The sequence below is a fragment of the Streptomyces violascens genome (assembly GCF_014649955.1).
GTDB classification, from domain to species: Bacteria; Actinomycetota; Actinomycetes; order Streptomycetales; family Streptomycetaceae; genus Streptomyces; species Streptomyces violascens.
On the sequence record NZ_BMUA01000025.1, the window covers coordinates 55,163 to 111,622 of the forward strand.

Annotated in this window: 54 protein-coding genes (2 of these 54 only partly in view); 41 read left to right on the forward strand and 13 right to left on the reverse strand. The window is 69.4% G+C overall.

The genetic code is table 11. The features are described 5' to 3' along the window. From hemL to ccsB, 7 genes are all read left to right on the forward strand, one after another. Positions 1-1,088: the 3' portion of a glutamate-1-semialdehyde 2,1-aminomutase gene (hemL, locus tag IE206_RS33195; RefSeq protein ID WP_189968774.1), read on the forward strand. The gene continues 235 nt to the left of window position 1, outside the view; 1,088 of the gene's 1,323 nt are visible here — the last part of the coding sequence; its start codon lies beyond the left edge, outside the window; it ends in the stop codon at positions 1,086-1,088. Next, the gene (locus tag IE206_RS33200; protein ID WP_189968776.1) at positions 1,085-1,780 is read left to right on the forward strand and encodes a histidine phosphatase family protein; all 696 of its coding nucleotides are present in this window, start codon (positions 1,085-1,087) and stop codon (positions 1,778-1,780) included. The genes hemL and IE206_RS33200 overlap by 4 nt, the downstream gene beginning before the upstream one ends. Before the next feature lie 290 nt (positions 1,781-2,070). Next, entirely contained in the window at positions 2,071-3,279 is a 1,209-nt protein-coding gene (locus IE206_RS33205; protein ID WP_226600115.1) for a polysaccharide deacetylase family protein, read from the forward strand. Positions 3,280-3,356: 77 nt separating this feature from the next. Continuing rightward, a complete protein-coding gene (locus tag IE206_RS33210) occupies positions 3,357-3,965 on the forward strand; it encodes a TlpA family protein disulfide reductase (RefSeq protein WP_189968778.1) in 609 nt (202 codons plus the stop codon). A gap of 7 nt (positions 3,966-3,972) precedes the next feature. Continuing rightward, positions 3,973-4,734 carry a cytochrome c biogenesis CcdA family protein gene (locus IE206_RS33215; RefSeq protein WP_373301026.1) on the forward strand — a complete coding sequence of 254 codons (762 nt, stop codon included), beginning with the start codon at positions 3,973-3,975 and terminating at the stop codon, positions 4,732-4,734. 3 nt (positions 4,735-4,737) lie between these two features. After that, positions 4,738-6,441, forward strand: coding sequence for a cytochrome c biogenesis protein ResB (gene resB / locus IE206_RS33220; RefSeq protein ID WP_189968780.1), 1,704 nt, complete (start codon positions 4,738-4,740; stop codon positions 6,439-6,441). Continuing rightward, positions 6,438-7,529 carry a c-type cytochrome biogenesis protein CcsB gene (ccsB, locus tag IE206_RS33225; RefSeq protein ID WP_189968782.1) on the forward strand — a complete coding sequence of 364 codons (1,092 nt, stop codon included), beginning with the start codon at positions 6,438-6,440 and terminating at the stop codon, positions 7,527-7,529. Before resB ends, ccsB begins: the two co-directional genes overlap by 4 nt. 322 nt (positions 7,530-7,851) lie before the next feature. Here ccsB and IE206_RS33230 read toward each other — a convergent pair whose 3' ends face one another. Then, positions 7,852-8,205, reverse strand: coding sequence for a PLD nuclease N-terminal domain-containing protein (locus tag IE206_RS33230; protein ID WP_189968784.1), 354 nt, complete (start codon positions 8,203-8,205; stop codon positions 7,852-7,854). A gap of 88 nt (positions 8,206-8,293) precedes the next feature. Between IE206_RS33230 and IE206_RS33235 the strand changes: the two genes are divergently transcribed. The 3 genes from IE206_RS33235 to IE206_RS33245 all read left to right on the forward strand — a co-directional run bounded on the left by IE206_RS33235 (position 8,294) and on the right by IE206_RS33245 (position 11,469). Continuing rightward, positions 8,294-9,751 (forward strand): menaquinone biosynthesis decarboxylase, encoded by a 1,458-nt coding sequence (locus IE206_RS33235; RefSeq protein ID WP_189968786.1) that lies wholly within the window; start codon positions 8,294-8,296, stop codon positions 9,749-9,751. Positions 9,752-9,833: 82 nt separating this feature from the next. Then, complete coding sequence (mqnP, locus tag IE206_RS33240; protein ID WP_189968788.1) at positions 9,834-10,736, forward strand: menaquinone biosynthesis prenyltransferase MqnP; 903 nt, start codon at positions 9,834-9,836, stop codon at positions 10,734-10,736. A 46-nt stretch (positions 10,737-10,782) separates the two neighbouring features. Next, positions 10,783-11,469, forward strand: a complete 687-nt coding sequence (locus IE206_RS33245) for a UbiX family flavin prenyltransferase (protein WP_189968790.1) — start codon at positions 10,783-10,785, stop codon at positions 11,467-11,469. On the opposite strand, the gene IE206_RS43270 is transcribed toward IE206_RS33245, so the two are convergent. Further along, positions 11,466-11,591: a hypothetical protein gene (locus tag IE206_RS43270; protein WP_264199000.1), complete on the reverse strand. Its 126-nt coding sequence runs from the start codon at positions 11,589-11,591 to the stop codon at positions 11,466-11,468. The genes IE206_RS33245 and IE206_RS43270 overlap by 4 nt on opposite strands. 142 nt (positions 11,592-11,733) lie before the next feature. Here IE206_RS43270 and IE206_RS33250 point away from each other — a divergent pair, with 142 nt between their 5' ends. The 5 genes from IE206_RS33250 to IE206_RS33270 all read left to right on the forward strand — a co-directional run bounded on the left by IE206_RS33250 (position 11,734) and on the right by IE206_RS33270 (position 16,121). Further along, on the forward strand, positions 11,734-12,183 hold the full coding sequence (locus IE206_RS33250) for an Lrp/AsnC family transcriptional regulator (RefSeq protein WP_100578735.1): 450 nt from the start codon (positions 11,734-11,736) through the stop codon (positions 12,181-12,183). A gap of 55 nt (positions 12,184-12,238) precedes the next feature. Then, a complete protein-coding gene (mqnE, locus tag IE206_RS33255) occupies positions 12,239-13,402 on the forward strand; it encodes an aminofutalosine synthase MqnE (protein ID WP_189968793.1) in 1,164 nt (387 codons plus the stop codon). A 14-nt stretch (positions 13,403-13,416) separates the two neighbouring features. After that, positions 13,417-13,959 carry a GNAT family N-acetyltransferase gene (locus IE206_RS33260; RefSeq protein WP_189968795.1) on the forward strand — a complete coding sequence of 181 codons (543 nt, stop codon included), beginning with the start codon at positions 13,417-13,419 and terminating at the stop codon, positions 13,957-13,959. Between the two features lie 80 nt (positions 13,960-14,039). Then, complete coding sequence (locus tag IE206_RS33265) at positions 14,040-14,336, forward strand: DUF4229 domain-containing protein (protein WP_189968797.1); 297 nt, start codon at positions 14,040-14,042, stop codon at positions 14,334-14,336. A 459-nt stretch (positions 14,337-14,795) separates the two neighbouring features. Then, a complete protein-coding gene (locus IE206_RS33270; RefSeq protein ID WP_189968799.1) occupies positions 14,796-16,121 on the forward strand; it encodes a dicarboxylate/amino acid:cation symporter in 1,326 nt (441 codons plus the stop codon). A gap of 126 nt (positions 16,122-16,247) precedes the next feature. Here IE206_RS33270 and IE206_RS33275 read toward each other — a convergent pair whose 3' ends face one another. Together IE206_RS33275 and IE206_RS33280 are read right to left on the reverse strand one after the other, a co-directional pair. Then, positions 16,248-17,285 (reverse strand): D-alanyl-D-alanine carboxypeptidase family protein, encoded by a 1,038-nt coding sequence (locus IE206_RS33275; protein WP_189968802.1) that lies wholly within the window; start codon positions 17,283-17,285, stop codon positions 16,248-16,250. Beyond that, positions 17,282-17,521: a hypothetical protein gene (locus IE206_RS33280; protein WP_189968804.1), complete on the reverse strand. Its 240-nt coding sequence runs from the start codon at positions 17,519-17,521 to the stop codon at positions 17,282-17,284. The genes IE206_RS33275 and IE206_RS33280 overlap by 4 nt, the downstream gene beginning before the upstream one ends. A gap of 517 nt (positions 17,522-18,038) precedes the next feature. On the opposite strand from IE206_RS33280, the gene IE206_RS33285 reads away from it, so the two are divergent. The 3 genes from IE206_RS33285 to IE206_RS33295 all read left to right on the forward strand — a co-directional run bounded on the left by IE206_RS33285 (position 18,039) and on the right by IE206_RS33295 (position 21,927). Continuing rightward, positions 18,039-18,464: an RICIN domain-containing protein gene (locus IE206_RS33285; protein ID WP_189968806.1), complete on the forward strand. Its 426-nt coding sequence runs from the start codon at positions 18,039-18,041 to the stop codon at positions 18,462-18,464. Positions 18,465-19,383: 919 nt separating this feature from the next. Beyond that, positions 19,384-20,574 (forward strand): acyltransferase family protein, encoded by a 1,191-nt coding sequence (locus IE206_RS33290; RefSeq protein WP_189968808.1) that lies wholly within the window; start codon positions 19,384-19,386, stop codon positions 20,572-20,574. A 315-nt stretch (positions 20,575-20,889) separates the two neighbouring features. Beyond that, positions 20,890-21,927, forward strand: coding sequence for an ALF repeat-containing protein (locus tag IE206_RS33295; protein ID WP_189968810.1), 1,038 nt, complete (start codon positions 20,890-20,892; stop codon positions 21,925-21,927). A gap of 211 nt (positions 21,928-22,138) precedes the next feature. Here the strand turns inward: IE206_RS33295 and IE206_RS33300 are convergent, their stop codons facing one another. After that, positions 22,139-22,663: a DUF4188 domain-containing protein gene (locus IE206_RS33300; protein WP_189968812.1), complete on the reverse strand. Its 525-nt coding sequence runs from the start codon at positions 22,661-22,663 to the stop codon at positions 22,139-22,141. A 164-nt stretch (positions 22,664-22,827) separates the two neighbouring features. Here IE206_RS33300 and IE206_RS33305 point away from each other — a divergent pair, with 164 nt between their 5' ends. Beyond that, positions 22,828-23,469 (forward strand): MerR family transcriptional regulator, encoded by a 642-nt coding sequence (locus IE206_RS33305; RefSeq protein WP_189968814.1) that lies wholly within the window; start codon positions 22,828-22,830, stop codon positions 23,467-23,469. A 66-nt stretch (positions 23,470-23,535) separates the two neighbouring features. Here IE206_RS33305 and IE206_RS33310 read toward each other — a convergent pair whose 3' ends face one another. Next, positions 23,536-24,687: a lipase family protein gene (locus IE206_RS33310; RefSeq protein ID WP_189968816.1), complete on the reverse strand. Its 1,152-nt coding sequence runs from the start codon at positions 24,685-24,687 to the stop codon at positions 23,536-23,538. Positions 24,688-24,827: 140 nt separating this feature from the next. Next, on the reverse strand, positions 24,828-25,835 hold the full coding sequence (locus IE206_RS33315; protein ID WP_189968819.1) for an AraC family transcriptional regulator: 1,008 nt from the start codon (positions 25,833-25,835) through the stop codon (positions 24,828-24,830). Positions 25,836-25,929: 94 nt separating this feature from the next. Here IE206_RS33315 and IE206_RS33320 point away from each other — a divergent pair, with 94 nt between their 5' ends. Next, positions 25,930-27,672 (forward strand): AMP-dependent synthetase/ligase, encoded by a 1,743-nt coding sequence (locus IE206_RS33320; RefSeq protein WP_189968821.1) that lies wholly within the window; start codon positions 25,930-25,932, stop codon positions 27,670-27,672. A gap of 253 nt (positions 27,673-27,925) precedes the next feature. Here the strand turns inward: IE206_RS33320 and IE206_RS33325 are convergent, their stop codons facing one another. Next, on the reverse strand, positions 27,926-28,129 hold the full coding sequence (locus IE206_RS33325) for a cold-shock protein (protein ID WP_003967102.1): 204 nt from the start codon (positions 28,127-28,129) through the stop codon (positions 27,926-27,928). 333 nt (positions 28,130-28,462) lie between these two features. Here IE206_RS33325 and IE206_RS33330 point away from each other — a divergent pair, with 333 nt between their 5' ends. After that, positions 28,463-29,329 (forward strand): menaquinone biosynthetic enzyme MqnA/MqnD family protein, encoded by an 867-nt coding sequence (locus tag IE206_RS33330; RefSeq protein WP_189968823.1) that lies wholly within the window; start codon positions 28,463-28,465, stop codon positions 29,327-29,329. Positions 29,330-29,344: 15 nt separating this feature from the next. Here the strand turns inward: IE206_RS33330 and IE206_RS33335 are convergent, their stop codons facing one another. Beyond that, positions 29,345-30,394, reverse strand: a complete 1,050-nt coding sequence (locus IE206_RS33335; protein WP_189968825.1) for an alpha/beta hydrolase — start codon at positions 30,392-30,394, stop codon at positions 29,345-29,347. 211 nt (positions 30,395-30,605) lie between these two features. Between IE206_RS33335 and IE206_RS33340 the strand changes: the two genes are divergently transcribed. The 4 genes from IE206_RS33340 to IE206_RS33355 all read left to right on the forward strand — a co-directional run bounded on the left by IE206_RS33340 (position 30,606) and on the right by IE206_RS33355 (position 35,045). Continuing rightward, positions 30,606-32,345 carry a serine/threonine-protein kinase gene (locus tag IE206_RS33340; RefSeq protein ID WP_189968887.1) on the forward strand — a complete coding sequence of 580 codons (1,740 nt, stop codon included), beginning with the start codon at positions 30,606-30,608 and terminating at the stop codon, positions 32,343-32,345. Positions 32,346-32,394: 49 nt separating this feature from the next. Then, positions 32,395-33,111 (forward strand): prepilin peptidase, encoded by a 717-nt coding sequence (locus IE206_RS33345; RefSeq protein ID WP_189968827.1) that lies wholly within the window; start codon positions 32,395-32,397, stop codon positions 33,109-33,111. A gap of 89 nt (positions 33,112-33,200) precedes the next feature. Further along, positions 33,201-34,400 (forward strand): cyclic dehypoxanthinyl futalosine synthase, encoded by a 1,200-nt coding sequence (mqnC, locus tag IE206_RS33350; RefSeq protein ID WP_189968829.1) that lies wholly within the window; start codon positions 33,201-33,203, stop codon positions 34,398-34,400. A 15-nt stretch (positions 34,401-34,415) separates the two neighbouring features. Continuing rightward, positions 34,416-35,045 (forward strand): amidohydrolase family protein, encoded by a 630-nt coding sequence (locus tag IE206_RS33355; RefSeq protein WP_189968831.1) that lies wholly within the window; start codon positions 34,416-34,418, stop codon positions 35,043-35,045. Between the two features lie 57 nt (positions 35,046-35,102). On the opposite strand, the gene IE206_RS33360 is transcribed toward IE206_RS33355, so the two are convergent. Continuing rightward, positions 35,103-36,107 (reverse strand): chitinase, encoded by a 1,005-nt coding sequence (locus tag IE206_RS33360; RefSeq protein WP_189968833.1) that lies wholly within the window; start codon positions 36,105-36,107, stop codon positions 35,103-35,105. A gap of 123 nt (positions 36,108-36,230) precedes the next feature. Here IE206_RS33360 and IE206_RS33365 point away from each other — a divergent pair, with 123 nt between their 5' ends. After that, positions 36,231-36,923 carry a demethylmenaquinone methyltransferase gene (locus IE206_RS33365; protein WP_189968835.1) on the forward strand — a complete coding sequence of 231 codons (693 nt, stop codon included), beginning with the start codon at positions 36,231-36,233 and terminating at the stop codon, positions 36,921-36,923. An 84-nt stretch (positions 36,924-37,007) separates the two neighbouring features. Here IE206_RS33365 and IE206_RS33370 read toward each other — a convergent pair whose 3' ends face one another. Continuing rightward, positions 37,008-37,577 carry a GNAT family N-acetyltransferase gene (locus IE206_RS33370; protein ID WP_189968837.1) on the reverse strand — a complete coding sequence of 190 codons (570 nt, stop codon included), beginning with the start codon at positions 37,575-37,577 and terminating at the stop codon, positions 37,008-37,010. Positions 37,578-37,678: 101 nt separating this feature from the next. Here IE206_RS33370 and IE206_RS33375 point away from each other — a divergent pair, with 101 nt between their 5' ends. Beyond that, positions 37,679-38,962: a geranylgeranyl reductase family protein gene (locus IE206_RS33375; protein ID WP_189968839.1), complete on the forward strand. Its 1,284-nt coding sequence runs from the start codon at positions 37,679-37,681 to the stop codon at positions 38,960-38,962. A 50-nt stretch (positions 38,963-39,012) separates the two neighbouring features. Here the strand turns inward: IE206_RS33375 and IE206_RS33380 are convergent, their stop codons facing one another. Then, complete coding sequence (locus tag IE206_RS33380; protein WP_189968841.1) at positions 39,013-39,555, reverse strand: hypothetical protein; 543 nt, start codon at positions 39,553-39,555, stop codon at positions 39,013-39,015. 147 nt (positions 39,556-39,702) lie between these two features. Further along, positions 39,703-40,536, reverse strand: a complete 834-nt coding sequence (locus IE206_RS33385; protein ID WP_189968843.1) for a C40 family peptidase — start codon at positions 40,534-40,536, stop codon at positions 39,703-39,705. Between the two features lie 732 nt (positions 40,537-41,268). On the opposite strand from IE206_RS33385, the gene IE206_RS33390 reads away from it, so the two are divergent. The 14 genes in view from IE206_RS33390 to nuoN are tightly spaced (at most 17 nt apart) and all read left to right on the forward strand, a layout consistent with a single transcriptional unit that may run on beyond the window. Beyond that, positions 41,269-41,628, forward strand: a complete 360-nt coding sequence (locus IE206_RS33390; RefSeq protein WP_030494815.1) for an NADH-quinone oxidoreductase subunit A — start codon at positions 41,269-41,271, stop codon at positions 41,626-41,628. Between the two features lie 17 nt (positions 41,629-41,645). Further along, on the forward strand, positions 41,646-42,200 hold the full coding sequence (locus tag IE206_RS33395; protein ID WP_100578785.1) for a NuoB/complex I 20 kDa subunit family protein: 555 nt from the start codon (positions 41,646-41,648) through the stop codon (positions 42,198-42,200). Beyond that, a complete protein-coding gene (locus tag IE206_RS33400) occupies positions 42,197-42,922 on the forward strand; it encodes an NADH-quinone oxidoreductase subunit C (protein WP_189968845.1) in 726 nt (241 codons plus the stop codon). The genes IE206_RS33395 and IE206_RS33400 overlap by 4 nt, the downstream gene beginning before the upstream one ends. Beyond that, entirely contained in the window at positions 42,922-44,244 is a 1,323-nt protein-coding gene (locus tag IE206_RS33405; protein WP_189968847.1) for an NADH-quinone oxidoreductase subunit D, read from the forward strand. The genes IE206_RS33400 and IE206_RS33405 overlap by 1 nt, the downstream gene beginning before the upstream one ends. 17 nt (positions 44,245-44,261) lie before the next feature. After that, positions 44,262-45,074: an NADH-quinone oxidoreductase subunit NuoE gene (nuoE, locus tag IE206_RS33410; RefSeq protein WP_189968849.1), complete on the forward strand. Its 813-nt coding sequence runs from the start codon at positions 44,262-44,264 to the stop codon at positions 45,072-45,074. Continuing rightward, positions 45,074-46,435: an NADH-quinone oxidoreductase subunit NuoF gene (gene nuoF / locus IE206_RS33415; protein WP_189968851.1), complete on the forward strand. Its 1,362-nt coding sequence runs from the start codon at positions 45,074-45,076 to the stop codon at positions 46,433-46,435. Before nuoE ends, nuoF begins: the two co-directional genes overlap by 1 nt. Then, positions 46,432-48,960, forward strand: a complete 2,529-nt coding sequence (locus IE206_RS33420; RefSeq protein WP_189968854.1) for an NADH-quinone oxidoreductase subunit G — start codon at positions 46,432-46,434, stop codon at positions 48,958-48,960. Before nuoF ends, IE206_RS33420 begins: the two co-directional genes overlap by 4 nt. Continuing rightward, positions 48,957-50,309, forward strand: coding sequence for an NADH-quinone oxidoreductase subunit NuoH (nuoH, locus tag IE206_RS33425; protein ID WP_189968855.1), 1,353 nt, complete (start codon positions 48,957-48,959; stop codon positions 50,307-50,309). The genes IE206_RS33420 and nuoH overlap by 4 nt, the downstream gene beginning before the upstream one ends. Further along, positions 50,302-50,982, forward strand: coding sequence for an NADH-quinone oxidoreductase subunit NuoI (gene nuoI / locus IE206_RS33430; protein ID WP_189968858.1), 681 nt, complete (start codon positions 50,302-50,304; stop codon positions 50,980-50,982). Before nuoH ends, nuoI begins: the two co-directional genes overlap by 8 nt. Further along, positions 50,979-51,803 carry an NADH-quinone oxidoreductase subunit J gene (locus IE206_RS33435; RefSeq protein ID WP_189968860.1) on the forward strand — a complete coding sequence of 275 codons (825 nt, stop codon included), beginning with the start codon at positions 50,979-50,981 and terminating at the stop codon, positions 51,801-51,803. Before nuoI ends, IE206_RS33435 begins: the two co-directional genes overlap by 4 nt. Beyond that, positions 51,800-52,099, forward strand: coding sequence for an NADH-quinone oxidoreductase subunit NuoK (gene nuoK, locus IE206_RS33440; RefSeq protein ID WP_053728780.1), 300 nt, complete (start codon positions 51,800-51,802; stop codon positions 52,097-52,099). Before IE206_RS33435 ends, nuoK begins: the two co-directional genes overlap by 4 nt. Positions 52,100-52,113: 14 nt before the next feature. Beyond that, complete coding sequence (gene nuoL / locus IE206_RS33445; protein ID WP_189968863.1) at positions 52,114-54,060, forward strand: NADH-quinone oxidoreductase subunit L; 1,947 nt, start codon at positions 52,114-52,116, stop codon at positions 54,058-54,060. Positions 54,061-54,064: 4 nt separating this feature from the next. Continuing rightward, the gene (locus tag IE206_RS33450) at positions 54,065-55,636 is read left to right on the forward strand and encodes an NADH-quinone oxidoreductase subunit M (RefSeq protein WP_189968866.1); all 1,572 of its coding nucleotides are present in this window, start codon (positions 54,065-54,067) and stop codon (positions 55,634-55,636) included. Beyond that, positions 55,633-56,460: the 5' portion of an NADH-quinone oxidoreductase subunit NuoN gene (gene nuoN, locus IE206_RS33455; protein WP_189968868.1), read on the forward strand. The gene runs 825 nt beyond the window's last position; only the first 828 of its 1,653 coding nucleotides appear in the window; it begins with the start codon at positions 55,633-55,635; the stop codon falls past the right edge of the window. The genes IE206_RS33450 and nuoN overlap by 4 nt, the downstream gene beginning before the upstream one ends.

Genomic DNA, 56,460 nt, shown 5'->3' on the forward strand with positions numbered 1-56,460 from the left:
ACCCCGAGGTCGTCGCCGCCGTGCAGGAGGCCGTCGCCCGCGGCACCTCCTTCGGCACGCCCGGCGAGGGCGAGGTCGCGCTCGCCGAGGAGATCGTGGCCCGGGTCGAGCCGGTCGAGCAGGTCCGCCTGGTGTCCTCCGGCACCGAGGCGACCATGTCCGCGATCCGCCTGGCGCGCGGCTTCACCGGCCGTGCCAAGGTCATCAAGTTCGCGGGCTGCTACCACGGCCATGTGGACGCGCTCCTTGCCGCCGCCGGTTCCGGGGTCGCCACGTTCGGCCTCCCCGGCACCCCCGGGGTGACCGGCGCGCAGGCCGGCGACACGATCGTGCTGCCGTACAACGACCTCGACGCGGTGCACGCGGCGTTCCACGCCAACCCGGGCGAGATCGCCTGTGTGATCACCGAGGCCTCGCCCGGCAACATGGGCGTCGTCCCGCCGGCGGACGGCTTCAACGCGGGTCTGAAGGCGGCCTGTGCCAAGAACGGTGCGCTGTACATCTCGGACGAGGTGATGACCGGGTTCCGTACGTCCAAGGCGGGCTGGTTCGGCGTCGACGGCGTCGTACCGGACCTCATGACGTTCGGCAAGGTCATGGGCGGCGGCTTCCCGGCCGCGGCGTTCGGCGGCCGCGCCGACGTCATGGGCCACCTCGCCCCGGCGGGCCCCGTCTACCAGGCGGGCACGCTCTCCGGGAACCCGGTCGCGACCGCCGCCGGCCTCGCCCAGCTGCGGCTGCTCGACGACGCCGCGTACGCGAAGGTCGACGCCGTCTCCCGCGAGATCCAGGCGCTGGTGACCGGCGCGCTCAGCAAGGAGGGCGTGGCCCACCGGCTGCAGACGGCGAGCAACATGTTCTCCGTCTTCTTCACGGCCGACGAGGTCCGCAACTACGACGACGCGAAGAAGCAGGAAGCGTTCCGCTTCAACGGGTTCTTCCACTCGATGCTGTCGCAGGGCGTCTACCTGCCGCCGTCGGCGTTCGAGTCCTGGTTCGTGTCGACCGCCCACGACGAGCGCGCGATCGAGCGCATCGCGGCCGCGCTGCCCGCCGCCGCCCGTGCCGCAGCGGAGGCCACCGCATGAGTGAGAACAGCAACGGCGGGAGCGACCTCACCGTCGTGCACCTGATGCGCCACGGTGAGGTGCACAACCCGGACGGCGTGCTCTACGGGCGCCGTTCCGGCTACCACCTCTCCGAGCTCGGCCGGCAGATGGCCGACCGGGTCGCCGAGCACCTCGCGGGCCGCGACATCACCCATGTCGTCGCCTCCCCCCTGGAGCGCGCCCAGGAGACGGCGAGCCCGATCGCCAAGACGCACGGCCTGGACCTCGCCACCGACCTGCGGCTCATCGAGGCGGGCAACGTCTTCGAGGGCAAGACCTTCGGGGTCGGCGACGGCGCCCTGCGCAAGCCCGCCAACTGGAAGCACCTGACGAACCCGTTCCGCCCGTCCTGGGGCGAGCCGTACATCGAGCAGGTCGTACGGATGATGGGCGCGCTCGAAGCGGCGCGCGATGCGGCCCGCGGGCACGAGGCGGTGTGCGTCAGCCACCAGCTGCCGATCTGGATCGTGCGCAGCTTCGTCGAGAAGCGGCGCCTGTGGCACGACCCGCGCAAGCGGCAGTGCACGCTGGCGTCGCTCACCAGCTTCACCTATCAGGGTGACCGGATCGTGTCCGTGGGCTACAGCGAGCCCGCCCGCGATCTCGTACCGGCGCATCTGCTGGCCGGTGCCAAGCCGGTCAAGGGCAAGTCGAAGGCCTTCGGCGCCTGACGCGTCCGGCCGGCCGGATCGCCCCGGCCGGCCCGCCCGCGCTGCCCAGCGAAACCAGCAGGTCAGCCCGCCCGCACACCCCCCGCCTCTCCGCCCCGCATCCCACACCTCGTACGGTTTACGAAGATTTGTGCGGGCCGTGGGGAACCATCCCTGTTTCTCCCGGCATCTCACGGATTGCCCAACTACGGCGACGTGCTTGGGCTTCGAGGACGACGAGACGACGGTGCAAAGCGATGGGAACGGACGGGCTTATGCGGGAGATCGGCCGGAACGTCAGCCGAAGGAGCATGCTGGGACTGGGTCTGGGGGCCGCGGCCGCGGCCGGGCTGTCCGGCTGCGGCACTTCGGGCGGTAGCGGATCGGGCGGCAAGGGCGGCGACGATCAGGCCGCCAAGAAGGCCGACGCGAAACTGATAGGCGACGGTTCCACTTCGGACACCGGCAAGCAGCCGCACCAGCCCGACAAGCCCGTCCCGCTCGAACCCGGCCAGACCCCGCCCCAGTTCGTCGTCTTCTCGTGGGACGGCGCCGGCGAGGTCGGCAACGGCCTCTTCCCGCGCTTCCTCCAGCTCGCCAAGGACCACGGCGCGGGCATGACGTTCTTCCTCTCCGGCCTCTATCTGCTGCCCGAGGCCAAGAAGCGGCTCTACCAGCCGCCGAACAACCCGGTCGGCGCCTCCGACATCGGCTACCTCTCCGACCCGCACATCAAGGAGACGCTGAAGTACGTCCGCCAGGCCTGGACCGACGGACACGAGATAGGCACCCACTTCAACGGCCACTTCTGCACCGGCCGCGGCACCGTCGAGCACTGGACCGCGGCCCAGTGGCAGAGCGAGATAGACCAGGCGATCGACTTCGTCACCAAGTGGAAGACCAACACGGGCTGGACGGACGAGGACCCGCTGCCGTTCGACTACAAGCGCGAGCTCGCCGGCGGCCGCACGCCCTGCCTGCTCGGCCAGGACAACCTGCTGCCCACCGCGCAGAAGCTGGGCTGGCGCTACGACGCCTCCTCGCCCGGCGGCACCCAGGTGTGGCCGGTCAAGCGGCACGGCCTGTGGGACCTGCCGCTCCAGCAAATACCCTTCCCCGGGCATTCCTTCCAGGTCCTGTCGATGGACTACAACATCCTCGCCAACCAGTCGCAGAATTCGACCAAGGCGCCGCCGGCCAACTATCCCGGCTGGCGCAAGCAGGCCACCGAGGCCTATCTCGCCGGATTCAAGCGCGCCTACGAAACCAATCGCGCGCCCTTCTACATCGGAAACCACTTCGAGCAGTGGAACGGCGGCATCTACATGGACGCCGTCGAGGAGGCGTTCAAGGGCATAGTGGCGAAGCGGGACGAGAAGAAGGATGTGAGGCTCGTCTCCTTCAAGCAGTACTGCGACTGGCTCGACGTACAGGACCCGAAGGTGCTCGCCAACCTCCGCACGCTGGGCGTGGGAGAGGCCCCCGCCGGTGGCTGGAACACGTTCATGAAGACCGTTTAGGCCTTCCTGACAAGGGGCTTTACGGGCACCCAGGGGGGCGCGGAAGATCCCCGAAACCGCCATGCGAAACTTTTCACATGTCCGTGAGTCCTGCCTTCCGACGCCGTCGCACCCTGACGCTGGCCGCGGCTGCCGCGGCCGCCGGTGCGCTGACCCTGACGGCCTGCGGTTCCGGTGGTACGTCCGGTGGTTCCGGTGACACCAAGTTCGTCACCGGTACCGGCGGCATCGCCACCGTCGCCAAGGGCGACCGCCAGAACGCCCCGGAGCTGTCCGGCGAGACCGTCGACGGCAAGCAGCTCGACGTCGCCTCCCTCAAGGGCAAGGTCGTCGTGCTGAATGTGTGGGGCTCGTGGTGTGCGCCCTGTCGCGCCGAGGCGCCGTATCTGGCCAAGGTCTCCAAGGAGATGAAGGCCAAGGGCGTCGAGTTCGTCGGGATCAATACCCGCGACACCGACAAGGGTCCGGCCCAGCAGTTCGAGAAGGAATTCGGGGTCGACTATCCGAGCCTGTACGACCCGATCGGCAAGCTCATTCTGCGTTTCCCGAAGGGCAGCCTGAATCCGCAGGCCATTCCGTCGACGATCGTTCTCGACAAGAACGGAAAGATCGCCGCACGTGCCCTGATGGCGCTCGACGACACCAAGCTGCACCAGATGATCGACCCGCTGATCGCGGAGAAGTGATCGCGTGATGGCACTGGCCGCCGTCGGCTCAATGAATGAGACGGTCTTCAGCGGGGCCCTTCTGGTGGCCCTGCCGGTCGCCGTACTCGGCGGCCTCGTCTCGTTCTTCTCGCCCTGCGTACTACCGCTGGTCCCCGGCTATCTCTCGTACGTCACCGGAGTCACCGGCACCGATCTGGCCGAGGCGCGGCGCGGCCGCATGGTCGCGGGCGCGAGCCTGTTCGTGCTCGGCTTCACCGCGGTCTTCGTGTCCGGCGGCGCGCTGTTCGGCTACTTCGGCAGGAACCTCCAGGAGTACGGCGACACGCTCTCCAAGGTCCTCGGCGTCCTGATGATCCTGATGGGCGTCTTCTTCATGGGCCTCATGCCGTGGATGACGCAGCGCGAATTCCGCGTCCACAAGCGGCCGGTGACGGGTCTGGCGGGAGCGCCGCTGCTCGGCGCGCTCTTCGGCATCGGCTGGACGCCGTGCCTGGGCCCGACGCTCACCTCGGTGAACGCGCTGGCGATGGACCAGGCGAGCGCCGGCCGCGGGGCGATACTGACGGTCGCGTACTGTCTCGGCCTCGGGCTGCCGTTCGTGCTCGCGGCGGTCGCTTTCCGCAAGGCGCTCGGCGCCTTCGGCTGGGTCAAGAAGCACTACGTATGGGTGATGCGGATCGGCGGCGGCATGATGATTGTGACCGGTGTGCTGCTGCTGACCGGGGCTTGGGCGGAGCTCGTCCAGCAGGTACAGGGCTGGTCCCAAGGCTTTCAGGTGGGTGTCTGACGCATGAGCAAGACCGAATCGACTCCCGAGCCGGACCTCGGCGCGGCCGGGGCGCAGCTCTCGACCGCCCCCACCGAGGAACGGTCCAACGGGCCGGTCGGCATCGGCGTCCTCGGCTGGATCCGCTGGTTCTGGCGGCAGCTGACCTCGATGCGGGTCGCGCTGATCCTGCTCTTCCTGCTGTCGCTCGGCGCCATCCCCGGCTCGCTGATCCCGCAGACCAGCGTGGACGAGATGAAGGTCGCCGACTTCCAGAAGCGGCACGACACCATCTCGCCGATCTACGAGAAGCTCGGCCTCTTCCACGTCTACAGCTCGGTGTGGTTCTCCGCGATCTACATCCTGCTGTTCGTCTCGCTCATCGGCTGCATCGTGCCCCGCACCTGGCAGTTCGTCGGCCAGCTGCGCGGTCTTCCGCCGACCGCGCCCGGCCGCCTGACCCGGCTGCCCGCGTACACGACGTGGCGCACCGAGGCCGAGCCCGAGCAGGTCCGCGAGGCCGCGCTCGCCATGCTCAAGAGGCGCCGCTTCCGCTCCCGGATCAGCGGGGACGCCGTCGCCGCCGAGAAGGGCTATCTGCGCGAGGCCGGCAACCTGATCTTCCACGTGTCGCTGATCGTGATCCTGGTGGCGTTCGCCACCGGCCAGCTCTTCAAGTCCGAGGGCGGCAAGCTGATCGTCCAGGGCGACGGGTTCTCCAACACGCTCACCCAGTACGACGACTTCAAGTCGGGCTCGCTGTTCGACACCGGCGACCTGGCGCCGTTCAGCTTCACCCTGGACCGGTTCGACGCGTCGTACGAGCGCAGCGGGCCCGAGCTGGGCACGGCCCGCGAGTTCAAGGCGCACCTCACCTACTCCGAGGGCGCCGACGGCAAGCCGCAGCAGAAGGTCGTCGAGGTCAACAAGCCGCTCGTCGTCGACGGTTCCAAGGTCTACCTGCTCTCGCACGGCTACGCGCCGACGGTCACCGTCAAGGACGGCCAGGGCAAGGTCGTCTTCCAGGGCTCGGTGCCGCTGCTGCCGATGGACAACAACCTCACGTCCAGCGGCGCCATCAAGGTGCTCGACGGCTACCGCGACGCCAAGGGCAACAAGGACCAGCTCGGTTTCGCCGCGTTCTTCGTGCCGACCTTCGGCGGCAAGGGCACCGGCGCGACCCAGATGTTCTCGAAGTTCCCCGCGCCCGACTTCCCGGTGCTCAACATCGGCGCCTACCACGGCGACCTCGGCCTCGACTCGGGCTTGCCGAAGAACGTGTACCAGCTGGACACCAGCAGCCGTTCCATCAAGCCCTTCAAGGACGCCCAGGGCAACATCCTGAAGAAGCTGCTGCTGCCGGGCGAGAGCCTCGAACTGCCCGACGGCGCCGGGTCGATCACCTTCGACAAGGGCCCCATCAAGCAGTGGGCGAGCTTCCAGATCTCCCACCAGCCGGCCAACGGTCTCGCCCTCACCGGCGCGATCGGGGCCATCGCCGGCCTCGCCGGCTCGCTGTTCATCCAGCGGCGCCGGGTCTGGGTCCGGGCCGTCAAGGGCGACGACGGAGTGACCGTCGTCGAGATGGCCGGGCTCGGCCGCAGCGAGTCCGCGAAGCTTCCCGAGGAGCTGGCCGATCTCGCGGTCACGCTCATCCCGCAGGCGCCGACCGCGCCGGATCCCCAACCCGAACCCTCAGTTGTTCCTGCCGAAGGGGCTGAGAAGTGAATCTCGCCGCCACCACCAATGAGAGCCTGGCGCACACCAGCAACTACCTGATCTATTCGTCGATGGCCGTGTACATGCTGGCCTTCTTCGCCAGCATGGCCGAGTGGCTCTTCGGCAGTCGCAGCAAGGTCGCCCGTACGGCGGCCGCGCTGACCGGCGGGGCGCAGGACGCCAAGGACGCGGGGACCGTCAAGGTCGAGGTCGCCACCAAGAACGGCGGCACCGCCGTCCTGGAGCGCCCCAAGATCGTTACGCGTTCCACGAGCGGCAGCCGCGACGTGCCGGACGGCCCCGGTGCCTCCGGCGGTGACGAGAAGGGCGACCTCTACGGCCGCATCGCCGTCTCCCTGACGGTGCTCGCCTTCCTCATCGAGTTCTCCGGTGTGCTCACCCGCGCGCTGTCCGTGCAGCGGGCGCCGTGGGGCAACATGTACGAGTTCAACCTGACCTTCTCCACGGTCGCGGTCGGCGTGTACCTGGCGCTCCTCGCGCTGAAGAAGAACGTCGGCTGGCTCGGCCTCCCGCTGGTCACCACGGTCCTGCTCGACCTCGGCCTCGCGGTCACGGTCCTCTACACCGCCAGCGACCAGCTGGTCCCGGCGCTGCACTCGTACTGGCTGTGGATCCACGTCTCCACCGCGATCTTCTGCGGCGCGGTCTTCTACGTGGGCGCGGTCGCCACGATCCTGTACCTCTTCCGCGACCGGTACGAGGCGAAGCTCGCGGAAGGCGGCAAGCCGGGCAACTTCGCGACGTCCGTCATGGAGCGCCTGCCGGCCGCGTCCTCGCTGGACAAGTTCGCCTACCGGGTCAACGCGGCGGTCTTCCCGCTCTGGACCTTCACGATCATCGCGGGCGCGATCTGGGCGGGCGACGCCTGGGGCCGCTACTGGGGCTGGGACCCCAAGGAAGTCTGGTCCTTCATCACCTGGGTCGCGTACGCCTGCTACCTGCACGCCCGCGCCACGGCCGGCTGGAAGGGCCGCAAGGCGGCGACGCTGGCGCTGATCGCGTTCGGGTGCTGGCTGTTCAACTACTACGGCGTGAACATCTTCGTGAACGGAAAGCACTCTTACGCGGGCGTTTGAGTCGGTACCCAGTACTGGGGTGAGGGCTACTGGGGGTTCTGCCCCCAGTAGCCCGTTCGCGTCTTAAGGGCGCTCGTCCTCAAACGCCGGACGGGCTAGGAGTGGGCTGGTGCCTCTGCGTTCGCAGACGGGCTGAAGTGCTCCGGGGCTGGCCGGCACCGACCCTGCCAGGGGGCGCGGGGAACTGCGCGCCCAGCCCACGCACGGTCCGCAGCCGACGAGCCACCCCCCCCGTAACCGACCCACCCACCCCCGGAGGGTTTAGGGAAGGGGCGGGGTGGGGCCAACGGGGCCTGGGGCGGAGCCCCGGCGCACCCCGGCCCTACTCCTCGCCCCGTTCGCGCCGCTTCAGCTCTTCCTCCCGGCGCCGAAGATCCGCCTCCCAGTCCTTCAGCAGCGCCTCGTCCCGCTTGCTCGACTCCCCGAGCGAAGCGAGGAACGCCGGGTTGTCGTCGGGGGCCGTCCAACGCCCGCCCGGAGCCGAGCCGCCCCGCCGGACCTTCCCCGCCGCCAGCCACGCGACCGGCCCGATCAGGACCTCGCCGAAGAGCAGGATGATGATGATCCACACCACCTTGGGGAGGCCCTTGACCTCCTCCTCCGGGGTGTTCAGGCAGTCGATGAACGCGTAGATCCACAGCGCCAGGACCAGCAGGAACGGCAGATACCTGAGCATGGTTGGAGGGTCCCCCCGGGAACGGTTGCGGGCCGTGCCTCGGCCCCGGTGACCCGGCCAGGGTATCGGGTGCCCGATACTTGACCCCATGGCTTACGACGATCTCCGATCCCTGCTCAGGGCGCTGGAGCGCGAGGGTGACCTCAAGCGCATCAAGGCCGAGGTCGACCCGTATCTCGAAGTCGGCGAGATCGTCGACCGGGTCAACAAGGCCGGCGGCCCCGCCCTCCTCTTCGAGAACGTCAAGGGCGCCTCGATGCCCCTGGCCATGAACGTGTACGGCACCGACCGCCGCCTGCTCAAGGCGCTCGGCCTCACGTCGTACGAGGAGATCAGCGACAAGATCGGCGGGCTGCTCAAGCCGGAGCTGCCGCAGGGCTTCGTCGGCATCCGGGAGGCGTTCGGCAAGCTCGGCTCGATGGTGCACGTGCCGCCGAAGAAGGTGAAGCAGGAGGCCGCGCCCGTCCAGGAGGTCGTCCTGAAGGGCGACGACGTCGACCTCGACCAGCTGCCCGCGCTGTTCACCTGGCCCGAGGACGGCGGCTCCTTCTTCAACCTGGGCCTCACGCACACCAAGCACCCCGAGACCGGCGTCCGCAACCTCGGCCTCTACCGCCTCCAGCGCCACGACAAGCGCACCATCGGCATGCACTGGCAGATCCACAAGGACAGCCGCAACCACTACGCGGTCGCCGCCAAGAAGGGGGAACGGCTGCCGGTCGCCATCGCCTTCGGCTGCCCGCCGGCCGTCACGTACGCCTCGACCGCGCCGCTGCCGGGCGACATCGACGAGTACCTCTTCGCCGGGTTCATCCAGGGCAAGCGGATCGAGATGGTCGACTGCAAGACGGTGCCGCTGCAGGTCCCGGCCAACGCCGAGGTCGTCGTCGAGGGCTGGCTGGAGCCGGGCGAGATGCTGCCGGAGGGCCCGTTCGGCGACCACACCGGGTTCTACACCCCGCAGGAACCGTTCCCCGCGCTGACGATCGACTGCGTGACGATGCGCAGGCGCCCGCTGCTCCAGTCCATCGTGGTCGGCCGACCGCCGACGGAGGACGGCCCCCTCGGCCGCGCCACCGAGCGGTTCTTCCTGCCGCTCCTCAAGATCATCGTGCCGGACATCGTGGACTACCACCTGCCGGAGTCGGGCGGCTTCCACAACTGCGCGATCGTCTCGATCGACAAGAAGTACCCCAAGCACGCCCAGAAGGTGATGCACGCGATCTGGGGCGCGCACATGATGTCGCTGACCAAGCTGATCGTGATCGTGGACGCCGACTGCGACGTCCACAACCTGCACGAGGTGTCCTGGCGGGCCTTCGGGAACACCGACTACGCCCGCGACCTCACCGTCGTCGAAGGCCCGGTCGACCACCTCGACCACGCCTCCTACCAGCAGTTCTGGGGCGGCAAGGCGGGCATCGACGCGACCGCGAAGTGGCCCGAGGAGGGCTACACGCGCGACGGCGGCTGGCCCGCCATGGTCGAGTCGGACCCGGAAACGGCCGAACGGGTGACGAAGCGTTGGAAGGAATACGGACTGTGAGGTGCTGGCAGATGATGGAGAACGGCAGCGCGGAGAGCGGGTTTCCCCGCCTTCGCGGGGATGAACCGGAGTACGGACTCCAGTGAGCGCCTCCGCCGCAGCAGTTCCGCAACCGGGTCGTACCAAGGCGTTCCTCCGCCTGGTCATGATCGAGCACTCGGTCTTCGCGCTGCCCTTCGCCTACACCGCCGCGCTGACCGCGATGTTCCAGCTCGACAAGAACATCCACTGGGCGCGCCTGCTCCTGGTCACCGTCGCCATGGTCGGGCTCCGTACCTTCGCGATGGCGTGCAACCGGATCATCGACCGCGAGATCGACGCCCGTAACCCGCGCACCGCGGGCCGCGAGTTGGTCACAGGGGCGGTGTCGGTGCGCTCGGCGTGGACGGGCGCGCTCATCGCGCTCGTCGTCTTCCTCGGCGCCGCCGCCGCGCTCAACCCGCTGTGCCTGGCGCTCGCGCCGGTCGCGGTGATCCCGATGGTGGTCTATCCGTACGGGAAGCGGTTCACCAACTTCCCGCAGGCCATCCTCGGCATCGCGCAGGCGATGGGCCCGGTCGGCGCCTGGATCGCGATCACCGGCTCCTGGTCGTGGGACGCGGTGATCCTGGGTCTCGCCATCGGCATCTGGATCGGCGGCTTCGATCTGATCTACGCCTGCCAGGACGTCGAGGCCGACCGCGGCCACGGCGTGAAGTCGGTCCCGGCCCGCTTCGGCATCCCCGCCGCGATCTACGGCGCGCGCGGCTGTCACTCCGTCACGATGGCGCTGCTCGTCTGGTATGCCCTCGCCACCGGTGCCGGGTTCTTCTTCTGGCTCGGCCTGCTCATCGTGCTCGCGGCGTTCCTCTACGAGCACACCCTGGTCAAGCCGCACGACCTGTCGCGCCTCAACCGGGCGTTCTTCCAGGTCAACGGCTTCATCGGGATCGCCCTTTTCATCTGCGCGCTGCTCGACCTGCTGGTGCGGGGCCTGACGGTCTGACACCTGGCCCAGACCTTCGGGCGGGCCGCCGGATAGGCTCGGACACGTGGAGCACGTGAACGTACACAGTCAGCAGCGCACGCCCTGGGTCGTCGGCGTGTCGGGTGCCTCGGGGACGCCGTACGCGGCGGCGGTGCTGCGTGCGCTGCTCGCGGCCGGGGAGAGCGTCGACCTGGTGGTTTCGCGGGCCTCGCGCCTGACGCTGCTCGACGAGACCGGCATCGCGTTCCGCGACGCGCACTGGCAGGACGACCTGCGGGCGTGGCTGGCGCGGGGCGCGGACGGAAAGCCGGACACCTTCGGGGCGCTCGACGTGTCGGACGTACGGCACTGGGCGGCCGGGGATCTGGCGGCCGGGCCCTCGTCGGGCTCGTACTCCGTGAAGGGGATGCTGATCGTGCCGGCGTCGACGGCCTGTGTGGCCGGGGTCGCGCTGGGACTTTCGAAGGACCTGTTGCAGCGGGCCGCGAGCGTGACGCTCAAGGAGCGGCGGAAGCTGGTGGTCGCGGTGCGCGAGACGCCGTTGAACGGACAGACGCTCAAGCACCTGGTGACACTGGACGAGGCGGGCGCAGTGGTGCTGCCCGCCTCTCCGGCGTTCTACGCGGGGGCGACGCACATCCAGGATCTGGTGGACTTCGTCGCGGGGCGCGTACTGGATGCGGCAGGGGTGCCGCACGGCCTGTACCGCCGTTGGGAGGGAGAGCTCGGTGGAGGCTCTCGCGGTAACTAGCGCTTCTTGGCGGTGCGCTTGGCGGCGCGGGGCTTCGTCGCGGAGGGCTGGTGGGCACGGGACCGGTTGGCCAGGTCCTGAAGCTCGCGCATCCGGGCGTAGGCCATCTCGATCGTGTACACGGTGACAACTCCTGAAAGATCGTCTTTGATCTGCTGGAAAATTATGCAAGCAGCTGAATGATTCGCAGGGTGTTGGCCCTGCATGCCTTAGATTCTACACTTAAACTCGCGGTATCGCTGAACAATGGAAGGCTTCAGGCATATGGACGCCGTCGATAGGCAGCTCATCCAGGCACTGCGCGAGAACGGCAGGGCCTCGTACGCGGAACTGGGCCGGCTCGTCGGGCTCTCCGGCCCCAGCGTCACCGACCGCATCAACCGTCTGGAGGCCGCCGGTGTCATCACCGGATACCGCGCCACCGTCGACTCGGCCTCGCTCGGCCTCGGTGTCACCGCGCTGATCGGCATCTCACTCTCCGACGCCGCCGACCACGAGGACGTGGCCCGGCGCCTGCGCGACCTCGCCGAGATCGAGGACTGCTGGTTCATCGCGGGCGACGACTCGTACATGCTCAAGATCCGGGCCGGTGACGTGGACGGCCTGGAGAAGACGATCCGCCGCCTCGGCTCGACCAAGGGCGTCTCGCGCACCCGCACCACGATCGTGCTCTCCACGAAGTGGGAGAACCGGGTCGGGGAACTTCCCGAGTAGGGCGGGGCGTACCTTTGGTGGAGCCTGAAAGACACACGTATGGGAGGCGGCCTTGATGGACGCGGGACTCAAGCGCGAGCTGGAGCAGAAGGTCCGGGCCGGTGAGCGGCTCAGCCGCGAGGACGGCATCGCGCTCTACGCGTCGGACGATCTGGCCTGGCTCGGCGGGCTCGCCCACGAGGTGCGCACACGCAAGAACGGCGACGTCGTCCACTTCAACGTGAACCGTCACCTCAACATGACCAACGTGTGCACGGCGTCGTGCGCGTACTGCTCGTTCCAGCGCAAGCCGGGCGAGAAGGACGCGTACACGATGCGCATCGAGGAGGCCGTCCGCCTCGCCAAGGCGATGGAGAACGACAACCTCACCGAGCTGCACATCGTCAACGGGCTCCACCCGACGCTCCCGTGGCGCTACTACCCGCGCTCGCTCAAGGCCCTCAAGGAGGCGCTGCCGAACGTCGGGCTCAAGGCGTTCACGGCGACCGAGATCCACCACTTCGAGACGATCTCCGGGCTCACCGCCTCCGAGATCCTCGACGAGCTGATCGACGCGGGCCTCGAATCGCTGACCGGCGGCGGCGCGGAGATCTTCGACTGGGAGGTCCGCCAGCACATCGTGGACCACCGCACGCACTGGGAAGACTGGTCGCGAATCCACCGCCTCGCCCACGAGAAGGGGCTCAAGACCCCCTCGACCATGCTGTACGGGCACATCGAGGAGCCGCGCCACCGCGTCGACCACGTGCTGCGCCTGCGCGAGCTCCAGGACGAGACCGGCGGCTTCCAGGTCTTCATCCCGCTGCGCTACCAGCACGACTTCGTGGACATGCAGGACGGCAAGGTCCGCAACAAGCTCCAGGCGCGTACGACGATGGCGACCGGCGCCGAGTCGCTCAAGACCTTCGCGGTCTCCCGTCTCCTGTTCGACAACGTGCCGCACGTGAAGTGCTTCTGGGTGATGCACGGCCTGCAGACCACCCAGCTCGCGCTCCAGCACGGCGCGGACGACATGGACGGCTCGGTCGTCGAGTACAAGATCACGCACGACGCCGACAACTACGGCACGCCCAACAAGCTGACCCGGGACGACCTGCTCGGCCTCATCCGCGAGGCCGGCTTCCGCCCCGTCGAGCGCAACACGCGGTACGAGATCATCCGCGAGTACCCGGGCCCGGACACGGAGCTGCGCGAGACGCCGCAGGCCATGCGCTTCTGAGAAGACCCCGCTCCATGGCGCTCACTTTTCAGCTCGACCCGCCGGTCACGCCCGCCCTGCGCGACGGGCTGCTCGGCCTGTGGACCGAGGTGTCCAACGCGGACGGGGCCGTCGGGTTCGTCCCGCCGGTCTCCGTCGAGGACGTACGGCCCGAACTGGTCAAGCACTTCGTGGCGATGGCCGAGGGGCGGATGCGGCTGCTCGTCGGGTTCGACGAGGCCGGGCGGGTCGCCGCCACCGCGTTCATCGCGTACAACACGCACCGGCTCATGACGCACTGGGTGTGGCTGTACACGGTCATGGTGCATCCCGCGCACCAGGGCAAGGGGTACGGCCGCGACCTGATGACGGCGACCGCCGACGCGGTACGGGGGCTGGACGGGCCCGGCGGCTCCGGCGGCATCGAGGCGATCCGGCTCACCTGCCGGGGCGGCACCGGCGTCGACCGGTTCTACGGCTCCTGCGGTTACAAGGAGGTCGGGCGGGTGCCCGGCGCGATCCGGGTCGCCGAGGGGGACGACCGGGACGACATCATCATGCTGCTGCCCCTGACCTGAGGCCCGTGCCCGCTGAACTGATCCATTTGTGGGCGTGCTTCACTAGTCGGGCAGGGGCCACCGTAGAGAGAAGGTCAGTCGTGAACGCCGCAAAGCCGAGCGCCACCATCTGGTACACCATGCTGCGCGTGGGGATCTTCATCGGCAGCCTGGTCTTCGTCGGCCTGCTGGTCCAGTTCGGCGTGCTGCCGAAGGGGCTCGGCCGCTCCAACTTCATCTGGGTGATCCTGCTCGCCCTCGTCATCTCCGCGCCGCTCAGTTTCGTACTCCTGCGCAAGCAGCGCGACGCGATGTCCGCCCAGCTCGTGAACAAGGTGGAGAACGCCAAGGCGAAGCTGGAGGCGAACCGCTCGCAGGAGGACGGCGTCGTCCAGTAGGCGCCCCGCGTCAGGTAGTTCACACGCCCGGAAGGCCCGGCTGCGAAGCTCACTGCTTCGGAGCCGGGCCGTCGCTGTTTCAGGCCCAGTTGGGGCGGCGGCCGGTCATTGTGGGGTCATGCCGGTGTAAAAGAACTGCTTTGAGGTTCTCAAAGTTCAAGTGTTAACGTGTTCGACATGACGACAGCAGCTGTGCACCAGCACCCCACCGGCGGAGCCGTTCCGCTCGTGGCCCGTCTGCATGTCGACCTCTGCCGCTGCATGTCCGCGGTCTGTTGCCGCGACGTCTGACCCCGGCATCATGCGGCGGTGTCCCCAGCCTTACGTGACCGGTCCACGCCGACCAGTCCCTTGTGAACGGGCGCCGCGCTCATCCGTCAGAACGCCAGAACGTCGGCACCTCTGAAGGTCTCCTGAACGTCCGAACGTCCCCGTCCCCGCTCACCAGGGAGTGTTTCCGTGTCCTCCGCGACCGCCCAGGAGAAGCCCAAGCGAGGCTTCTCCATATCGTCCAAGTTCCCCTTCTGGGCCCAGATCATCGCGGGTCTGGTGCTCGGTGGCCTGCTCGGCTGGCTGGCCCGCAGCCAGGACGTCGGCTGGCTCAAGGACACCCTTGAGCAGATAGGCAGCATCTTCGTCCAGCTCCTGAAGCTGGCCGTCGCGCCGCTCGTCTTCTTCGCGATCCTGGTGTCGATCACCAACCTGCGCAAGGTCAACAACGCCGCCCGGCTCGCCACGCGCACGCTGCTCTGGTTCATGATCACGTCGCTGATCGCGGTGGCGATAGGCCTGGTCATAGGCCTGCTCACCAACCCGGGTTCGGGCACGGGCCTGACCCCGAAGGACGGCAAGCTCCCGAAGCACACGGGCTCCTGGCTGGACTTCCTGACGGGCATCATCCCGACGGACGTCATCACGCCCTTCACCGAACTGAACGTCCTGCAGATCGTCTTCATGGCGGCCGTCGCAGGCATCGCCCTCCTCCAGCTCGGCGAGAAGGCCAAGCCGATCCTGACGCTCAGCGAGGCCGTCCTCGAACTCCTCCAGAAGGCCCTGTGGTGGGTCATCCGGCTCGCCCCGCTCGGCACGCTCGGCCTCATCGGCTTCGCCATCGCCGACTACGGCTGGGACCTCATCGGCAAGTACGCCACCTTCACCGCCGACGTCTACATCGGCTGCGCCCTGGTGATGTTCGGGGTGTACCCGCTGCTGCTCGCCACCGTCGCCAAGGTCAACCCGCTCCAGTTCTTCAAGGGCGCCTGGCCCGCGATCCAGCTGGCCTTCGTCTCCCGCTCGTCGGTCGGCACGATGCCGCTGACGCAGAAGGTCACCGAGCGGCTCGGCGTGCCCAAGGAGTACGCGTCCTTCGCGGTGCCGTTCGGCTCGACCACCAAGATGGACGGCTGCGCCGCGATCTATCCGGCCCTCGCCGCCATCTTCATAGCCCAGATCTTCGACGTGCACCTGGGTGTCGGCGACTACGTCCTGATCGCCTTCGTGTCGGTCATCGGCTCGGCGGCGACGGCGGGCCTGACGGGCGCCACGGTCATGCTGACCCTGACCCTCTCCACGCTGGGCCTGCCCCTGGAGGGCGTCGGCCTGCTCATGGCGATCGACCCGGTCCTGGACATGATGCGTACGGCTACGAATGTGGCGGGCCAGGCGCTGGTGCCGGTGATCGTGTCGGCCCGGGAGAACATCCTGGACCGGGATGCGTTCGACTCGGTGCACGTTTCGCCGGTGGAGGATTCCGAGCGGGATTCCGCTGTGGCGGTCGCGGCGTAAGAGGGGCTGGGCCTGGCCCGGGGGCGCTGGTCCACCCTCCCGCCCGTTGACAGGCGTTCGGCGAGCCGGCCTCCGGGGGCCGTCTGCCTCGCATTCCGCAAGGGGCGCGGGGAACTGCGCGACCGGCTACGTACGGCCCGCAGCCGACCGACCCGCGTACTCGGGCTCTCCGGTGCTTGAGGTGCGAGGGCCCGGGGCCGGCGCGCCCGGCACCGGCCATCGGCCCGCAGCCGGCCCGCACCCCCGGAGGGTCTCGGGCGGGGCGGGGGACGACTGCGGCAGCGCGAAGCCGTCCGGCGCCATGCGCTGTACCGCCATGACCAGTCGCCGGGTGTGCGCCCACACCGCCGCCCTCGCCCGGACCGGAGAGCGCCCGGTCCGCTGGGCCAGAACCGCGCCGAGCACCAGCCGCCGCACCCCGCCCACATCGGTGTACGCCGCCCACAGCACATTCCCGCCCGCAGGGGTACTCGTGCCGGTCTTCAACCCCACGACCCCGTACTGACCGAGCAGCCGGTTGGTCGTGCGTCCCTCGCCCTGGCCCCCGGGGAGAGGGACGGAGGGCGTACTCACGATGGTCCGGAACACCTCGTCCCGCATGACCGCGCCGGCCAGCGTGAGCAGATCGGCGGCCGTGCCGACGTTGCCGACGTCCATGCCGCAGGAGCCGGTGAAAGCCGAGCGGGTCATGCCGAGTTCGGCGGCAGCGGCATTCATCCGGCGTACGAAGGCCGCCTCGGAACCGGCGCTCCAACGGGCGAGGAGCCGGGCGATGTTGTTGCCCGAGGGAATCAGCATGAATTCGAGGAGCTGCCGGAGGGGATACCGCTGCCCTTCCTCGACGGGCACCACCGACTCGATCACCGAGTCCGATTCCTGGGCGGCGGCCCGGTCGACACGGACCATCGGCCCGGCATCCTCCGGCCCCAGCGGATACGCCCGCAGCACAACGTACGCGGTCATCACCTTCGTGAGGCTCGCGATCGGCACCGGCGTCTGCCCGCCCACCGTGCCGAGGCTGCCGACCCCCACCAACTCCACGCTCGCCTGGCCTTCTTGGGGCCAGGGCAGTGCGGCCGTCGATCCGATGCGGTGCGCACCGGCGAGCGCGGCGTCGCCGAGGCGGCAGGCCGCGAGCCAGCCGCGTTCCAGGAGCCGGCTCATCGCAGCCCCGACTTCGTCACGATGCTCCGGCCCAGCACCCCGACGCTCACCATCGTCGCGCCGACGCACAGCCCGATCGCCCCGAGCGTGCCGGCGGGCTGCCACGACTCGCCCGCCGCAGAGTTCGTCATGAAGGCGCCGACGATCAGCACCATGGAGGCGATGACGACGACCGCTCCGATGCCCCCGACGGTCGTCGTCCAGAGCTTGGCGATCCTGCTGTTCAAGGTCTTCATGGCGTGCTCCTCAAGGTGTGAACGGACCGCTTCGGCGACTCCGGAGGGTGGGTCATTTCGAGAGTGCCCGGGCGGCGTATCGAGCCCTGGACGGTTCTGTATCGGCGTACGCGCGGCCGTGTAGCAATGCCCGACACCGGCCACGTCGCCCGGCGCCCCGGGCGACGACCGCCGGGCCGCAGCCGAACGCCTTCCCCTGAGGCCCTTTCCGGGCGGATGCCCAAGCACCCCGATGGCCGGTCCCGGCCGCTTCCGCCCACCCTGGCGCGGAGCCCACTTGCCCGCCCGGGCGCACTGGTCCGTAGGGGCGCAGGCTCGTATGCGGAACACGGACGCAGGGGATTTCCGCCGCGCCACCCCTTGGGCGGGGCGCATAAATGCACCGAAGTCCCGCACGGCCAGGCCGAGTTGAATTGTGCCGGATCGACCGGACGCATCCGTTACGCCCCGACCACTCCACGCCTAGGGTGAGGGAGCTCGATCAGACCCGTACACCCGCCCTGACCTGGAGGCTTTCATGCCGATCCTGACCGATGGCGAGTACCTGATCAAGAACGCGGCTGAAGACCTTTACACGGACGTCTCCGGCGGGAGCCCGCACCCCAACACGCCCGTCATCGGCTGGCCGCTCAGCAAGGAGCCGAACCAGAAGTGGCGGCTGACCTGTGTGAACGGCATCAACGAGTACCAGATCCGCAGCTCGCTCAGCACGGGTGAGGCGTTCTTCGCGCTGAGCGCGCTGCGCATCTTCCCGCCCCGCATCGCGGTGCAGCCGTTCCCGGAGCGCTGGTCGATCGAACCCGTCGGCGAGAACCTGTACCGCATCGCCTTCCCGTACATGGACGGCGTCGCGACGCTCCCCGACGGCCAGAAGGGCACCCAGCTCACCGTGCAGCCCTTCGAGGGCCTCCGCTTCCAGAAGTGGATCTTCGAGCAGGCCTGAGCCGGGCCGACAGCGCGGCCGTACCTCTCCCCGAAGGGGGTGCGGCTGCGCGTTGCGTTCATTGGGGGAGGCTGCTTCCTCTCATCTCGCACGTGGATGTGGCGTCGTCTACGAATCGATTGAAAGGAACTGCTCCGGCGCCGCGTATGTCACCGTCTCGAGCGGTGGGACGCGAGACCTTGAGTTTGCCTGGGTGTAAGCGATTTGAGGAACCACGGGCCGCTCGGCGGGGCGGCGAGTGAGGATCCGCATGCAATGGCCGCGAGGGCATGGGGGCCATATCTGGGAGCTCGATGCGGGTTGGTGAACCAGGCCGTTTCGGCAAAATGGAGCCAGTTCGAGTGATACGTATCTGGCAAGTCGGACCATTCGCCTTCCATAAGAGGCTCTGGAGATGCCCACTTTCAGCGTGTGGGGCGGCAACACCTGGAAGACCCTCATCGAACTCACCTGACCTGAGACGGTGAATACCGGTGCGGCCGTCGGGAGCTCGCTTCCCGGCGGCCGGCCGCGGTCCCTCCTCCGCTGCGCCATGCCCCAGCCACTCACGGTCCAAGGCCACTTACCCGGCGTGCCCCAAGAGGAATTCCCCTGGGTGTTGGTGAGACCCGCCGCCGAGCAGTGCCGGAGGGCGTTGTCGGGTCTCCGCCGTGAGCGCGGCGGCGGCAATTCAGAGGGATCGCGGCAGGGGTACCGCTTCACAAGGCGGGCAGCCCGGTTTCAGTCCGCGGGATCGCATGCGGCGCGGGGGCCGCAAACGACCCGTTGCCCGGTCATCGACCTCCGAGTAGCACCCCCGGAGTGCCACTGGACAAGGCATGAGAACATGGCCCGCACACAATCTACCCACAGGTAGCTCGTTCCTGTCCGAAGCTCCCCGATTGTCGCGTCCCAGACCAGGGCGCTGTAGAGGATCCTCATGTCCCAGCGCCGACCGGCGACCAGACTTGCGGCACTGGACGGGCTCCGGCTCGTGGCCGCCCTGATGGTGGTCTTCTATCACTACGTCGCCCTCAGTCGGTCCTGGGGACACAACCCGGCGACGATCTTCCCGACGCTGCACAAGTTCGCCGAGTTCGGCTGGCTGGGCGTCGAGGTGTTCTTCCTGGTCAGCGGATTCGTCATCTGTATGAGCGTGTGGGGCCGGTCGCTGGGCGACTTCGCCGTTTCCCGGGTCTCCCGTCTCTTCCCCGCCTACTGGGTGGCCGTGCCGCTGACCGCGCTGGTCGTGAAGAAGTGGCCGGAGATCACGTCGATACGTGGTTGGGACGATGTGATCGTCAACCTGACCATGATGCAAGCCGGCAACAACACCAAGAACGTCGACGACGTGTACTGGACGCTCTTCGTGGAGCTCAAGTTCTACGTCCTCATGGCGATCGTCGTCCTGTGCGGAGTCACCTACCGCAACCTGCTCATCTTCTGCGGCGTATGGACGGTGGCGGCGGCCCTCGCGCCCAGCCTCGGCTTCCCGGCGCTCGCGGCGTTCGCGATGCCGCAGTACGCGCCGTTCTTCATCGCGGGCATCGCCTTCTTCCTGATGCGCCGCTTCGGATCCAACGCCCTGCTGTGGGGCATCGTCCTGTTCCAGCTCTTGCTGTCCCAGCGCTACATCCACTACCGGATGGCCAGCAACCTCGGCCGCGTCGCCGCCGAGCACCTGCCGACCTGGCCTGTCCGCCTCATCGTCATCGCCGGGTTCGCCGTAGTCGGCGCGATCGCCCTGGGCGCCTTCGACAAGATCCAGTGGAAATGGCTCTCCACCGCCGGAGCGATCACGTACCCGCTGTACCTGATCCACATGTTCATCGGCATGACCCTCATCCACCACTTCCGTCACCGGCTCCCCGCCCCGGTCCTGGTGCTCTCGGTCATCGCGCTGATGATGGCCACCGCCTGGCTCATCCACCGCCTCGTGGAACGCCCTGCCGGCAAGTGGATACGCAACTCCATGAAGCGCGGCATCAAAGACGTACGACTCAACACCCCCACGCGCCAACACCGTCCTACCCGTGTCGGCATCCAGTCCTCGGCCCTGCCCACCACGCCGACGGAAATCGAGAAGGACGTGGCTCTCCTCATGGAGAGCACTGAACCGCGAGTCCGCTGATGGCGGCTGGGGCCGTCCTGGGCGGGGCAAACCACGACGGGTACGCGGGCCCCGCCGCTGCGAAGGGCTGAGCGTCCTGACTGCGTGGCGTACGCGGTGAACGCCGCCCCATGCGTCCGGAGCCACCGCCGGTTGAGGACCCTAGGGGGTCTTCGAGCCCCTGATGCGGATGCCTTGGTCTGTTTGCCAAGTGCCTTCAAGAGATGCGCCGTGGCGTCCGAGCCCAGGGGCAGAGGGCTGTGTAAAGGCAAGGTCAAGACCGACATACGATGCGGGTGACCATTTCTGGCTTTCTTGGGCAACCGGGGGAATCACATGAAGTTCACGCGCATATCGGCTCTTGTCGCGTCCGCAGCCATCGCGCCGGCCGTTCTGCTCGCCTCTCCGGCGTACGCGGCCGACGCCAAGGCGCCTGCCGTTTCGGCGCCCGATGCAGGGACGAAGACGGCCAAGCAGCAGGAGGACGACGACCGGGTCGAGCTCCTTCGCCTGATGGCGGCCAAGGATGCGGGGCGGGAGTTCAAGGAGCGCGCGAGCAAGGCACTCGACCAGGGTGCGGCCGCTGTGCGGAAGTTCCTGGAGGTGGGCCAGTACGAGGCGCGTTTCCAGGACGACCGGGTACGCGTCGCCCAGATCATCAGCGTCGGCGGGCGTGCGGTGCGGGAAGCCGGGGCCAAGGCGCTGAACGTGGACACCCGCGAGTCCATCAAGGAGTTCCTTGAGGTCGGCCAGTTCAAGGCGCGCAACCTCGACAACCGCGTTCTGGTCAGCCAGATCATCAACGCCGGCGGGCCGGGCGTGAAGGAGGCCGGGACCAAGGCGCTCCTGGGTACGCCCGAGGACGTCCAGGCGTTCATCGACAAGGGGCAGTACGAGGCCCGCATCGTCGACAACCGGGTGTTGACCACCCGGATCTACGGCCAGGGCGGCCCCGCGGTGAAGGCGGCCGCGAAGAAGGCGCTGCTGGGTACGCCGGAAGACGTCCAGGCCTTCCTCGACAAGGGGCAGTACGAGGCCCGTAAGAAGGACGAGGCCGACGCGGCTGCCGCGAAGGAGAAGGAGAAGGAGAAGGACAAGGGCAAGAAGGACGACGGGAAGAAGGAGGAGGGTCGGTCCAAGCCCGATGCCTCCAAGGAGGGCGACAAGGGCACCGGAACCGGCGCTGCCGACAAGGGGGGCAAGTCCGTGACCGCCGCCGCCAAGAACGACCCGGCACCCGCCTCCGGCGGCACCTCCCTCGCCTCCACCGGGGCCGGTTCCGCGCTGCCGTGGGCCGCGGGTGGCACCGCCGTCGCGCTGGCCGGAGGCGCGGGCATCCTGGTGGCCACGCGTCGCCGCCGTTCCGCGGAGTAGCTCCGCGGAGTCGCTCCGCTGGGGGGGCGCGGGGATTCGGCCGCGGGCCGTCGGGGGCTGGTCGCGCAGTTTCCCGCGCCCCCCTAGCGGGTCTCCGCGCCCCCCTGTGAGGCATCCCACGCCCCTCGGCGGGTCTTCCGTGCTCCCCGTGAGGCATCCCACGCCCCTTGGTGGGTCTTCCCGCCCCCTCAAGAGGTGCGAGTGGGCGTCGCTACGCCGCCGGTTCGGCACCCTGGGGCGTCTTCTTCCGGCGCCCGAGCCGTTCCGCCGCACTCCGCCCCCGCGCCTCGAGCGGCAGCACCCCCGTCGCCGCCGCGAGACCGAACGGCGGCATGTCCGCGTAGATCGACTCGTACGAGCCCTCGGGCACGACGTACGTCTCGTGCCACAGCCCCACGTGCCCGCGGGCCTTGCCCTTGCGCTCCTTGCGGTTGATGATCGCCCACGCCCGGTGGTGGAACATCTCCGGCGAGTGCGCGTAGGCGTACAGCTTCTCCTTGGACTCCCAGTACTGGACCACGTAATACGTGCGCGGTGACGCGGTGAGCAGGACGTGGCTGAGCAGTCCTCGGCTCTTGTCCTTGCCGAGCTCGCCGAGCATGCGGAACATGGCCGCGGCCACCGGAACCCACTGGTGCACCGCCCAGAAGTGGTTGACGCGCATCCCGATCAGCAGCACCACCACGTCGCCCTCGGCGGCGGCGGTCGTGCGGCTCACGGTCGGCTTGGCGGACATGGTGCCTCCAGATTCTCGACGGACGGCTTCGTCGACGGACGACTTCCTCGACGGACGCCCTCTTTGACGGACGGCTTCTCCGGCGGGAAACTCCCGTGTTGGATAACGGAGTTACCCAAGTCCATACCTTGGATAATGGCGTTGTCCGACGAAGGGTGCAAGGGATGCGGCTGGCCGAGTTGAGTGAGCGGAGCGGGGTCTCCGCCGCGATGATCAAGTACTACCTGCGTCAGGGCATGCTCGCGCCGGGCCGCAAGGTGGGCGCCACCACGGCCGAGTACGACGACAGCCACGTGCGCCGGCTCCGCCTCATCCGCGCCCTGGTCGAGGTCGGCCGGCTCCCGGTGGCCACGGCCAAGGAGGTCATCGGGTACGTCGACGACGACTCCCTCGACCGCACCATCCGTCTCGGCGCCGCCCTGTGGGCCCTGCCCCACGGGCCCGACCCGGACGACGCCGATGAGGTTGTGGTCGCCGCCCGTGGTGAAGTGGACCGGCTGCTCGGCATGCTGGGGTGGTCCACCGCCCGGGAGATCGGTGAACTCTCGCCCGATCACCGGGCGTTGATCGTCGCCGTCGCCACCCTGCGCCGGCTCGGCTATCCCTGGGACGCCGAGCTGATGGCCCCGTACGCCCAGCTCATGCACCAGGCCGCCGTCCGCGATCTCGACTTCGTCGAGACCCACCCCTCCGAGGCCGAGAAGGTCGAGGTCGCCGTCGCGGCCACCATCCTGGTCGACCCGATCCTGCGCGCCCTCCACCGCCTCGCCCAGCAGGAAGAATCGGCGCGCCGGTATGGCCTGTAGCGCCACATGTGCTGAGCCCGCCCCCGGGGATCGATCCCGGAGGCGGGCTCAACTCGGCTGTAACAGCTAGCAGTTGGAGCTAGCCGGCTTACCCGCGAACCTGTCCGCCAGCCAGTTCGCCGCCGGGACTCCGCCCACCGTCACCCCGCCGATGTGGCCGAGCAGCGGCAGTGCGTGCCACTCCACGTTCGCGTCCTTGGCGCACCAGTCCGAGCGGAGCTGCTGGCCCACCGCGTACGGGATCAGCTCGTCCACCGTGCCGTGGTAGAGGTACACCGGCGCGTCCGGGCGGTGCGTGCCGAGCTTCGACTCGGCCAGCCTGGCCTGCCAGTCCGGCTGTTCGAGCGGGTTCTTCACGGTCAGGTCGGTGACGTGCTTGAACGAGCCCACCGTCGTGTCGATCGCCACGCAGTTGTTCTTGAAGTAGTCGACCAGCGCCTTGCCCGCCGGGTTCAGGTACGAGTCCAGCTTCAGCTCGGGGAAGGCCGCGTTCTGGCCGGCCGCCGCCATGAAGATGAGGCCGGAGCCGAGGCCGCCGTCGTTGGACGCGGCCACCTTCATCAGGTCGGCCGGGACGCCGCCGGTCGCGGTGCCCTTCACTTTCAGGTCGGGGGCGTAGGAGTCGTGCAGCTCGGCCGCCCAGCTGCTGGCCTGGCCGCCTTGCGAGTAACCCATGATCCCGACTGGGGAGTTGGCGTCGATGCCGGGGATGCCGAGGCGCTCGGCGGCGCGGGCCGCGTCCAGCATCGCGGTGCCCTCCGCCCGGCCGACCGTGTACGTGTGGTCGCCGGGCGTGCCCAGGCCCTCGTAGTCGGTGACCGCGACCGCCCAGCCCTTCTGCACGACCTGGTTGATCAGCGTGGCCTCGACGGCCGTCCCGTACGGGAAGTTGGCGCTCGGCGCGCACGAGTCGCCGAGCCCGACCGTGCCGACGGCGTACGTCACGACCGGGCGCGGGCCCGTGCGGCCGTCGTTGGGCACGATGACCGTCCCGGAGACGACGTTCGGGCCGCCCTTGGCATTGGTGGAGCGGTAGGTGACGTGCCAGGCCTTGGTGTTGGTCCACTGACCTGGCAGCGGATGGAACTCGGTGGGGGACTGGGTGACGATGTCCCCGGGCGAGGCGGTCGCCGTGTCGTCGGCGAACGCGGTGGGGGTGGCTGCCGACAGGAGGAGTGCGGCGGTGATGGCACCGGCCACTCTGGTACGGACGTGCATGCGGCTCTCCCAACGGTCCTATGGGGCGCGGGCAGTTGAGGAGAAGGTAGTGACTGACGCGTAGATGCGGAGCTGACCGTACCGCTCACCTTCACTGACCCCGATGGCCCCCGGTGGTCAGGCACCGACCCCCATGGCCTTCACCGGCCCAGCCGGTACGACCCCGGTGTGGCCCCCGTCCAGCGGCGGAACGCGCGGTGGAAGCTCGTGTCCTCCGAGAAGCCGAGGCGGGCCGCGATCTCCGCGATCGGCTCGCGGCCCTCCGCCAGGCCCGCGATCGCGGCATCGCGCCGCACCGCGTCCTTGAGCTGCTGGAACGACGTGCCCTCCTGTGCCAGGCGGCGGCGCAAAGTCGCCGGGGACATGGCGAGGCGGGCCGCCGTCTCGTCGAGGGTGGGCAGCCGGGGGGAGGCACGCAGGGCGGCGGACAGGGCCCGGCCCACCTGCTCGCCCACGGTCGTCCCGTACGCGCGCCGACTGAGCAGTTCGAAGGGGGAGCGGCGCAGCATCTGGCCGAGGTCCGCCTCGTCGCGTACGAGCGGGGCGGTCAGCCAGTGCGCGTCGAACACCGCCTCCGTGCGGGTGTCCCCGAACCGGACCGGGCAGCCGAAGAGGGACTCGTACTCGTCCTTGTGCGGGGGCGGCGGATAACCGAACGCGGCGCGGGTCAGCGGGATGCGGCGGCCCACCAGCCAGCTGCACAGCCGGTGCCAGATGATCACGAGGCACTCGGTCAGGAACCGGTCCTCGTCCTGGCCCGCGAGGTCGCCCCGGACCGCGAACACCGCCTCGGGGCCGATGATGTCGAGGGTGAGGTCGGGGCCGTGCGCGAACAGGCCGTAGAACGTGGTGCCGCGCCGCATCGCGCCGCCGAGGTCGCGGCAGCCGAGCACCGCGTAACACATCATCGCGAACGTGCCGGGGCGGCTGGGGGCGCCGCCGAGGCCGAGGAACTCGTCCCCGGTCGCCCGGTACAGGGCCCGGAAGAGCTGCGCGAACTGAGCCGGGGTGACCCGCGCCCGGTCGTCGCCGAGCAGCAGCGGGGGGATGCCGGACGCCTGGAGCAGCGGCACGGTGTCGATGCCGTGCCGCTCGGCGCCGCGCAGCACGGCCCGCACGTGGTGCACGGTGATCGTCGGCTTCGCCATGGTCAACGACGGTAGCGGGGTTGAGCGTTGAGGTCAGCCGGGGTGACGTTTCCCGTCATCCCGTAGGGACAGGAGTCGTACTTACCGTCGGATCATGACCCCCCAGAGCCCGTACGAGAGCCCGCGCCCCGAGACGCTCGCCGTGTTCACCGAATGGGCGGCGGCGCGCCACCCGGACCGGCCGGCCCTCAGGTTCCGGGAGGCGGGCGGGGGCTGGGCGACGGTCACGTACGCCGAACTGCGCGAGACCGTGCGCCGCACCGCGCGCGGCCTGCTCGCGCTCGGCATCGGGGCCGGCGACCGGGTCGCGATCCTCGCCGAGACCCGCCCGGAGTGGACGTACGCGCACTTCGCCTGCCTGGCGGCGGGCGCGGTGGTGGTGCCGGTGTACCCGACGGCGGGCGACGAGGAGGCCACGTGGGTGCTCGCCGACTCCGCGGCGAAGGCGGTGATCTGCGAGGGCCCCGCGGAGGCGGCCCGGGTGGAGGGGCTGCGGGGGGACCTTCCCGCGCTCGCTCACGTACTGCTGATGACCGGGCCGTGTGAGGGGAGGGCGGTGCCGCCGGCGGATCTGGGGGCCCGGGGCGAGTCCGTGCCGCTCGACGAGCTTTCGGCCCGGTCGGCGGCCGTCCGCCCCGGTGACGACGCCGAGCTCGTCTACACCTCCGGGACCACCGGCCTGCCCAAGGGCTGCCGGCTCACGCACGGCAACATGGGTGCGGTCCAGGACGCGACCTTGAACCTCATCGAGGGCGGCCCCGGCGACCGCACGTACCTCTACCTGCCCCTCGCGCACCTGCTTGCCCAACTCATCCAGTTCTCGACGCTGCTCTACGGCGGCGAACTCTGCTACTTCGGCGGCCGGATCGAGGACGTGGTCGGCGAACTCGCCGAGGCGCAGCCGACCCATCTCCCCTCCGTACCGCGCCTCTTCGAGAAGGTCTACTCGGTCGTGCGCTCGCTCGCCGAGGCGACGGAGGGCGGCGGCGAGCGGTTCGACGCGGCGGTCGCGATCGGCGTCCTGGCGGCGGACGGGGCGCTTCCGCCCGAGCGGCAGAGCGAGTACGAGGCCGCCGACGCCTCGCTGTTCAGCCTGGTCAGAGCAGCCTTCGGCGGACGGCTCCGCTGGGCGCTGACCGGCGGCGCCCCGATCGACCCGGCGATCCTGGACTTCCTGCGGGCCTGCGGGATCCAGGTCTTCGAGGGGTACGGGATGACCGAGTCCGCGGGCGTGATCTCGCTCAATCACCCCGGGGCGGTGCGGTACGGGACGGTGGGGCGGCCGGTCTCGGGGTGCGAGGTGAAGATCGCGTACGACGATGAAGTGCTGGCCCGGGGGCCGATGATCTTCCCCGGGTACCACGCGAATGCCCAGGGCACTTCGGAGGCGCTGGACGCGGACGGCTGGCTGCACACGGGGGACCTGGGGGCGCTGGACGCGGACGGTTACCTGACGATCACCGGCCGCAAGAAGGACCTGATCATCACGTCGGCCGGGAAGAATCTGACCCCCTCGCACGTGGAGCGGGTCATCGAGCGGGCCCGCGTCGTCTCGCACGCGGTGATGGTGGGGGACCGGCGGCCCTACCCGGTCGCGCTGATCACGGTCGATGCGCAGGAGACGGCGGGGCGGGGTCCGGAGGAGGTCCGCGAGCTCGTGCGGGTTGCGGTCGAGGCGGCCAATGCGGAGGTGTCCAGGCCTGCGCGGATTCGGGGGTTCGCGGTTCTGCCACGGGATTTTTCGGTGGAGCGGGGTGAGTTGACCCCGACGCTCAAGGTGCGCCGGAAGGCGATTCTGGAGCGGTACGCCGCCGAGATCGAGGGGCTTTACCGCTGAGCGGGGTGCGGGTTGCTCCGCTTCCGGCTGCGGGCCGCCTTGGGCTGGTCGCGCAGTTCCCCGCGCCCCTGACCCCGTTTTCGACCACGGGTGGCCCGAGGGCGAATGCAAGGTTGGGGGAGCGAGTGACCCGGCACGGGACGCAGGCGGAAGCACATTCGCCCCGCCGGGGGGGGTAAAAGGCAGGAGCCCCGGTCCATGCGGACGGGGCTCCTTGGGTACTGCTAAGTCAGCGATCGCCAACCCGGGCAAGTTAGGCCGGGGTGACGTTCTCCGCCTGCGGGCCCTTCGGGCCCTGGGTGACGTCGAAGTTCACGACCTGGTTCTCCTCCAGGGAGCGGAAACCAGACGCGTTGATCGCGGAGTAGTGGACGAAGACATCCGGGCCGCCGCCGTCCTGGGCGATGAAGCCGAAGCCCTTTTCAGCGTTGAACCACTTCACGGTTCCGGTAGCCATAAGCCCTCCTTGGGCCAAAGGGTTGCCCTGCTCCAGAACCTGCAAACAAGTCTGAAAACTACAAAAGCCTGCGGGTTACATGCTCCGCAGGCTCTGTACTGCAAGGGAAACCAAACTGCAACTTGCGCTGAGCGTAGCACGCAGCTCAGGTGCTGCGGTAGAGGGAAAGATCACTCCACCCGGACGTTTGACCGGGGGCTGAGCAGGTGATCAAGCTCTCCCGCGAGGCGCCCCGTACGGCCCAGTGGGGACACCCTCGCGGCGTCCCCGCGGCACCCCCCCCCGGCAGGGCCCGGCGGAGTCCACGGATTGGGACGGGTCTAGCCTCGCCATGTGGACAATTCAACCAGCCCCCAGCACCACGGCGGCCGGCCGCGCGTCGGTCACATCCAGTTCCTCAACTGCCTGCCCCTGTACTGGGGCCTGGCTCGGACGGGAACGCTGCTCGACCTGGAGCTGACCAAGGACAGCCCGGAGAAGCTCAGCGAGCAGCTGGTGAACGGTGACCTGGACATCGCGCCGATCACCCTCGTGGAGTTCCTGCGCAACGCCGACGACCTGGTCGCCTTCCCCGACATCGCGGTCGGCTGCGACGGGCCGGTCATGTCCTGCGTGATCGTCTCGCAGCGTCCCCTGGAGGACCTGGACCGGGCCCGGGTCGCGCTCGGGTCCACCTCGCGGACCTCCGTACGCCTGGCGCAGCTGCTGCTCGCCGAGCGGTACCAGGTGGCCCCCGACTACTACACGTGCCCGCCCGACCTCGGCCTGATGATGCGCGAGGCGGACGCCGCCGTGCTGATCGGGGACGCCGCGCTGCGGGCCTCGCTGCACGACGCCCCGCGGCTCGGGCTCCAGGTCCACGACCTGGGCGCGATGTGGAAGGAGTGGACGGGGCTGCCGTTCGTCTTCGCCGTGTGGGCCGCCCGCAAGGACTACCTGGCCCGCGAGCCCCACGTCGTACAGCAGGTGCACGAGGCGTTCCTCGCGTCCCGGGACCTCTCCCTGGAGGAGGTCGGCAAGGTGGCCGAGCAGGCCGCGCGCTGGGAGGTGTTCGACGCCGAGCTCCTGGAGCGCTACTTCACGACGCTTGACTTCCGCTTCGGGGACCAACAGCTCGAAGGCGTGCGGGAGTTCGCCCGTCGGACGGGCCCGACCACCGGGTTCCCCGCGGATGTGAACGTGGAGCTGCTGGCTCTGTGAGCGGCGTCGGCCGGTTCAGGAGGACGGGACCGGGGCGAGCATCTGCTTGCTGATCCACTCCATGGTCCCCTCGCCCATGCCCGTCACGTAGGTGTGGGCGTTGTGGGTGCCGCCCTGGATCAGCTGGAGGCGGGTCTTCACCGGGCCCTTGCCGTACGTGTCGATGAACTTCTTGACGTTCGGCACGACGGTGCCTTCCTTGGTGCCCACCTGGAAGGCGAGCGCGACCTCGGGGCCCTTCTTGTCGATCAGGTCCTGGGCGAGCTTCTCCGGGTTGTTCGCCTGCTTCTCGGCCTCGTGGCCGGCCCACAGCGGGGAGTCCGGCACGATGTCCGGGCCCGAGGCGATCGCGGCCTTGAACAGGTCGGGCCGCTTGAGCACCGACTTCAGGCCGACGAAGCCGCCAGACGAGGAGCCCATGAAGGCCCAGCCGTCACGGGACTTGAACGTGCGGAAGTTGGCCCGCACCAGGTCCGGCACGTCCTCGGTCATCCAGGTGCCCATCTTCGGCTGCCCCGGGATGTCGCTGCCGTCGTAGTAGTGCTTGGCGTCCGGGTTGAGGACCGGCATGACCACGATGAACGGCAGGCTCGTGCCGGTCTTGGACCACTCGCTGATGCTGCTCTGCAGCTTGAGGTCGGTGCCCATCCAGTAGTTCTTGGGATAACCGTTTCCGCCGGGCAGCGCGATGAGCACCGGGAAGCCGCTGTCCTTGTACTTCTCGTCGAAGTACTGCTTCGGCGCCCACACCCACACCTTGCCCGTGAACCCGGACTTGGCGCCCTTGAGCGTGGTCACGCCGATCTTGGTGCCGTCGCCGAGGCTGCTCTGCGTGGTGAACTCGGCCTTCGGGCCGGTCGGCAGGAGCGTCTGGGCGGCCGCGCCGTTCTTCGCGGAGGCGTCGTCGTTCTTCTTCTGCCCGCCCTGCGGCGAGGCGTTCGTCGACGGGCTGCTCGGTCCCGAGTCGAAGCTGACCGGCTTGCCCTCGTCGGAGCAGCCGGAGACCAGCACGACCGCGCCGATGACGGCGGCTGCTATCAGAGCGGCAGGGCGGCGACGCTTCATTCGGGGCTCCGTGGATCTGGCTGAGGGCGGTGGCGTTTTGGGCGATTAAGCATGAACCACGCCAGTCAAGAGTGCGGAACCCGCCCTTCGGTTCGCTCGGGTAAGCATCGGATCAGTCTCGGTTGAGGGTGATCCCGGGCACGTACGGCTCTACGCTGCTGTGCGACCGGCTTGACCAGGGTGGGCGTTGGGGGAGCACCGGATGCAGTCGTTGCAGCCGCTGGAAGCGGGCGAACCGCACACGATCGGTGCCTACCGGCTGCTCGGCCGGCTCGGCGCGGGCGGCATGGGCCGGGTGTACCTGGGCCGCAGTGCGGGCGGCCGCACGGTCGCGGTCAAGGTGGTGCACCCGCACTTCGCCCTCGACGAACAGTTCCGGGCCCGCTTCCGGCACGAGGTCGAGGCGGCCCGGCGGGTCGGCGGCGACTGGACCGCGCCGGTCCTCGACGCGGACCCGGAGGCGCCGGTTCCGTGGGTGGCGACGGGCTATGTCGCGGGCCCCTCGCTGACCCAGGCCGTGATGGACCGGGGCCCGCTTCCCGATCATTCGGTACGGGTCCTCGGCGCCGGCCTCGCCGAGGCGCTGGCCGCGGTGCACGCGCTCGGCCTGGTGCACCGCGATGTGAAGCCGTCGAACGTACTGCTCACCCTCGACGGGCCCCGCCTCATCGACTTCGGCATCGCCCGCGCCACCGACGGCACCGCCTCGCTCACCGCGACCGGCGTCTCCATCGGCTCGCCCGGCTACATGTCGCCCGAGCAGATCCTCGGCCGGGGTGTCACCGGCGCCGCCGACGTGTTCTCGCTCGGCGCGGTCCTCGCGTACGCGGCGACCGGCGAGCCGCCCTTCCCCGGCGACTCCTCGGCGGCCCTCCTCTACAAGGTGGTGCACGAGCCGCCCGAACTGGGCGCGGGCCTGACCGGCGAGCTGCGCGACGCGGTCGGCGCCTGCCTCGCCAAGAACCCGGCCGACCGCCCGACCCCCGCCGCCCTCGCGGCCCGCCTCGCCCCGGCCGGAGCGGCGGCGCTGGTCCGGGACGGCTGGCTGCCGGGCCCGCTGGTGGAGGAGGTCAGCCGGTCCGCGGTGCGGCTGCTCGACCTGGAGCCCGAGGAGTCGGTGAGCGGCTCGGGGCCGATCCCGTTCAGCAGCCCGGCGGTCGGGGGCGGCACGGGGCCCGCGTCCGGATCCGCAGGCGCCTTCGGCCCGCCGGACGCCTCGTACGGCAGGGACGCGGCCCCGTTCCCCGGCCCCCGCACGCCCCCGCCGCCCACGGCCCCGCCGGGACCGGTGGACAACGGCCCGCGCGTGGCCCTCTCGGTGGCGACCGCCACCGAACCGGGCGAACGCGGCCGCGGCCGCAAGGTCAGCTGCACGGTGGCCCTCGCGGTGGCGGGCGCCCTGGCCGCCGTCACGGTCGGCGCGGCCTTCCTCTTCGACATGCTGCCGGGCGGCGGCAGCACGAACAACACGGGCTCGAAGCCGCCCGCTTCGAGCGGGGCCACGGACACCCCCGAGCCGGGGGCGCAGGACCCGACCGACGCAGCGACCCCCTCGGGTTCACCGTCCGGAACCCAACTGGCCGAACTACCCAGCCAGTTCATCGGAACCTGGCAGGGCCCGACCACGGAGCAGAGCACCGGCCAGCCGCACGGCACGGTCACCGCCGCCTTCACGGCGGGCAGGACGGGCAGCGACGTCGTCCTGACGACCTCGACGATCGAGGTGCTGGGTACGAAGGTGGAGTGCCACGGCGTGGGCAAGCTGCTCTCCGGCACGGCGGGCGAGGTGCGCATCGAGGAGCGCACCGACCCGCGCAAGCCCGGCACCGCGGGCCTGTGCACCAGCGGCACCGCCGAACTGGTCTTCACCCTCGGCAGCGACGGCAAGCTCACGTACCAGTCCGAGGAGGCGGCCGCCGGAAGGCCGTCCGGCACCCTGACGAAGCAGTGAACGGGCTCGAAGCAGCGAACGGCTCGACGTGGTGAAGGGGCTCGAAGCGGTGAACGGGTTTCTCGTCGCCGGGGCCGCGCTGTGGGGCGCGGCCGCCGGGGTGCTGCTGCCCCGCCCGGCGTACCGGCTGTCCGTCGAACCCGACGAGCCGTGGCGGTCCGCGGCCCCCGACGGGCGGCCGTTCACCGGTCCCGCCCGGGGCTGGCTCGGGGCCGCTCGCGGGTACGGGCCCTCGACTCCGGGTCTCGCGGTGCTGACCTCGCTGGTCTGTGCGGGGCTCGCCTTGACCACTGGCGCCCGCCCGGAGCTGGGGGTCTGGCTGCTGCTCGCGCCGGTGGCCGTGCTGCTCGGGGTTGTCGATCGGGGCGTGCACCGGCTGCCCGATGTGCTGACCTTGCCGTTCGCCCTCGCGGCCACCCTGCTGCTCGGGCTGGCCTCGCTGCTGCCCGGGGATGCGGGGGCCTGGACCACCGCTCTGCTCGGTGAACTCGCCCTGAGTGGTGGGTACTTGGTGCTCGTGCTGATCAACCCGGCGGGCATGGGCCTCGGCGACGCCAAGCTCGCGCTCGGGCTCGGGGCCGCCCTCGGGTGGTACGGCTGGCCGGTGCTCTTCGCGGGAGCTCTGCTCGGTCTCGTACTCGGCGCGGTCTACGGGGGCGGGCTTCTGGTGCTGCGGAGGGCGAACCGTACGGCCGCGTTCCCGCTCGGCCCCTTCATGATCGCCGGTTCCTTCGGCGGCCTGCTCCTCGGCGGGCTCGCCGGATAGGGAGCCCCTCGGCCCCCGCTCAGCGGGGCGGAGCCGCTGGCGTAGGCTGGATCGGTCCGTCCATATCCCCTCCGAAAGGGACACCCCCGGTGACTGAGAAGGCCGATCTTCAGTCCGTTCTCGACCGTGCCGCTGAGGGTGGGCGGATCACCCCGGAGGAAGCGCTCGACCTGTACCGGTCCGCGCCGCTGCACGCGCTCGGCGCCGCCGCCGACGCGGTGCGCCGCCGCCGCTACGCCGGTACCGAGCACATCGCGACGTACATCATCGAGCGGAACATCAACTACACGAACGTCTGCGTGACGGCGTGCAAGTTCTGCGCCTTCTACGCCGCGCCCAAGGACACCGCCAAGGGCTGGACCCGCGACCTCGACGACATCCTGCGCCGGTGCGCGGAGACCATCGAGCTCGGCGGCACCCAGATCATGTTCCAGGGCGGGCACCACCCCGACTTCGGCGTCGAGTACTACGAAGAGCACTTCGCCGCGATCAAGAAGGCCTACCCCCAGCTGGTCATCCACTCCCTCGGCGCCTCCGAGGTCGAGCACATGGCCCGCATCTCCAAGGTGAGCGTGGAGGAGGCCATCACGCGGATTCACGCCGCCGGGCTCGACTCCTTCGCCGGCGCCGGTGCCGAGCTGCTGCCCGAGCGGCCGCGCAAGGCGATCGCGCCGCTCAAGGAGTCCGGCGAGCGCTGGCTGGAGATCATGGAGACCGCGCACGGCCTGGGCGTCGAGTCCACCTCCACCATGCTCATGGGCACCGGTGAGACCAACGCCGAGCGCATCGAGCACCTCCGCATGATCCGCGACGTGCAGGACCGGACGGGCGGCTTCCGCGCGTTCATCCCGTACACGTACCAGCCGGAGAACAACCACCTCAAGGGCCGCACCCAGGCGACGATCTTCGAGTACATCCGCATGATCGCGATCGCCCGGATCTTCCTCGACAACGTCGCGCACATCCAGGGCTCCTGGCTGACCACGGGCAAGGAGGCCGGGCAGCTCACCCTGCACTACGGCGCCGACGACCTCGGCTCGGTCATGCTGGAGGAGAACGTCGTCTCGTCGGCCGGTGCCAAGCACCGCTCGAACCTCCGCGAGATGATCGACATGATCCGCACGGCCGACCGGGTGCCCGCCCAGCGCGCCACCACCTACGAGCACCTCGTCGTGCACGACGACCCGGCGAACGACCCGGTCGACGCGCGCGTCCAGTCGCACATCTCCTCGACCGCGATCGAGGGCGGCACCGCCCACCCGGAGCTGAAGCTCCTCGCCTCCAACTGAGGCCGTGTTCCCGACGTGCTGACGCTCCACGCCGCCGACCTCGTGCTGCCCGGCGACCGCGACCCGGTCCCGGGCGGCGCGGTCCTGGTCGACGGCGACCGGATCGCGATGATCGCTCCGTACGAGGACGTCGCGGCCGAGCACCCCTCGGCCCGCGTCCGCCGCTGGCCCGGCGTGCTCACGCCCGGCCTCGTCAACCGGCACGGCGCCGCCCTCCTTGAGCGCACCTATTTCCCGGACGACCCCTTCGAGGTCGACGAGCTCGGCACCGAACCGCTGACCGGCGCCGCGCTCGACGCCCTCGCCCCGAGCGAGTCCCGCCGGGGCAACAGCGCCCGCCGCTGCACCCAGAAACTCCTCGCGCACGGTGTGGTCGCGGTGACCGGGCCCCTCACCACCCCGGCGGTACGAACTGCCGTACGGCGGGCGGGACTTGAGGTGCTGATGAGCGGTGGTGCCGAGGGGGCACTGGATCCCCTCGCCGGCATCAGGCCGAGCGAGGCTTTCCGGGGCCCGCTCGCCGTGGGCGGCCCGGCCCGGTTCGCCGTCTTCGCCGTGCCGGACGAGGACGCGCTGGCCGCGCAGGGCGCCGGGACCTGTATCGCCACGGTCATCGGCGGGCGACTGGTGCACCGGCGCCGCTAGGGGGTGTCCGATGGGTCAGGGTCGGCCCCGGCCATGACCCATCGGACACCCCCTGGGTCAGCTGCCGGAAAGCGCCTTCGCGAAGGCGCCCGGCTCCTGGTCCACGCCGCTGCAACTCGCTTGTGCCACAGCCGAGTTGACGCCGGTGCCGCATTTCTGGTCGCGGTACGTCGCCCACAGGGAGAGCCGTCCGATGCCCTTGTCCTGGGCGAACTTCCGTACCTTCGCGGCGTCGTCCAGGGTGAACTTCTCGCCCTTCACGTCGTTGACGCCGATCATCGACGTGACCCCGAGCCCCTGCCAGGCCGCGGCGTCCGAGAGGCCCAGGACCTGCTGGAGCTGGCCGTGCGCGGCGGTCGCGGCCTTCACGGCGTAGTCGCCCATGTCGCCTCCGAAGGAGGTGCCGTAGTTCATCGTCATGATGTTGACGGCCGAGACCGTCACACCGTGGCCCTTGGCCGATTTGAGCAGCGCCGTGCCCTGGGGCGTGAGCCCCGTCGGCATCACCGCGAGCGTGAACGTCACCTTGAGGCCGCGCTGCTTCTGGAGCAGGGCTATCGCCTCCGCGCGCCGGGCGAGCGCGGCGGAGTCGGCGAGGGCGGCGCCCTCGATGTCGAAGTCGGCCTCACCGGCGCCGGCCGCGTCGAGCGCCGAACCGTAGGCGGCGGCCAGCTGGGCCGGGGTCTTGCAGGTCAGCGCCAGCTCCTTGCCGGCCTGCCCGCCGAAGGACACCCGCACCGCGGCGCCCGACTTCTTCAGCCCGGCCGCCCGGTCCTTGACGTCCTGGTCCACGATGGCCGTGTCGTCGTCCCACACCGCCCGGCAGGTGTTGCCGTGTGCGACGGAGAACGCCAGGTTGTACACGGCAGGGGAGCCGACGGCGTCGGTCGGCGAGGCGGTCGTGGCGCTGACGTAGGGGGAGTACGCGCTGTTCAGCGGGCCGTTCGCGGCGGGCTTGGCCGGGGCGTCCGGGGTCGCGTCCGGGGTCGAGGAGCACCCCGCGCACACCAGCGCGGCCAAGGCGCCGAGCCCCGCGACCGGCACCCTCAGGAAACTCCGCATGTCGTGTGCACCCGCTCTCGTGGTTCCGCGCCCCCGTGGCACGGAAGGGAGAATGTACGCGGCCCGGCTGTGCCGGTGAGGGCCGGGCACCCGGCTGTGCGGCGTACTGCTTGAATGGGAAGCGTGACCCGCGCATCCCTGGACAAGCAGCCGCACGAAGTCGCCTCGATGTTCGACGACGTCGCCGCGCACTACGACCTCACCAACGACGTGCTCTCCCTCGGCCAGACCCGGCTCTGGCGCAAGGAGGTCGCGAAGGCGGTCGACGCGCGGCCCGCCCAGAAGGTGCTCGACCTCGCGGCCGGCACGGCCACCTCCTCGCAGCCCTTCGCCGCGGCGGGCGCGTACACCGTGCCGTGCGACTTCTCGCTCGGGATGCTCAGGGTCGGCAAGGAGCGCCAGCCCCACATGCCGTTCACGGCGGGCGACGCGACGAAGCTGCCCTTCCGCGACGACACGTTCGACGCGGTGACGATCTCCTTCGGGCTGCGCAACGTCCAGGACACGGACGCGGCGCTGCGCGAGATGTACCGGGTCACCAAGCCGGGCGGGCGGGTCGTGATCTGCGAGTTCTCCCAGCCGACGTGGAAGCCGTTCCGGACGGTGTACACGGAGTACTTGATGCGGGCGCTGCCCCCGGTGGCCACGGCGGTGTCCTCCAACCCGGATGCGTACGTGTACCTCGCGGAGTCCATCCGGGCCTGGCCCGCCCAGGATGTGCTTGCCGCGCGGCTTCAGGGGGCGGGCTGGTCCAAGGTGGCCTGGCGGAACCTCACGGGTGGGGTCGTGGCGCTGCACCGGGGTTTCAAGGCGTAGCGGGGTTGAGCGGGGGCGCTGCCCCCACGCCCCCGCTCACTCAATCTCCCCCCAAGCCCTGAAGGGCCAGGGGGGCCCAGGCGGTTATCGGCCCAGCTCCAGCCGGAAGCACGGCACCTCCGTCCCCGACACCCTCGACTCGTACGTTCTCGACAGCGTCATCCCCAGCCGCTCCGTCACCGCCAGCGAGCGGGTGTTGTCCGGGTGGACCATCGCCACCACGTGGTCCAGGCCCTTCGCGCGGACGCGGTCGAGCGTGGCGCGGGCCGCCGCCGTCGCGTAGCCGCGGCCCCAGTGCGCGCGGCCCAGGCGCCAGCCGATTTCCACCTCGCCCGCCGGGCCCCAGTCGTCCAGCGGCCAGGGCTGGGCGCCGGTGAAGCCGATGACTTCGTCGTTCTCGTCCAGCATCGTCCAGAGGCAGAAGCCGTGTTCGGCATCGTGTCTGCGCTGGCGGGCGGTCAACTCCTCGTAGACGGAGACCTCGGCGGAACGGCCGCCGTGGAACTCCATGACCTCCGGGTCGTCGAACACCCGGTGCCAGGCGTACGCGTCCTCCTCGGTGGGCACGCGCAGCCGTACTACGGGCAGGGGCCTGTCCGGGACGGCGGACGGTACCGACGACGGTATGGAGGACTCGGGGGAGACGGAGCTCATGGCGTGGGCAACCCTTCGCGATGTCGATCAACAGCCACCCATAGACTGCACATGTCCTGTGCTTCTCGGCACGCAAATTCGAGTCTTCGGGAGATCCCGCTGTGACCGAGCCGCTCTCCGAACACACCGCGGACGTGATCGTCGTCGGGGCCGGTCCGGCCGGTTCGACGACCGCGTACTACCTGGCCAAGGCCGGACTCGATGTGCTGCTCCTGGAGAAGACCGCCTTCCCGCGCGAGAAGGTGTGCGGCGACGGGCTGACCCCGCGCGCCACCAAGCAGCTCGTCTCCATGGGGATCGACATCTCCGAAGAGGCCGGCTGGCTGCGGAACAAGGGCCTGCGGATCATCGGCGGCGGCGTCCGCCTCCAGCTCGACTGGCCCGACCTCGCCTCGTACCCGGACTACGGACTGGTGCGCAAGCGCGACGACTTCGACGAGCAGCTCGCCCGGCAGGCGCAGAAGGCGGGGGCTCGCCTGTACGAGCGCTGCAACGTGGGCGCCCCGATCATCGACGAGCGCAACGGCCGCATCACCGGCGTCAACGCCAAGCTCGGCGAGGAGAAGACCCCGGTCACCTTCCACGCCCCGCTCGTCGTCGCCGCCGACGGCAACTCGACACGGCTCTCGCTCGCCATGGGCCTGCACCGGCGTGAGGACCGCCCGATGGGCGTGGCCGTGCGGACGTACTTCACCTCGCCCCGGCACGACGACGACTATCTGGAGTCCTGGCTCGAACTGTGGGACCGGCGCGGCCCGCAGGAGCGCCTCCTTCCCGGTTACGGCTGGATCTTCGGCATGGGCGACGGCACGTCCAACGTCGGCCTCGGCATCCTCAATTCTTCCTCCGCGTTCCGCGAGCTGGACTGGCGCGAGATCCTCAAGGCGTGGTGCGCGTCCATGCCCGAGGACTGGGGGTACACCCCGGAGAACATGACGGGCCCGATCCGCGGCGCCGCTCTGCCGATGGCCTTCAACCGCCAGCCGCACTACACCAAGGGCCTGCTGCTCGTGGGTGACGCGGGCGGCCTGGTGAACCCGTTCAACGGCGAAGGCATTGCATACGCCATGGAATCGGGGCAGATCGCCGCGGACGTCATCGTCCAGGCGCACGCCCGCGCGACCCCGTCCCAGCGCGAACTGGCCCTGCACGCCTACCCGAAGATCCTCAAGGACACCTACGGGGGCTACTACACGCTGGGCCGCGCCTTCGTGAAGCTGATCGGCAACCCGAAGGTCATGAAGATCGCGACCCAGCGCGGGCTCACGCACCCGATGCTGATGAAGTTCACGCTGAAGATGCTGGCCAACCTGACCGACCCGACGGGCGGCGACGCGATGGACCGCATCATCAACGGCCTCTCGAAGGTGGCCCCCAAGGCCTGAGCCGAGCGCCCTTTCCAGGGCTCCGCTCCACCTCTCAAGGCGCTCCACTTCTAAAAGCGCCGCTCCACGTCGTCCGTCCAGCGGACGGGGACTTCTCCGGCGAACCGGGACAGGCCGGTGCGCAGTTCGTCCGCGGAGAGGTCCCCGCCCTGGCGGCGGGCTATGTATTCGTGCCGCTTGCCGCTGTGCAGCGTCACCCACACCGCGCGATGGTGCTCGTAGCCGCCCGCGTGGCTCTCGTCGCCGTGCTCCCAGATCGCCACGGTGCCGACCTCGATCTCCCGGACCTCCGCCCAGGGTGCGTCGAAGCGCGTGGCGAGGTGCACCCCCGCCGCGTCCGCGCGGATGACCGGGCGCACCGCCCCGTACACGCACGCCAGGACCAGAAACGCGCCGGCGCCGAGGACGAACAGGGCGAAACCCCAACCAAAGGCGAGTTTGGCCCAGTCGACGGGCCCGTGCCAGGGGCGGATGCCGGTCAGCATCCACAGGCCGAGCACCATGAACACGATCCCGATCGCGGCGAACATGCCGAGCCCGTCGGCGTAGACCTCGTACGACTGCGGTTCCGGATCCTGCACCCGCTCGTCCATGCGCGCACCCCCCTGATATGTGCATGGTGCCCCGGAACAGGCAGAGTTCAACACATTCCGGGCATGCCGAAGGGCCGTTGCTCCCGAGCGGGGGAGCAACGGCCCTTGCAGGCGGTGCTGGTGCGGCGCAGAAGGCTGCTGTACGCCTCAGAGAACGCGGACGGCGCCCGTGGGCTGGTCGTAGTCCAGGCTGCGCTCGACGACGCCGCTGGAGGGGTTCTGCGCGCCGACGAACTTGCCGCCGCCCACGTAGATCGCCACGTGGTACGCGGAGCCGGAGCCGCCCCAGTACAGGATGTCGCCCGGCTGCAGGTTGGACAGCGAGACCTGGGTCCCGGTGGCCGACTGGTCCTGCGAGACGCGCGGCAGGTCGATGCCGACCTGGCGGTAGGCGGCCTGCACGAGACCGGAGCAGTCGTACGCGCTGGAGCCGGTGGCACCCGAGACGTACGCCTTGCCGACCTGGGCCAGCGCGAAGTTCACGATGGTGGCGGCGGAACCGGTGGCGTTGGACGCCTTGAACGAGGTGCTGCCGGAGGTGGAGCCGCCGTCCGAGGAGGAGGACTTGAGCGTGGTGCGCTCGGCGGAGCGGGAGGCGCGCTCGGCGGCGTCGGCCTTGGCCTTCGCCTCCGCTTCGGCCTTCGCCTTGGCCTCGGCGGCCTTCTGCTCGGCGTCGTCCTTGGCCTTCTTGGCGTCCTTGGCGGCGTTGGACGCGGCGGCGTCCTGGGCGGCCTGGAGCTGGAGGTCGCCGGCGACCGTCTTGGTGGCCTGCGCCGTGGCGGCCGCGGTGGTCGCGAGGTCGCCCGTCAGCGTCGGCATCTCGATGGTCTCGGTCACCGGCTGGGCGGCGATGGCCGGGGCGGCCGCGCCTGCCAGCGCGATGGTGCTGAGTACGCCACCGGCAACTCCGGCCCGAAGCGAGACCTTCGAGGCGCTGCGGCGGGGCTTCCGGTGGCTGGGTATGTGAGCGGTGTGGGACATGGGTACAACCGCTATCAGGGGTTCAGGGTTCCCTTCAAGAAACGTGTGCTGCGCCACAGTTGGTGGCGGAAGAGGCGAATCCGCTTCTTGCCAGCACTTATTGACGCCGTAACGGACAAACCTGGCAGGCGCGATCAGGGCTGTGATCATGTGTTTTCCATGAAACGCCCGAATTGCCCGGCGCCTACCATCCCCTCACGTCGATGGCCAAGCCCCGTTGATTCCACGACCGTTGACGTGTGACACAGGTCACATCATGGGTTGATCCGGTTGGACGGCGCCCTCTCGGGCAGCGGAGGCGGCTCTCGTGAAGAGGCGCACGCGTCCGTCTTTGGGTGCCGAAGTCCCTCTCGTGGGTGACGGGCGCCCGCTTATCACTGGACGCCCGCTCGTCGCCAATTTGCCTGTAGCGCACATGTCTTGATAATGCCAGACGGCCGCCGACCAGCGGTAACACCTCCAGATGTCACGTCTCGTGATCACTCGGGCGCTTCACGTATGAAGATCACCGCTCATCCGACTTGATGATCCTTCGTCAGGTGGTGGAGATCACAAAGGCGTTGGTGTACCCCGTGTCGCAGATCACAGACCGCCGGGCATAGGATGCGGGGCAGTCGGGCTTGTGAACTGCCTCACATGTACGCGATCTTCCGCGAACCGGGAGGCGGCGAGACGTTTGCGAGACCCGCTGTGCGGTCCAACGGTCAAGGACGACTGGAAGGAGCGAGGAGCGTGAATGCCTACGCGCCCATCCTCGTGCTCGGCGCCCTCGGGGCAGGGTTTGCGATCTTTTCCGTGGTCATGGCCACGCTAATCGGTCCAAAAAGGTACAACCGGGCCAAACTTGAGGCGTACGAGTGCGGCATCGAACCCACTCCCACGCCGGCCGGCGGCGGGCGCTTCCCCATCAAGTACTACCTGACGGCGATGCTCTTCATCGTCTTCGACATCGAGATCGTCTTCCTCTACCCCTGGGCGGTCACCTTCGACGCCCTGGGGCTTTTCGGGCTCGTGGAGATGCTGCTCTTCGTGCTCACCGTCTTCGTCGCCTACGCGTATGTGTGGCGGCGCGGCGGCCTGGAATGGGACTGAGGGGCTGAGGGGCACCTATGGGACTCGAAGAGAAACTGCCTAGCGGCTTCGTACTGACCACTGTTGAGCAGGCCGCGGGCTGGGTGCGCAAGGCGTCCGTCTTCCCCGCCACCTTCGGCCTGGCCTGCTGTGCCATCGAGATGATGACGACCGGCGCGGGCCGCTACGACCTGGCCCGCTTCGGCATGGAGGTCTTCCGCGGCTCCCCGCGCCAGGCCGACCTGATGATCGTGGCCGGCCGGGTCAGCCAGAAGATGGCGCCGGTCCTGCGGCAGGTCTACGACCAGATGCCCAACCCCAAGTGGGTGATTTCCATGGGGGTTTGCGCCTCATCGGGCGGAATGTTTAACAATTACGCAATTGTTCAGGGTGTTGACCATATTGTCCCGGTAGATATCTACCTGCCCGGTTGCCCACCCCGGCCCGAGATGCTGCTCGACGCCATCCTCAAGCTCCACCAGAAGATCCAGGGCTCCAAGCTCGGGGTCAATCAGGAGGAGGCGGCCCGCGAGGCGGAGGAAGCGGCCCTCAAGGCGCTCCCCACCATTGAGATGAAGGGGCTGCTGCGGTGAGCTCTCCCGACACTCCGGACACCCCCGAACAGAACGGCGTGCCCGCCCAGCGCGACGACACCGGCGAGGTCATCGGCGTACGCAAGGGCATGTTCGGCGCCGCGAACGGTGGTGACACCAGCGGCTACGGCGGTCTCGTACGCACCGTCACACTGCCCGGCGCCTCCTCGCGGCCCTACGGCGGTTACTTCGACGAGGTCGCCGACGAACTCGAAGGCGCCCTGGAGGAGCAGGACCTGCTCCCCGAAAACGCCATCGAGAAGACGGTCGTCGACCGCGGCGAGCTCACGTTCCACATCGCCCGCGAACACCTCGTGCGCGTCGCCCGCACCCTGCGCGACGACCCCGCCCTGCGCTTCGAGCTCTGTACGGGCGTGAGCGGCGTCCACTTCCTGGGGGACAAGGGGCGTGAGCTGCACGCCGTCTACCACCTGCGCTCCCTGACCCACGGCCGGCTGATCCGGCTCGAAGTCAGCGCCCCCGACGCCGACCCGCACATCCCCTCGCTCGTCGAGGTCTACCCGACCAACGACTGGCACGAGCGCGAGACGTACGACTTCTTCGGCATCGTCTTCGACGGCCACCCCGCCCTCACCCGGATCATGATGCCGGACGACTGGCAGGGCTTCCCGCAGCGCAAGGACTACCCCCTCGGCGGCATCGCGGTCGAGTACAAGGGCGCCCAGATCCCGGCTCCGGACCAGCGGAGGTCGTACAGCTGATGTCCACTTCACATGCTTCCGCCAGGGAGACCACCGAGGGGACTGTATATACGGTCACCGGTGGCGACTGGGACGAGGTCGTCCAGTCCGCGGCCAAGGCCGACGACGAGCGCATCGTCGTCAACATGGGCCCCCAGCACCCCTCCACGCACGGTGTGCTCCGGCTGATCCTGGAGATCGACGGCGAGACCGTCACCGAGGCCCGCTGCGGAATCGGTTATCTGCACACCGGCATCGAGAAGAACCTCGAATTCCGCAACTGGACGCAGGGCACCACCTTCGTCACGCGCATGGACTACCTGACGCCGTTCTTCAACGAGACGGCGTACTGCCTCGGCGTCGAGAAACTCCTCGGCGTCACCGACCAGATCCCGGACCGGGCCACGGTCATCCGGGTCCTGCTCATGGAGCTCAACCGGCTCTCCTCGCACCTGGTCTGCATCGCCACCGGCGGCATGGAACTCGGCGCGACCACGATCATGATCTACGGCTTCCGCGATCGTGAACTCATTCTCGACATCTTCGAGCTGATCACCGGCCTGCGCATGAACCACGCGTTCATCCGCCCCGGCGGACTCGCCCAGGACCTGCCCCCGGGCGCGGTGGACCAGCTCCGCGAGTTCGTGAAGACCATGAAGAAGAACCTGCCGGAGTACGACAAGCTCGCCACCGGCAACCCCATCTTCAAGGCCCGCATGCAGGACGTCGGCTACCTCGACCTCACCGGCTGCATGGCGCTCGGTGCCACAGGACCGATCCTGCGCTCGGCAGGCCTGCCGCACGACCTGCGCAAGACCGACCCGTACTGCGGCTACGAGAACTACGAGTTCGACATCCCGACCGCCGACAGCTGCGACGCCTACGGCCGCTTCCTGGTCCGTCTGGAGGAGATGCGCCAGTCGCTCAGGATCGTCGAGCAGTGCCTGGACCGCCTTGAGCCGGGCCCGGTCATGGTCGAGGACAAGAAGATCGCCTGGCCCGCGCAGCTCGCGCTCGGCCCGGACGGCCTCGGCAACTCCCTCGACCACATCAAGAAGATCATGGGCACCTCGATGGAGTCCCTGATCCACCACTTCAAGCTGGTGACCGAGGGCTTCCGGGTTCCCGCCGGACAGGCCTACGTGGCCGTCGAGTCACCCAAGGGCGAACTCGGCGTCCACGTCGTCTCCGACGGCGGCACCCGCCCCTACCGGGTCCACTTCCGCGACCCGTCCTTCACCAATCTGCAGGCCATGGCGGCCATGTGCGAGGGCGGCCAGGTGGCCGACGTCATCGTCGCCGTCGCGTCCATCGACCCTGTGATGGGAGGCGTCGACCGGTGACAGACATCCAATTGGGCATGCCCCAGCTGCCCGCGCCCGACTACCCGGCCGATGTGCGCGCCCGGCTCGAAGCGGACGGCAAGCAGATCGTCGCCCGCTACCCCGACAGCCGCTCCGCGCTACTGCCGCTGCTCCACCTCGTCCAGGCGGAGGAGGGCTTCGTCTCGCGCACCGGCATGGCCTTCTGCGCGGACCTCCTGGAGCTGACGACGGCCGAGGTGACGGCCGTCGCCACCTTCTACTCCATGTACCGGCGCAAGCCCTCGGGCGACTACCAGGTCGGCGTCTGCACCAACACCCTGTGCGCGGTGATGGGCGGCGACGCCATCTTCGACGAACTGAAGGAACACCTGGGCGTCGGCAACAACGAGACGACCGACGACGGCAAGGTCACCCTCGAACACATCGAGTGCAACGCCGCCTGCGACTTCGCACCCGTCGTGATGGTCAACTGGGAGTTCTTCGACAACCAAACCCCCGAGAGCGCCAAGCGCCTCGTCGACGACCTGCGCGCCGGCCGCCAGGTCGAGCCCACCCGGGGCGCGCCCCTGTGCACGTACAAGGAGACCGCGCGCATCCTCGCGGGCTTCCCCGACGAGCGGCCCGGCGCGGTGGCCGCGACCGGCGGCGCGGGACCCGCCTCGCTGGCCGGCCTCAGGCTCGCCAGGGGCGAGACGCCGGGGGCCCGCGTGGTGCACCCGCGCGGCGAGGGGCCTCAGGACCGGCCCCAGCCGGGATCACGGCACTTGAGCTCGCACGACGCACCGCAGCAGACCTCGGCATCCGACCCCGAGCATCCCGCGGGCCCGGTCAACGAGGAGGGGGAGTGATGACCTTGGCAACCGAGATCGAAGGAAACGGGAACGGGAGCAGCCCCGAAAAGCTCCTGGCCCCGGTCCTCTCCGCGTTCTGGGACCAGCCGGAATCCTGGACGCTGGACACCTACCGGCGCCACGACGGCTACGAGGGCCTGCGCAAGGCGCTCGCCATGACGCCGGACGACCTCATCGCGTACGTCAAGGACTCGGGCCTGCGCGGCCGTGGCGGCGCGGGCTTCCCCACCGGGATGAAGTGGCAGTTCATCCCCCAGGGGGACGGCAAGCCGCACTATCTGGTGGTCAACGCCGACGAATCGGAGCCCGGGACCTGCAAGGACATCCCGCTCCTGTTCGCCAACCCGCATTCCCTCATCGAGGGGATCGTGATCGCCTGTTACGCGATCAGGTCGTCGCATGCCTTCATCTATCTGCGGGGCGAAGTCGTCCCCGTGCTGCGGCGCTTGCACGAGGCCGTGAAGGAGGCCTACGCGGCGGGCTACCTCGGCAAGAACATCCTCGGCCGCGGTCTGGACCTCGAACTCACCGTGCACGCGGGCGCGGGCGCGTACATCTGTGGCGAGGAGACCGCACTCCTGGACTCCCTCGAAGGCCGTCGCGGCCAGCCCCGGCTGCGACCCCCCTTCCCCGCGGTGGCCGGTCTGTACGCGTGCCCCACTGTCGTCAATAACGTCGAATCCATCGCTTCGGTTCCCGCGATCCTGCATCGCGGAAAAGACTGGTTCAAATCGATGGGCAGCGAGAAGTCGCCCGGCTTCACGCTGTATTCGCTGAGCGGGCACGTCGCGGGCCCCGGCCAGTACGAGGCGCCGCTCGGCATCACGCTGCGCCAGCTGCTCGACATGAGCGGCGGGATGCGTCCCGGCCACCGGCTCAAGTTCTGGACACCGGGCGGCTCCTCGACCCCCATGTTCACGGACGAGCACCTCGACGTGCCGCTGGACTACGAGGGCGTGGGCGCGGCCGGGTCGATGCTCGGCACCAAGGCGCTCCAGTGCTTCGACGAGACCACCTGCGTGGTGCGGGCGGTCACCCGCTGGACCGAGTTCTACGCCCACGAGTCCTGCGGCAAGTGCACGCCCTGCCGTGAAGGGACGTACTGGCTGGTCCAGTTGCTCCGCGACATCGAGGCCGGCCAGGGCTCGATGGACGACCTCGACAAGCTGAACGACATCGCCGACAACATCAACGGCAAGTCGTTCTGCGCCCTCGGCGACGGCGCCGCCTCGCCGATCTTCTCCTCGCTGAAGTACTTCCGCGACGAGTACGAGCAGCACATCACGGGCAAGGGCTGCCCCTTCGACCCCGCCAGGTCCACCGCCTGGGCGGACGACAGCACGGAGGTGAACGCATGACTGTGACGACGAGTAGCGCTTCCTCCGGGGGCGGCGAGGCGGCCGTGCCGCCGGAGGGCCTCGTCTCGCTGACCATCGACGGCATCGACATCAGTGTCCCCAAGGGCACCCTGGTGATCCGCGCCGCCGAACAGCTCGGCATCGAGATCCCCCGGTTCTGCGACCACCCTCTGCTCGACCCGGCCGGCGCCTGCCGCCAGTGCATCGTCGAGGTCGAGGGCCAGCGCAAGCCGATGGCGTCCTGCACCATCACCTGCACCGACGGCATGGTCGTCAAGTCCCAGCTCACCTCGCCGGTCGCCGAGAAGGCCCAGCGCGGAGTGATGGAACTCCTGCTGATCAACCACCCGTTGGACTGCCCGGTCTGCGACAAGGGCGGCGAGTGCCCGCTGCAGAACCAGGCCATGCAGGTCGGTGACACGGATTCGCGTTTCGAAGGCAAGAAGCGCACCTATGAGAAGCCGGTCCCGATCTCCACCCAGGTGCTCCTGGACCGCGAGCGCTGCGTCCTGTGCGCGCGCTGCACCCGGTTCTCCAACCAGATCGCCGGCGACCCGATGATCGAGCTGATCGAGCGCGGCGCGCTCCAGCAGGTCGGCACGGGCGAGGGCGACCCGTTCGAGTCGTACTTCTCCGGGAACACCATCCAGATCTGCCCGGTCGGCGCGCTGACCTCGGCGGCGTACCGATTCCGCTCCCGGCCCTTCGACCTCGTGTCGTCGCCGTCGGTGTGCGAGCACTGCGCGGGCGGCTGCGCGACCCGCACCGACCACCGCCGCGGCAAGGTCATGCGGCGCCTGGCGGCCGACGACCCCGAGGTCAACGAGGAGTGGATCTGCGACAAGGGCAGGTTTGGATTCCGGTACGCGCAGAAGGCGGACCGTCTGACGACGCCTCTGGTGCGCGACTCCGAGACCGGTGAGCTCCAGCCGGCCAGCTGGCCCGAGGCCCTTGAGGCGGCCGCCGCCGGACTCGCCGCCGCGCGCGGCCGGGCCGGGGTGCTCGCCGGCGGCCGGCTGACCGTCGAGGACGCGTACGCCTACGCCAAGTTCGCGCGGATCGCCCTCGACACCAACGACGTCGACTTCCGGGCCCGCGTGCACTCCGCCGAGGAGGCCGACTTCCTGGCGGCCCGGGTCGCCGGACACGGCCGGGACCTCGACGGGCGGGGTGCCACCTACACCTCCCTGGAGAAGGCGCCGGCCGTCCTGCTCGCCGGGTTCGAGTCCGAGGAGGAAGCGCCCGGCGTCTTCCTGCGGCTGCGCAAGGCCTGGCGCAAGCACGGCCAGCGCACCTTCTCGCTCGCCACCCACATGTCCCGCGGCCTGCAGAAGACGGGCGGCACGCTGCTGCCCGCCGCGCCCGGCACCGAGACCGAGTGGCTGGACGCGCTCGCGGGCGGAGTCGGCCTGGACGGGGACGGCGCGAAGGCGGCCGAGGCACTGCGCTCCCCGGGCGCCGTCCTCGTCGTCGGCGAGCGGCTCGCGGCCGTGCCCGGCGCGCTGACCGCCGCCGTACGCACCGCCTCGGCGACCGGCGCCGACCTGGTGTGGATCCCGCGCCGGGCCGGCGAGCGCGGCGCGGTGGAGGCGGGCGCGATCCCGTCGCTGCTGCCCGGCGGCCGCCCGGCCACCGACCCGCGCGCCCGCGAACAGGTCGCATCGGCCTGGGGCGTACGCGAACTCCCGCACCGCTACGGGCGCGACACCGGCCAGATCGTCGAGGCCGCGGCCACCGGCGAACTGGGCGCGCTGCTCGTCGCGGGCGTCGACCCGGCGGACCTGCCGGACCCGGCGCGCGCCCGCGAGGCCCTCGCAGAGGCCTTCGTGGTCAGCCTGGAGCTGCGGCCCACGGAGGTCACCGCCCACGCGGACGTGGTCTTCCCGGTCGCGGCCGTAGCCGAGAAGCCCGGCACCTTCCTCAACTGGGAAGGCAGGGCCCGCCTGTTCGAGGCGGCGCTCAAGCCGGAGCAGCTGACCCGCACCCCGGCGCCCACGGACGCGCGCGTGCTGCACATGCTGGCCGACGCCCTGGCCCGCGCCGGAGGCGCTGATGAATACAGTCGTTTCGCACTGCCCGATGTCCGCGCCGTACGGAGCGAGATGACGCGGCTCGGCACCTGGGACGGGCCGCGAGCGAGCGAGCCCCTGGAGTCGGCGAAGGCGCTGCCGAGGCCCGGCGAGGGCGAGGCGGTGCTCGCGGGACACCGGATGCTGCTCGACCAGGGCTCGCTCCAGGAGGGCGACGAGGCGCTGGCCGGAACGCGGCACGCGGCCGTGGCCCGGCTCTCCGTGACCACCGCGGCCGAGTCCGGCGTCAAGGACGGCGACCTCCTGGAGGTCACCGGACCGTCCGGCAGCGTCCGACTCCCGCTCCAGGTCAGCGAGATGGCCGACCGGGTGGTGTGGCTGCCGCTGAACTCCGTCGGCGGCGGCGTCACCGCCGACACCGGCGCGGTCCCCGGCCAGGTCGTCCGCATCGGCCCGGCCGTTACGGAAGCCCCCTCGGAGGTGGTGGAGGCGTGATCACGCTCGCTGCGGAGGACCTCTCCCTGTTCGGCCGCGACCCCTGGTGGCTCGTCGTCGTCAAGGCTGTCTTCTGCTTCGCGTTCCTGATGGTGACCGTGCTGTTCTCCATCGTGTGGGAGCGCAAGGTCGTCGCCTGGATGCAACTGCGCATCGGCCCCAACCGGCACGGCCCCTGGGGCATGCTCCAGTCGCTCGCCGACGGCATCAAGCTGATGCTGAAGGAAGACGTCATCGTCAAGCGGGCCGACAAGGTCGTCTACGTCCTCGCCCCGATCATCGCCGCGATCCCGGCGTTCATGGCGATCGCCGTGATCCCGTTCGGGCCCTCGGGCAACGAGGTGTCGATCTTCGGCCACCGCACCACGATGCAGCTCACCGACCTGCCGATCGCCATGCTGTACGTCCTTGCCGTGGCCTCGGTCGGGATCTACGGGATCGTGCTCGCGGGCTGGTCGTCCGGCTCGACGTACCCGCTGCTCGGCGGCCTCCGCTCGTGCGCGCAGATGATCTCGTACGAGATCGCCATGGGCGCGGCGTTCGCCTCGGTCTTCCTGTACTCGGGGTCGATGTCGACCTCGAAGATCGTCGAGGCGCAGGGCGACCGCTGGTACATCGTGCTGCTGCCGGTCTCGTTCATCATCTACATCATCACGATGGTCGGCGAGACCAACCGGGCCCCGTTCGACATGCCGGAGTCCGAGGGCGACCTGGTCGGCGGGTTCAACACCGAGTACTCGTCCATCAAGTTCGCGATGTTCATGCTCGCCGAGTACGTCAACATGGTCACCGTCTCGGCCGTCTCGGTCACCCTCTTCCTCGGCGGCTGGCGCGCGCCCTGGCCCATCAGCACCTTCTGGGCGGGCGCGAACCACGGCTGGTGGCCGATGCTCTGGTTCGTCATCAAGGTCCAGCTGCTGCTCTTCTTCTTCATCTGGCTGCGCGGCACCCTGCCCCGGGTCCGCTACGACCAGCTGATGAAGCTCGGGTGGAAGGTCCTCATCCCGGTCTCCGTGGTCTGGCTGATGCTGGTCGCGACCGTACGGGCGCTGCGCAACGACGGCTACGACTTCTCGAAGATCGTGCTGTATGTCGGAGGCGCGGTCATCGTGGTGCTGCTGCTCTCCTTCGTCGCGGACATCTTCCGCGGCAAGAAGGAGGCCGAGGAGGCGAAGGCGCCGCCCGCGGCCTTCGACCCGATGGCCGGCGGATTCCCGGTGCCTCCGCTGCCCGGCCAGACCCTCCCGCCCGTACCCCGCCGACGGCCGCGCAAGGAGCGCGAGTTGATTGTCAGTGGTGGGGTCGATACTGAGAGTGACCGAGAAGGAAGGGAGGACGACGGTGTCTGAGTCATCGAGCGGTAAGTCGGGGAAGCCTGGAGAGTCGGGGAAGCCCGGGGAGCCGGGGGAGAAGTTCCTCAACCCCGTGGCCGGCTTCGGCGTGACCTTCAAGGCCATGTTCAAGAAGCGGCTGACCGAGCAGTATCCGGAACAGCAGAAGACCACCGCGCCGCGCTTCCACGGCCGCCATCAGCTCAACCGGCATCCGGACGGCCTGGAGAAGTGCGTCGGCTGCGAGCTGTGCGCCTGGGCCTGTCCCGCCGACGCCATCTATGTGGAGGGCGCGGACAACACGGACGAGGAGCGCTACTCGCCGGGCGAGCGCTACGGCCGGGTCTACCAGATCAACTACGCCCGCTGCATCCTGTGCGGCCTGTGCATCGAGGCCTGCCCGACCAGGGCGCTGACGATGACCAACGAGTTCGAGCTGGCCGACTCCTCGCGCGAGAGCCTGATCTACACCAAGGAGCAGCTGCTCGCCGGGCTCGACGACACCATGGTCGACACCCCGCACGCGATCTACCCGGGCATGGACGAGCAGGACTACTACCGGGGCCTGGTCACCGAGGCCGCGCCCGGCACCGTCCGGCAGGTGGCGCTCAGCAAGGGGGAGCGGCCCCAGGAGAGCGCCTCCACCTTCGGCGAGGACGAGCCCGCCTCCGGCAAGGTGGTGGGGGCATGAGCGCGCCCACCGAGCTGTTCGCCGCGGCCGCCTCGCACACCTCCACGGGTGAGGCCTTCCAGTTCTGGGTGCTCGGCACGGTCGCCGTGATCGGCGCCCTGTGCACCATCCTCATGAAGAAGGCCGTGCACAGCGCGCTCTGCCTGGCCGGGACCATGATCATCCTCGCGGTCTTCTACCTCGCCAACGGGGCGTACTTCCTGGGCGTCGTCCAGATCGTCGTCTACACCGGCGCGATCATGATGCTGTTCCTCTTCGTCGTCATGCTGGTCGGCGTCACGGCCGCCGACTCGCTGAAGGAGACCATCAAGGGCCAGCGCTGGTGGGCCGCGGCCTGCGGGCTCGGCTTCGGGGTGCTCCTGATCGCCGGCATCGGCAACGCCTCGCTGAAGAGCTTCAACGGGCTCGGCCAGGCCAACGCCAACGGAAACGTCGAGGGGCTCGCGACCCTCATCTTCACCAAGTACGTCTTCGCCTTCGAGATCACCGGCGCCCTGCTGATCACCTCGGCGGTCGGCGCGATGGTGCTCACCCACCGGGAGCGCACCGAGCGCGCCAAGACCCAGCGGGAGATGTCCGAGGAGCGCGTACGCGGCAAGCACCTGCCCCCGCTGCCTGCCCCCGGCGTCTACGCCCGGCACAACGCGGTGGACATCGCGGGCCTGCTCCCCGACGGCACGCCCTCCGAGCTCACCGTCAACCAGACGCTGCGCGCCCGCGGCCAGATCCGTGACGTTTCCAGCGAGGCGCTCGCCGACCTCAAGGCACTGGAGCAGCGCTCCGAGGAACGGCTCGGCCGGGACGAGGAGGCGGTCAAGTGAATCCGGTCAACTACCTCTATCTGGCAGCCCTGTTGTTCACCATCGGCGCCGCCGGAGTGCTCATCAGGCGGAACGCGATCGTGGTCTTCATGTGCGTCGAGCTGATGCTCAACGCCTGCAACCTCGCGTTCGTCTGCTTCTCCCGGCTGCACGGCAATCTCGACGGCCAGGTCATCGCGTTCTTCACGATGGTCGTCGCCGCCGCGGAGGTCGTCGTCGGGCTCGCGATCATCGTGTCGCTCTTCCGTTCCCGCCACTCGGCCTCGGTCGACGACGCCAGCCTGATGAAGCTGTAAGGGGTCGCTGAATCGTGGACAACCTCATTGCGCTGCTCATCGCGGCGCCTCTGCTCGGAGCGGCCGTACTGCTGTGCGGCGGACGGAGACTGGACGGGATCGGCCACTGGCTGGGCACGCTGCTCGCGGGCGCGTCCTTCGTCCTCGGCGCGGTGCTCTTCGTCGACATGCTGGACCGCTCGGCCGGCCACCGGACGGTGACCAAGCACCTGTTCAGCTGGGTTCCGGTCGAGGGCTTCCAGGCCGACGTCGGCTTCCAGCTCGACCAGCTCTCGATGACCTTCGTCCTGCTGATCACCGGTGTGGGCACGCTGATCCACATCTACTCGATCGGCTACATGGAGCACGACGAGAACCGCCGCCGCTTCTTCGGCTACCTCAACCTGTTCCTCGCGGCGATGCTGCTCCTGGTCCTCGCCGACAACTACCTTCTGCTGTACGTCGGATGGGAAGGCGTGGGCCTCGCGTCCTACCTGCTCATCGGCTTCTGGCAGCACAAGCCCAGCGCGGCGACCGCCGCCAAGAAGGCCTTCCTGGTCAACCGGGTCGGCGACATGGGCCTGTCCATCGCCATCATGGTGATGTTCACGACGTTCGGCTCCTTCACCTTCCCCGCCGTCCTCGGCGGCGCGGACGGCGCGAGCTCGGGGCGCAACACCGCCATCGGCCTGATGCTGCTGCTCGCCGCCTGCGGCAAGTCGGCGCAGGTGCCGCTGCAGTCCTGGCTCGGCGACGCGATGGAGGGCCCGACCCCGGTCTCGGCCCTGATCCACGCGGCGACCATGGTGACCGCGGGCGTCTACCTGATCACCCGCTCCGGTGCGGTCTTCAACGCGGTGCCCGATGTCCAGACGGTCGTCGTGATCGTCGGCGGGGTCACGCTCCTGTTCGGTGCGATCGTCGGTTGCGCCAAGGACGACATCAAGAAGGCCCTGGCCGGCTCGACGATGTCGCAGATCGGCTACATGATCCTGGCCACCGGCCTCGGCCCGATCGGCTACGCCTTCGCGATCATGCACCTGGTGACGCACGGCTTCTTCAAGGCCGGGCTCTTCCTCGGCGCGGGCTCGGTCATGCACGGCATGAACGACGAGGTCGACATGCGGAAGTACGGCGGCCTGCGCAAGTACATGCCGGTCACCTTCGTCACCTTCGGCCTCGGCTACCTCGCCATCATCGGCTTCCCGGGCCTGTCCGGCTTCTTCTCCAAGGACAAGATCATCGAGGCGGCGTTCGCCAAGGGCGGCACCGAGGGCTGGATCCTCGGCGCGGTCACCCTGCTCGGCGCCGCGATCACCGCGTACTACATGACGCGCGTGATGATCCTGACCTTCTTCGGCGAGGAGCGCTGGAAGCACGCGAAGACCCCCTCGCCGGACCAGCCGAGCGTGGAGCCCGCCGCCGAGACGCACGGCGCCCACGACGAGCCGCACCCGCACGAGTCCCCGAAGTCCATGACGATCCCCATGATCGTGCTCGCCTTCGGCTCGGTCTTCGCGGGCGGCATCTTCGGCATCGGCGACCGGTTCGTGAAGTGGCTGGAGCCGATCACGTCCTTCAGCCACGGCGACTCGCCGGTGGGGCAGTGGACGGTCACCGCCGCCACCATCGTCTGCCTGCTGGTCGGCGTGGGCCTCGCCATCGCCCAGTACGGCCGGGGCCCCGTCCCGGTCGTCGCCCCGCGCGGCTCGCTGCTCACCCGGGCCGCCCGCCGCGACCTGCTTCAGGACGACTTCAACCATGTGGTCCTGGTGCGCGGCGGCGAGCACCTCACCCGCTCGCTCGTCTACCTCGACCACAGCCTGGTCGACGGAGTCGTCAATGGAACCGCCGCCTCGGTCGGCGGGCTCTCCGGCCGGCTGCGCAAGCTGCAGAACGGCTTCGCCCGCAGCTACGCGGTCTCGATGTTCGGAGGTGCTGTGGTGATCATCGCCGCGACTCTGCTGATGAGGGCGGTGTAACGCAATGTCCTTCCCCCTCCTTACCGCGACGGCCGCCCTCCCGGCGCTCGGCGCGATCGCCACCGCGGCCGTCCCGGCGGCCCGGCGGACCGCCGCCAAGTGGCTGGCCCTGCTGGTCTCGGTCGCCACCCTGGCGCTGGCCGCGATCCAGCTCGTACGGTTCGAACCGGGCGGCGACCGCTACCAGTTGACCGAGTCGCACGCCTGGATCAAGGACTTCGGAGTCCGCTACGAACTGGGTGTGGACGGCATCGGGGTCGCCCTCATCGGGCTCACCGCGCTGCTCATCCCGTTCATCATCGCGGCCGGCTGGCACGACGCCGATCCGCTGGAAACGAACAGCAGCCGCTGGCGGCCGACGCAGGGCTTCTTCGCCCTGATCCTGGCCGTCGAGGCGATGGTGGTGCTCTCCTTCGAGGCCACCGACGTCTTCCTCTTCTACATCCTGTTCGAAGCCATGCTCATCCCGATGTACTTCCTCATCGGCGGCTTCGGCGACCGGGCCCATGCCCAGGGCGACGAGGCGGCGGCGACCCAACGCTCGTACGCGGCCGTCAAGTTCCTGCTCTACAACCTGGTCGGCGGGCTCATCATGCTGGCCGCGGTCATCGGCCTGTACGTGGTGGCGGGCTCGTTCTCGCTGAGCGAGATCGCCGCGGCCCGCGCCAGCGGCTCGCTCCACATGGCGACCAACACCGAACGGCTGCTGTTCCTCGGCTTCTTCTTCGCCTTCGCGGTGAAGGCCCCGCTGTGGCCGCTGCACACCTGGCTGCCCAACGCGATGGGCGAGGCGACCGCGCCGGTCGCCGTCCTGATCACCGCGGTCGTCGACAAGGTCGGCACGTTCGCGATGCTGCGCTTCTGCCTCCAGCTGTTCCCGGAGGCCAGCAAGTGGGCGACGCCGGTGATCGTGGTGCTGGCCGTGATCAGCATCATCTACGGGGCGCTGCTCGCGGTCGGCCAGCGCGACATCAAGCGCCTGGTGGCCTACGCGTCGATCTCGCACTTCGGCTTCATCATCATGGGCATCTTCGCGATGACGAGCCAGGGCCAGTCCGGCGCCACGCTCTACATGATCAACCACGGGATCTCGACGGCCGCGCTGATGCTGGTGGCCGGCTTCCTGATCTCGCGCCGCGGCTCGCGGCTCATCTCGGACTACGGCGGCGTGCAGAAGGTCGCACCGGTGCTCGCCGGCACGTTCCTGATCGGCGGCCTCGCCACGCTGTCCCTGCCGGGCCTGGCTCCCTTCGTCAGTGAATTCCTGGTCCTGGTGGGCACGTTCAGCCGTTACCCGGTGGCCGGGGTGATCGCGACCCTCGGCATCGTCCTGGCCGCGCTCTACGTCCTCGTCCTCTACCAGCGGACGATGACCGGCCCGGTCAAGGCCGAGGTCCAGGGCATGCCGGACCTCAAGGTCCGTGAACTGCTCGTGGTGGCCCCGCTGATCGCGCTGCTGATCTTCCTCGGGGTCTACCCCAAGCCGCTCACCGACATCGTCAACCCGGCGGTGCGGCAGACCATGTCGGACGTACAGAAGAAGGACCCCAACCCGGTGGTGGAGGCGGCCAAGTGAGCTCATCAGCTGTCCACAGCCTGTGGACCACGGCGGCCGAGGGCAAGCTGGACAAGATCCCCGCGCCGCACATCGAGTACGCCCAGCTCGCGCCCACGCTGATCGTGGTGGGCGCGGCGATCGTCGGCATCCTGGTGGAGGCCTTCGTCCCGCGCCGCAGCCGCTACTACGTGCAGGTGTTCCTGTCGGTGGTCGCGCTCGCCGCCGCCTTCGCGGCGGTGGTCGGCCTCGCGGCCGGCGGCTACGGCACGACCAAGGCGCACATCGCGGCCATGGGCGCGATCGCGGTCGACGGCCCGGCGCTCTTCCTCCAGGGCACGATCCTGCTGGCGTCCATCGTCGCCGTCTTCACCTTCGCCGAACGTCGCCTGGACCCGGTGGCGCACGGCAACAAGGTGGACTCGTTCGCCGCGCAGGCGGCCTCGGTGCCGGGCAGTGACAGCGAAAAGGCCGCGGTCAAGGCCGGGTTCACCACGACCGAGGTCTTCCCGCTGGCCCTGTTCGCGATCTCCGGCATGCTGGTGTTCCCGTCGGCGAACGACCTCCTGACCCTGTTCGTCGCCCTTGAGGTCTTCTCCCTCCCCCTCTACCTGCTGTGCGCGCTTGCCCGCCGCAAGCGGCTCATGTCGCAGGAAGCGGCGGTCAAGTACTTCCTGCTCGGCGCGTTCTCCTCGGCCTTCCTGCTCTTCGGTATCGCGCTCCTGTACGGCTACGCGGGCTCCGTCTCGTACGCCACGATCGCCGATGTCGTCAGCGGCTCGGTCCAGAACGTGAACCCGGCCCTGGCCGGGACCATGGGCAACGACGCGCTGCTGCTCATCGGC

Excerpts from the sequence above, each read along its gene's own strand:
- IE206_RS33200 (WP_189968776.1), top strand. The coding sequence starts at position 1,085 with ATGAGTGAGAACAGCAACGGCGGGAGCGACCTCACCGTCGTGCACCTG.
- IE206_RS33205 (WP_226600115.1), top strand. The coding sequence starts at position 2,071 with ATGCTGGGACTGGGTCTGGGGGCCGCGGCCGCGGCCGGGCTGTCCGGC.
- IE206_RS33210 (WP_189968778.1), top strand. The coding sequence starts at position 3,357 with ATGTCCGTGAGTCCTGCCTTCCGACGCCGTCGCACCCTGACGCTGGCC.
- IE206_RS33215 (WP_373301026.1), top strand. The coding sequence starts at position 3,973 with ATGGCACTGGCCGCCGTCGGCTCAATGAATGAGACGGTCTTCAGCGGG.
- resB (WP_189968780.1), top strand. The coding sequence starts at position 4,738 with ATGAGCAAGACCGAATCGACTCCCGAGCCGGACCTCGGCGCGGCCGGG.
- IE206_RS33230 (WP_189968784.1), bottom strand. The coding sequence starts at position 8,205 with ATGCTCAGGTATCTGCCGTTCCTGCTGGTCCTGGCGCTGTGGATCTAC.
- IE206_RS33235 (WP_189968786.1), top strand. The coding sequence starts at position 8,294 with ATGGCTTACGACGATCTCCGATCCCTGCTCAGGGCGCTGGAGCGCGAG.
- IE206_RS33250 (WP_100578735.1), top strand. The coding sequence starts at position 11,734 with ATGGACGCCGTCGATAGGCAGCTCATCCAGGCACTGCGCGAGAACGGC.
- mqnE (WP_189968793.1), top strand. The coding sequence starts at position 12,239 with ATGGACGCGGGACTCAAGCGCGAGCTGGAGCAGAAGGTCCGGGCCGGT.
- IE206_RS33260 (WP_189968795.1), top strand. The coding sequence starts at position 13,417 with ATGGCGCTCACTTTTCAGCTCGACCCGCCGGTCACGCCCGCCCTGCGC.
- IE206_RS33275 (WP_189968802.1), bottom strand. The coding sequence starts at position 17,285 with ATGAGCCGGCTCCTGGAACGCGGCTGGCTCGCGGCCTGCCGCCTCGGC.
- IE206_RS33280 (WP_189968804.1), bottom strand. The coding sequence starts at position 17,521 with ATGAAGACCTTGAACAGCAGGATCGCCAAGCTCTGGACGACGACCGTC.
- IE206_RS33285 (WP_189968806.1), top strand. The coding sequence starts at position 18,039 with ATGCCGATCCTGACCGATGGCGAGTACCTGATCAAGAACGCGGCTGAA.
- IE206_RS33290 (WP_189968808.1), top strand. The coding sequence starts at position 19,384 with ATGTCCCAGCGCCGACCGGCGACCAGACTTGCGGCACTGGACGGGCTC.
- IE206_RS33295 (WP_189968810.1), top strand. The coding sequence starts at position 20,890 with ATGAAGTTCACGCGCATATCGGCTCTTGTCGCGTCCGCAGCCATCGCG.
- IE206_RS33300 (WP_189968812.1), bottom strand. The coding sequence starts at position 22,663 with ATGTCCGCCAAGCCGACCGTGAGCCGCACGACCGCCGCCGCCGAGGGC.
- IE206_RS33305 (WP_189968814.1), top strand. The coding sequence starts at position 22,828 with ATGCGGCTGGCCGAGTTGAGTGAGCGGAGCGGGGTCTCCGCCGCGATG.
- IE206_RS33310 (WP_189968816.1), bottom strand. The coding sequence starts at position 24,687 with ATGCACGTCCGTACCAGAGTGGCCGGTGCCATCACCGCCGCACTCCTC.
- IE206_RS33315 (WP_189968819.1), bottom strand. The coding sequence starts at position 25,835 with ATGGCGAAGCCGACGATCACCGTGCACCACGTGCGGGCCGTGCTGCGC.
- IE206_RS33320 (WP_189968821.1), top strand. The coding sequence starts at position 25,930 with ATGACCCCCCAGAGCCCGTACGAGAGCCCGCGCCCCGAGACGCTCGCC.
- IE206_RS33325 (WP_003967102.1), bottom strand. The coding sequence starts at position 28,129 with ATGGCTACCGGAACCGTGAAGTGGTTCAACGCTGAAAAGGGCTTCGGC.
- IE206_RS33335 (WP_189968825.1), bottom strand. The coding sequence starts at position 30,394 with ATGAAGCGTCGCCGCCCTGCCGCTCTGATAGCAGCCGCCGTCATCGGC.
- IE206_RS33360 (WP_189968833.1), bottom strand. The coding sequence starts at position 36,107 with ATGCGGAGTTTCCTGAGGGTGCCGGTCGCGGGGCTCGGCGCCTTGGCC.
- IE206_RS33370 (WP_189968837.1), bottom strand. The coding sequence starts at position 37,577 with ATGAGCTCCGTCTCCCCCGAGTCCTCCATACCGTCGTCGGTACCGTCC.
- IE206_RS33380 (WP_189968841.1), bottom strand. The coding sequence starts at position 39,555 with ATGGACGAGCGGGTGCAGGATCCGGAACCGCAGTCGTACGAGGTCTAC.
- IE206_RS33385 (WP_189968843.1), bottom strand. The coding sequence starts at position 40,536 with ATGTCCCACACCGCTCACATACCCAGCCACCGGAAGCCCCGCCGCAGC.
- IE206_RS33395 (WP_100578785.1), top strand. The coding sequence starts at position 41,646 with ATGGGACTCGAAGAGAAACTGCCTAGCGGCTTCGTACTGACCACTGTT.
- IE206_RS33405 (WP_189968847.1), top strand. The coding sequence starts at position 42,922 with ATGTCCACTTCACATGCTTCCGCCAGGGAGACCACCGAGGGGACTGTA.
- nuoE (WP_189968849.1), top strand. The coding sequence starts at position 44,262 with ATGCCCCAGCTGCCCGCGCCCGACTACCCGGCCGATGTGCGCGCCCGG.
- nuoF (WP_189968851.1), top strand. The coding sequence starts at position 45,074 with ATGACCTTGGCAACCGAGATCGAAGGAAACGGGAACGGGAGCAGCCCC.
- IE206_RS33420 (WP_189968854.1), top strand. The coding sequence starts at position 46,432 with ATGACTGTGACGACGAGTAGCGCTTCCTCCGGGGGCGGCGAGGCGGCC.
- IE206_RS33435 (WP_189968860.1), top strand. The coding sequence starts at position 50,979 with ATGAGCGCGCCCACCGAGCTGTTCGCCGCGGCCGCCTCGCACACCTCC.
- IE206_RS33450 (WP_189968866.1), top strand. The coding sequence starts at position 54,065 with ATGTCCTTCCCCCTCCTTACCGCGACGGCCGCCCTCCCGGCGCTCGGC.